Raw genomic sequence first — 45,988 nt, 5'->3', positions numbered from 1 at the left:
ACTTCCTCTACTCCCCCAACTTCCCTGTTCCCTCCCAAAAATGATTGACAGAAAATCAAAAAAAAAGATATAATCAGGATTTGTTAAAACTTAGATCATAAAGCAGCTTCACGCGCTGTAACTCATGCCAACAATACAGCAGCTAATACGTAGTGAGCGCGAACTAGCGCGTCAAAAAACCAAGTCCCCTGCTCTGAAGCAATGCCCGCAACGGCGAGGCGTTTGCACCAGAGTATACACAACTACACCTAAAAAGCCTAACTCAGCACTCCGCAAGGTAGCCAGGGTAAGACTTACCTCTGGATTTGAAGTAACAGCTTACATCCCAGGTATCGGTCATAACTTACAAGAACACTCCGTAGTTATGATTCGTGGTGGTCGGGTCAAAGACTTGCCCGGAGTTAGATACCACATTATTCGTGGCACATTAGATACAGCCGGAGTTAAAGACCGCAAACAAGGCCGTTCCAAATATGGAACTAAGCTCCCAAAAGCAGGTAAAAAATAGGTAAGCGGCGGTTAATCGCGTTAAATACGGTTAATCGTCCTACCTGCAAACTGCGTAATAAACCAGCAGTAACGAATTTTTTTTCAGAAAATCAAACTGGATCTGGCATAAAAACAAGTTGTATGAGTTTGGAGAAGATAATCTTGTAAACGATAACAGCACTTTAATCTAAATTTTAAAGCTGATTACGTTGTCGTCTTCTGTGTCTGGTAGCAGATAATAAGTGAATTAATTCAGCCTCCTCTCAACTGATAGCGATAGCATGGCTCAAGCCATAAAGGAAAACACAGGAAAAATCAGCGGCTAATTAAACCGCTTTTAGTCTCCTGTGTTCTGATAGCATATAATTTCGTGGTCAAATTCCGTATTCAAGGATGAAGTATGTCTCGTCGTGGTGTTAGTCAAAGGCGCACAGTCCCGCCTGACTCAGTGTATAATAGTCGCCTTATCAGCATGATGATGCGCCGGATCATGCGTCATGGCAAAAAATCAATTGCCGCAAGAATAGTTTATGACGCTTTGAAAACTATTGAAGAACGTACTGGTGGAAGTCCATTAGAAACTTTTGAAAAAGCGGTGCGTAATGCGACACCATTGGTAGAAGTTAAAGCTCGCCGCGTTGGTGGAGCAACTTACCAAGTACCAATGGAAGTGCGTACAGATCGCGGTACTACTCTAGCATTGCGGTGGTTAGTTCAGTATTCTCGCCAACGTCCAGGTAGAACCATGGCCGGAAGATTGGCTAATGAATTAATGGATGCAGCGAATGAAACTGGTAGTGCTATTCGTAAGCGCGAAGAAACACATCGGATGGCGGAAGCGAACAAAGCGTTTGCACATTATCGTTACTAACTAGAAAAACGATATATCGTCTTCTCGTGTGCGGTATATCGTAGAATTTATAGCTAATGCCCAAAAAGGCAACTGCCTAGCTAGGCTAACAAAAAAAGACGGTTTTCCGTAAAAGTATAGAATCTTAACAAAGAGTAATATACAAGATATCATGAGGCGACAACCTTAGGAGGTAACTGTGGCACGCACGAACCCGCTAGAGAAAGTACGCAATATCGGTATTGCGGCGCATATAGATGCGGGCAAAACAACGACAACAGAGAGAATATTATTTTACTCTGGGATCATTCATAAAATTGGCGAAGTTCACGAAGGAACAGCCGTTACAGACTGGATGGAACAAGAACGGGAGCGGGGAATTACCATCACTGCTGCTGCCATTAGTACCAGTTGGAATGATCATCAAATTAACATTATTGATACTCCCGGTCACGTGGACTTCACCATTGAAGTTGAGCGTTCCATGCGAGTATTAGATGGTGTAATCGCTGTATTTTGTTCCGTAGGTGGTGTTCAACCCCAATCAGAAACAGTATGGCGACAAGCAGACCGCTATAAAGTCCCTCGCATTGCCTTTATTAACAAGATGGATCGCACCGGTGCGAACTTCTATAGAGTGCATGACCAAATGGTCGATCGCTTGCGAGCTAATGCGATCGCTATTCAACTGCCTATCGGTAGTGAAACTGAATTTAAGGGGATTATTGACTTGGTGAAAATGTGTGCATATATGTACACAAACGACCAAGGAACTGATATCCAAACAGTAGAAATTCCCGCTGGACTAGCCGAAAAAGCCGCCGAATACCGCATCAAGTTGGTAGAAGCAGTATCAGAAACTAGTGATGTGCTGATGAATAAGTACTTCGAGGGCGAAGAACTGACAGAAGCAGAAATCTGTACTGCCCTCCGCAAAGGAACAATTGCTGGAACAATAGTCCCAGTGCTTTGCGGTTCAGCCTTTAAGAACAAAGGCGTGCAATTGATGTTGGATGCGGTGATAGATTATCTACCATCACCACTGGAAGTGCCACCAATTCAAGGCACACTGCTCAACGGTGATCCCGTAGAACGTCATGCTGATGATAACGAACCATTATCAGCGTTGGCATTTAAGATTATGGCTGATCCTTACGGTCGCCTCACCTTCGTTCGTGTTTATTCTGGTGTGCTGAAGAAAGGTAGTTACGTTCTTAACGTCAGCAAGAATAAAAAAGAACGGATCTCTCGGTTAGTGCTGATGAAAGCAGATGACCGACAAGACGTAGATGAACTACGGGCGGGTGACTTGGGTGCTGCTTTGGGATTGAAAGATACTTTGACAGGTGATACCCTTTGTGATGAAGGTTTCCCAGTAATTCTGGAATCCCTATTTATTCCTGAACCTGTGATCTCGGTAGCGGTTGAACCCAAAACCAAGAACGACATGGATAAGCTTTCCAAAGCGCTGCAATCTTTGAGTGAAGAAGACCCCACCTTCCGTGTGCGTGTTGATCCAGAAACCAACCAAACCGTGATTGCGGGCATGGGAGAATTGCACCTAGAAATTCTTGTAGATCGGATGTTACGGGAATTTAAAGTAGAAGCAAACGTTGGTGCGCCCCAAGTGGCTTACCGCGAAACCATCCGCAAAGCCGTCGAAAAAATTGATGGTAAATTTATTCGCCAAAGTGGTGGTAAGGGTCAGTACGGTCACGTAGTGATCAACTTAGAACCAGGTGAACCAGGCACAGGTTTTGTATTTGTTTCTAAAATTGTCGGTGGGATTGTTCCCAAAGAGTACGTAGGACCTGCGGAACAGGGCATGAAAGAATGTTGTGAATCTGGTATTTTAGCCGGATATCCACTCATTGATGTCAAAGCTACCTTGATACATGGTTCTTATCACGACGTAGACTCTTCAGAAATGGCTTTCAAAATTGCCGGTTCTATGGCAATGAAAGAAGCGGCATCAAAAGCCTCTCCGGTGATCTTAGAGCCGATCATGAAAGTTGAAGTAGAAGTACCTGAAGACTACATCGGTAACGTGATTGGTGACTTAATCTCCCGCAGAGGACAGATTGAAAGCCAAAGCACTGAACAAGGACTGGCAAAGGTGGTATCGAAAGTTCCACTGGCAACCATGTTTGGTTATGCCACTGATATCCGGTCGAAAACCCAAGGTCGGGGTATCTTTACGATGGAATTTAGTACCTACGAAGAGGTGCCTCGCAGCGTAGCTGAGGGAATCATCTCAAAAAGTAAAGGGAACGCTTAATTAAAAAAGGAAACGATTATTCATGGCACGCGCAAAGTTTGAAAGAACTAAACCTCACGTTAATATCGGTACTGTTGGTCACGTTGACCATGGCAAAACTACTTTAACAGCAGCTATTACCATGACCTTGGCCGCTAATGGTCAAGCGGTGGGTAAAGGTTACGACCAAATTGATAATGCACCTGAAGAAAAAGCTCGGGGTATTACAATCAATACCGCTCACGTTGAGTATGAGACAGGCAGCCGTCACTATGCTCACGTAGATTGTCCTGGACACGCTGACTATGTGAAAAACATGATCACTGGTGCGGCACAAATGGATGGAGGCATCCTCGTAGTTGCAGCTACGGATGGTCCCATGCCCCAAACCCGTGAACACATCCTCTTGGCAAAACAAGTCGGTGTTCCTAGTCTTGTCGTGTTCTTGAACAAACAAGACATGATGGACGATGAAGAGTTGATGGAATTGGTAGAAATGGAACTGCGGGAATTGCTGACCGCTTATGATTTCCCCGGTGATGATATTCCCATTATCAAGGGTTCGGGTCTGAAAGCTCTGGAAGCAATGATTGCTAATCCCAAAACTCAACGCGGTGAAAATGAGTGGGTAGACAAAATCTATGAGTTGATGGATGCTGTAGATGCTTCTATTCCTACTCCTGAAAGGGATGTGGATAAACCATTCTTGATGGCTGTGGAAGATGTGTTCACCATCACAGGTCGTGGGACTGTGGCTACTGGACGGATCGAACGCGGTATCGTTAAGGTTGGCGATACAGTTGAGCTAGTCGGCATCAGAGATACCAAGACTACCGCAGTCACTGGGATCGAAATGTTCAAGAAGAGCCTTGATCAAGGTATGGCTGGAGATAACGCTGGTGTACTACTGCGTGGTCTCAAAAAAGAAGACATTGAGCGGGGTATGGTAATTGCCAAACCTGGTACAATTAAACCTCACACTGAGTTTGAAGGCGAAGTTTACGTTTTAACAGAGAAAGAAGGTGGTCGGAAAACACCATTTTTCGCAGGTTATCGCCCTCAGTTCTATGTGCGGACAACTGATGTAACTGGAACAATCCAAGCCTTTACCGATAGGGAAGGTACAGATGTGGAAATGGTTATGCCTGGCGATAACATCAAGGTAACAGTAGTATTGATCAATGCGATCGCTATTGAACAAGGTATGCGCTTCGCTATTCGTGAAGGTGGACGGACTATCGGTGCTGGCGTTGTCGCTAAAATCTTGAAATAACACTCACCTTTTTGCTCTTATTCAAAAGGAGTAGAGATGAATTATATAATCTCTGCTCCTTTCTATTCCCATAAACAATTTTAAATTTCAGATTTGCGATGAAATTTAACATCTAAAAATCTAAAATCTAAAGTCTAAAATTTACCGAACCTGGAAAACTAAAAATGGCAACTCTACAGCAGCAGAAGATTAGAATTCGTTTAAAGGCATTTGACCGCCGTTTATTAGATACATCTTGCGAGAAGATTGTTGAAACAGCTAACCGTACCAACGCTACAGCTATCGGACCAATTCCTTTACCCACAAAACGCAAGATATATTGCGTACTGCGATCGCCTCACGTAGATAAAGACTCCCGCGAACACTTTGAAACCCGCACCCATCGCCGGATTATTGACATTTACCAGCCTTCTTCTAAAACTATTGATGCACTCATGAAGCTAGATTTACCTTCTGGTGTAGATATTGAAGTCAAATTGTAAATTTGTCATTTGTCAGTGGTCAGTAGGGGCGAAGCATTTGGAAGATAAATTATCGGTCATTGCCAAAAATAGTTCTCCAAATGCTTCGCCCGTACAGTTGTCAGTTGTCAGTAGTGAAGGAAAAACAACGAACAACTGACAACGAACAACTGACCACTGACAACGAACAACTGACAATTAGCTCTGAGAAAATTTATCTCAGGGCTTTTTATTAGCTATAAAACATCATGATAAAATATGAATAAAGTACAGAGAAAGTAGGCAAGAATATAATATTTTAAGACTACAATTTATACTTAACTAACAATACTAACAATGACATCTTCTTCTAAAATCGCAGTGCGTGAACTACCTCTATTCCCATTACCAGAAGTGGTTCTATTTCCGACCAGACCATTACCTCTACATATCTTTGAATTTCGCTACAGAATCATGATGAATACGATTTTGGAGAGCGATCGCCGATTTGGGGTATTGATGATTGATCCCACAAAGGGGACAATTGCTAATGTGGGTTGTTGTGCGGAAATTCTGCATTATCAACGGCTACCTGATGACAGAATCAAGCTATTAGCTTTAGGACAGCAAAGATTTCGGGTTTTAGAATATGTCCGCGAAAAGCCCTATCGCGTCGGTTTGGTAGAATGGATTGAAGATCAACCCCCAGCTAAAGATTTACGTCCTTTAGCATCTGAGGTAGAACAACTGTTGCGGGATGTTGTGCGTCTTTCTGCCAAGTTAACAGAACAAGAGATTGAACTACCAAATGATTTACCAGATTTACCCACAGAACTATCTTATTGGATAGCTAGTAATCTCTATGGTGTCGCTCCCGAACAGCAAGCATTATTAGAAATACAGGATACAGTTGCTCGTTTAGAACGAGAAGCGGAAATTCTCACTTCTACTCGTAATCATTTAGCAGCGCGTTCTGTACTTAAAGATACGTTTAATGAAATGGAATAAAGGAAAACGTTACTTAATCTTTAAAGATCCCCGACTTCTCTAAGAAGTCGGGGATCTGAATCTGGTAATTGATTGCTATAGGATAGAGATAACAGTCCATCTATCCTGAATCTATGTCTAACTCTAAACAACCCCTGACCTATCCCACCATTAGCAAAAGTGATCAAATAGATAATTATCACGGAACTGCGGTTGCAGACCCTTACCGCGCCTTAGAAGACCCGGATACGGAAGAAACAAAGGCTTGGGTAGAAGCCCAAAATCAAGTTACCTTTAGCTACTTAAATGAAATTCCTGCTAGGGCAAAAATTAAACAGCGTCTCACCAAACTTTGGGATTATGAAAAATATGGAACTCCCTTTAAAGAAGGTGAAAATTACTTTTACTTCAAAAATGATGGACTGCAAAATCAAAGTGTTCTCTACACTCTCCCAACCTTAGAATCAGAACCAAGAGTATTACTTGACCCTAATCAACTTTCAGAAGATGGTACAGTTGCCCTTTCAGGAATTGCTATCAGTGAAAATGGTCAACTTTTAGCTTATGGTTTATCTAGTTCTGGTTCAGATTGGCAAGAATGGAAAGTGAGAGATATTGCCACAGGTGAAGATCTACAAGATCATTTACAATGGATTAAATTTTCTGGTGCTGCTTGGACTCATGATCATCAAGGTTTTTTCTACAGTCGTTATGATGAACCAAATGAAAAAACCAAATTAGAAGATGTAAATTATTACCAAAAATTATATTATCACAAACTTGGTACACAGCAATCAGAAGATATTTTAATTTATCATCGTTCTGATGAAAAAGAATGGGGTTTTGGTGGTAACGTCACCGAAGATGGCAAATATTTGATAATTTCAATCTGGCTAGGAACTGACTCCAAAAACTTAGTTTTTTATCAAGATTTAACAAATCTAAATTCTGAAATTATCGAACTAATTAACCAATTTGCAGCCGATTATAGCTTTATTAATAATGATGATCATATTTTCTACTTTCGCACAGATTTAAATGCCCCAAAAGGCAGAGTTATTGCCATTGATACTAAAAAACCAACTTCAGAAAATTGTCAGGAAATTATTCCTCAAGCTGTAGAAACATTAGAAAGTGTTGGTATTCTGAATAATCAATTTGTCGCTGATTATCTGCAAGATGCCCATAGCCAAATCAAGATATTTGATCTCAAAGGGAATTTTATTCGAGAAGTAGAATTACCCGGAATTGGTTCAGCAAGTGGATTTGGTGGTAAACGCCATGATCCAGAAACATTTTATAGTTTCACCAGCTTTACTACTCCCGGAACTATTTACCGTTACGACATGAAAACGGGTAAAAGTGAAATTTTCCGGCAGCCAAAAGTAGATTTCAATGCTGATGAATATGAGACAAAACAGGTTTTTTATGAAAGTAAAGATGGTACAAAAGTGCCAATGTTTATTACCCAGAAAAAAGGAATTAAATTAGATGGCAATAATCCCACTTATCTCTATGGATATGGTGGTTTTAATATCTCATTAACACCAAGTTTTTCTGTGAGTTTATTAATATGGCTAGAAATGGGGGGAGTGTATGCTGTTCCTAATTTGCGGGGTGGTGGTGAATATGGGGAAGAATGGCATCAAGCAGGAATGAAAGAGAAAAAACAAAACGTTTTTGATGATTTTATTACTGCTGCTGAATGGTTAATTGCTAATAATTACACTAAACCTGCAAAACTAGCAATTGGTGGAGGTAGTAACGGCGGTTTATTGGTGGGTGCTTGTATGACTCAACGCCCTGATTTGTTTGGTGCAGCCTTACCCGCAGTGGGTGTTATGGATATGTTGCGTTTCCATAAATTTACTATTGGTTGGGCTTGGGTAGCTGAATATGGTTCTTCAGAAAATGCGGCAGAATTTACAAATTTGTATGCTTATTCACCTTTGCATAATTTGAAGATGGGAACAGCTTATCCGCCAACTTTAATTATTACCGCAGATCATGATGATCGTGTTGTTCCTGCCCATAGTTTTAAATTTGCTGCGGCTTTACAAGCAGCCCATAATGGTAATGCACCCGTATTAATTAGAATTGAAATAAAAGCAGGACATGGTGCAGGTAAACCGACAGCAAAAATTATTGAAGAAGCAGCAGATAAGTGGGGTTTTTTGGTACGCGTTTTGGCGATTGATGTTTAACTTATTGGTAGATAAATTTCCGATAATTTTCAGTTACTGCACACACAATACTTGTTTAAACCTGTGTCTTTAATGCTTTCACTCATATATATATATATATATATATGAGTGCATAGTATGAGTTAATATTTTGGTAAAATTTTACCTAGCGCGAATTTTGGGTTCAATGCTACTCTTACTTCGTGACTGCAAAATGAATCAAAAAAGCACTGAAAAGAAAAACTATGGCTCAAGCCCATTACCAAATCCTGTTTTTAGAAGATTCCCCAGTAGATAGGGTATTATATAGCCGCTTTTTAAGTCAGGATACGTTGGCTACATATGAGATAACTGAGGCTAAATCAGGATTAGAAGGATTAACCAAACTAGCGGAAAGCCAGCCAGATTTAATTCTTCTAGACCATCAACTGCAAGATATGAATGGGTTGGAATTTCTCAACCAGTTGCAGCTACAACTCAGTAGTCCACATATTCCAGTGACTATTTTAACAGGAACAGGAGACGAAAAGATTGCTGTGCAAGCAATGAAGAACGGTGTTCAGGACTACATTGTTAAGGATAAAATCACTCCCCAAGGGTTGTGCCGCGCCATTCATGAGGTATTAGAGAAAACCCGCATGATGAAGAATATGCAAGCCCTTTATATTCCCCTCCAGCAAGCAGAATTATATCAAGATTTGCAAAAACTCAATGCCTCTTTAGAGAAAAAGGTACAGAAACTGACTGAGGAACTAGCAGTTAGTGAAAGTAAATATCGCGCTATCTTCAACCAAAGATTTCAATTTACAGGGCTACTTGACCTAGAAGGGATGGTATTGGAACTCAACCAAGCATCTTTGGAATTTACTGGGTTGCAAATGGCAGATTTGATCAACCGTCCCATTTGGGAAGTTTATGGTTGGCAAATTTCCCAGGCAACTCAGGATCAGTTAAAGCACGCGATCGCTCGTGCTGCCCAAGGTGACTTTATTTCCTCCCAAGTAGAAGTACAGGGAATAGATAATCAAATCCTCACCATAGATTTCTCCATCGGACCCCTAAGAAATAATGCCGGTGAAGTAGTTATGCTGATTTCAGAGGGACGGGATATTACTGAAGCAAAGCTTAATGAAGCTAAATGCAAGCAAGCAGAAGCCACTTTAAAATTTCAAGCCCAGATCCTCGAAGAAATTCACGATGCTGTCATTACTACTGATATCAATGGCATTATTCAAAGTTGGAATCTCGGTGCAGAGAACTATTATGGGTATACAGCAGCGGAAATGATTGGGCAGAGTGTGAGCATTCTCTACCTAGATCCAGTTGAACTCCAAACAAACATAATGTCAACCCTATTGGCAAAGGGTCGTCATGAGGTAGAGGTGGCTGCCTGTCGTGCGAAATCAGGAGATATTGTTTATATCAACTTGCGGCTTTCGGTCATCCGGGACAACCATGGCAACATTACTCATATAGTTGGCTGCTCCCATGACATCACTAAACAGCAAGCTGCAATTAAAGAGCGGAATGATATATTAAAACAAGAACAAGCTGCTCGCAAACAAGTAGAAGCTGCTAACCAGATCAAAGATGAATTTTTGGCGGTTGTATCCCACGAATTGCGGACACCACTGAACTCTATACTCGGTTGGGCTAGTTTACTCAAAAAAGGTAAATTAAAGCCAGAAGAAACGGATGAAGCTCTAAGTATTATTGAGCGTAATGCCAAATTACAGGTTTACTTAATTAATGATTTGCTCGATATGTCCCGGATTTTTCAGGGTAAAGGGACAATGAAAGTCTCTTCAGTTAATCTTGCTACTATAATTTCAGCAGTTTCAGAAACACTGTTTTTAGCACCCAAAACTAAAAAAATTCAGATTCAAACTATTATTGCAGCAAATATTGGTCTAGTTGCTGGTGATCCAGTCCGATTGCAACAAATCGTGTGGAATTTGTTGTCCAACGCTGTCAAATTTACACCTCATGGTGGGCAAATAGAAGTGAGGCTAGAGTGCGTTGGCTTTGATGCTCAAATTACAGTCAGTGACACAGGTAAAGGAATCAGCCCAGAATTTTTACCATACATATTTGATTACTTTCGTCAAGAAGATAGCTCAACTACTAGAGAATTCGGTGGCTTGGGGTTGGGGTTGGCAATTGCCCGTAATTTAGCAGAACTGCATGGTGGCACTATTCAAGCTGATAGTTCTGGTCTGGGACAGGGAGCTACTTTCACCTTTAGACTACCGTTAATGAATGCTAACTCAGAAAATGCTGATTATCCTCAGCCACAAGATGGATATTTAGCTTAACCGAATCAAACTTAAACTAATTGGTAGTAAATGTATTACCCGGCAAAGCATTATTTTTTCTGTCAATGAACAACTAAGAATTAGTTAATGCTTCCAAAAGTGGATATAAATTGAATTATTGCGGCTGAAGTGCGAGAACTAGGGGGGAATTTCCAATATTGACTGCTCATAAACAACAAATATGACTTTTTACAACATTTTTTTAACTTCTTTCCACAATTATCATTTTTTGTGTAATCATTAGAAAGTGGGAATTAATTCGGCGGTAATGTTTGTGGTTAGTATTGACAGGCTTTCCCTTTTGGTATTTACAGACTTTTCTCCGAAATCTAAATCTCTACATTCTTATGATTTTGGAAATATTCTATGTCAATTTACGTGGGTAACCTCTCTTACGAAGTTACACAAGATGCTCTCAGTGCTGTTTTTGCAGACTATGGTGCTGTAAAACGTGTTCAACTTCCTACTGACCGTGAGACAGGCCGCTTGCGCGGCTTCGGTTTTGTGGAAATGGGTACTGAAGCTGAAGAACAGGCCGCTATTGATGCCCTTGATGGTGCTGAATGGATGGGTCGTCTTCTGAAAGTGAACAAGGCCAAACCCAAGGAAGATAGAGGTCCTGGTGGTGGTGGTAGTCGCGGTGGCTACGGCGGCGGCGGTGGTAACCGTGGCGGCGGCGGCGGTCGCTATTAAGCTGAATTTAGCTAAGATCTTTTAGTTATTCAATGCTGAAAAAATTACCTATTCCCTTCGCGGGGTGGGTAATTTTTTTGATCGTAAAACCTCTTCTCCAGAAAGTACAGCCGGAAGTTGGACAATTTCTACAGGTTTTCCTAGTCGGTAGATTTCCACTTGTTGATTTTGGGGGTTAATTAACCAACCCAAACGCAAACCATTATCTATCAATTAGCCTTCTTCATCATCACCAAAATCAGGTTCAACACCAAGAGCGCGTAATTGTGCTGCTAATCTTTCTGCACGTCTTCTTTCTCGCTCCCCTTGTTTTCTTTCCCGTTCTGCCGGTGTGAGAACCCAGTTACCTGAAGCATCATACCAGCGTAACCACTGCCGTTCAATGCCTTGATAGACACCTTGCCACAGTCCCAAACCTAGTTCAATATCATTTAGCCATACACGCAGTTGATTGATTTCCAATTCAGCATAACTACTTCCCTGTAACTGAAATGCTCTTAACTGGTCAGTGTAACGGTCAAAAACTAGATAATAGGGTACTCTTAAAACTCGTTCGTAAACTTCCCATTTAGTTGGAGGTTGACTAGCATCTCGTAAGGTTCTCCCTAAATCTTCTTTTTCTGTTCCTGGTGAAATAAATTCTACCACTACAAAAGGATTAACGCCTTCTTGCCAAACCACATAACTAAGCCGTAGTTCTTTTTGTGCATACAACCTAGGGACATCAACTACCGCAAACCAGTCAGGGCGTTTATACCATAATGGATGATGAACATCGTAGTAAAGATTTAAGTCTGTGGCGATAAATACCTGATTTTCCGGGAATTTTGAAGGACAAAAAGTTTCCCGTAATAACTGCGGTTGTAAAAGATGAAATTCGTCTGGCAAACCGGCTTCCTCTGGATCTTCGCTAGGTAAATCATACATTGTCGGTAGGAATTCCTGAGCAGAACGCGGTGGGTCTGTTTGATACATAACGGCTGCAAAAAAGAAATGTCAATTTCACTATCAATACCTTGTCCATTTTCTGTAGGTTAGGTTAAGCGACAGCGCAACCCAACAAATGCGTTGGGTTTCATGCTTCAACCCAACCTACAAATCTTGTTTAGAAAAAATTTTAGTGCATCATAATTTGGCACATCGAATAAAAAAATTACCTGTTCAATTTTGATTAATTTAAGCTATACTATTCAGTAGTGTAAATTCATATCTATATTTACACTGAACACCCCAAACAACTATAATGTTGAATGAGGTGAAATTAAATATAAAAAGGAGCAACATCAGATGTCTTACGTTTTATGTGTTGTTCTGGCTTTGCTTATTTTGGCTTTGCTTTCTCTGGCTTTTATCTCCAGCAAGACTGCCGAAATTGCAAATTCAGGCGTTTTAATGTTCCGTTCAATTGAGCATATCTTAGAGCGATGGATTAATCGCAATAAGTAATAGGTACGTTTAAGTAGGTGATACTACTATTGTATGTTCTTCTGTATCAAAGTTAACCTTACTAAGGGCGCACTTCTCTTATATAGGGGGTCTGCCCTTTTTTTTATTTAAACATTTGACGCATCATGTAAACCAATATAACAAGAATATAATAATCTGTCAAGCGCAAAATATAAAATATTGTTCTCGTTCCTAGTCTCTGACTAGGAATGCAGTTGATGAGGCTCTGCCTCAAGTACCAGCACAAAATGGGGTAAAATGGCTTGTATTCTGGGATTGGAGGCAGAGCCTCCTGGTAGGCATTCCCAGCCGGAGTCTGGGAACGAGGGATATATTTTTTATTTTCTTAAATATCGCATTTACGTCACCTTTGTCCAAACTCCAAAAATGTGATGCTTGGGGAGAGGGATGCGATCGCTTGTAAATGGTAAACTCCAAGAGTGCGATGCCTGCGACAAGGGAAAACTCTTACCTTTGCGCCTTTGCGTGTTAGCGAAGCGGGGCGAAGCCTGGCAGACTTATATTTTAACTAAACAAGAAAATCAAAAAATATTTAGGTGGGCATTGCCCACCCTACTGTTTAATAATAACTCGCCGATTTGCGATAATGTACCGCTGTGACACCATCTTGATTTAAGACTTTACCATCATCAACAGTGGCATAAACTAACCAATGATCACCAGATTCCATCCGACTTTGGACAGAACATTCCAAATACGCTAAAGCACCATTGAGAATAATCCCGCCATTATTGGCTTCTTGAGTGTCCAAACCGGCAAATCTATCTTGTCCAGGGGCGTAAACTTTCATAAATTGCTTACGAATTTCTTTCCCTTCCGCCAAAATATTGACTACAAATTTGTTATTTGTATAGGATAAGGATTCCATAGCTCGTTCTTTAGCTACCGCAATGGTTAAACCAGGAGGATTAAAACTGGCTTGTGTTACCCAAGATGCTAACATTCCCGTTTTAACATCACCTTGGCTTGCTGTAACCACACATATAGAACCAACAATCCGCCCTACAGCTTGTTCGACATTACTTGCAGGTTGTTTAGCGACAACTGATTTTTTCGCGGCGCGTTTCAATGCTTGGGCGAAATCAGTTCCCGCTTCTTCGCAGGTTTGCAAGGTAACTTCATTGGGTTTGAATTTAACGCGAATGGTGTCAAATCCAAATCTGTATCCTGCGTCTTTGAGTTTGCTTTCAATTAAATCAACGGCTTCTCCACTCCAGCCAAAAGAACCAAATACGCCGGCTAATTTATTGTTAGTTGCGGTAGAAAGGACAATTCCTAATGCTGTTTGCACGGGTGTGGGTGCGTGTCCTCCTAAGGTGGGAGAACCTATGACGAAACCGGCGGATTTTTCAATTGCGGCTTTGATTTCTTCAGGTTCGGTAAATTCGCAGTTAATGGCTTCGACATTGACACCGGCTTTGGTGATGCCGCGAGCGATCGCCTGTGCTAAAGTTGCAGTATTGCCATAGGCTGAGGCATAAATCAAAGCCACTGTCATATCAGCGGAAGTTTGCTGTTTAGTCCATTCCCGATAGCCTTTGGTAATATCAATTAAACCATAGCGGACAATTGGACCATGACCAGTAGCATACATTCGCACCGGCAAATCTGCTAATTTTTCTAAAGCTGTTTCGATTTGTCTGGCGTGAGGTGCCATTAAACAGTCAAAATAATAGCGTCTGTCTTCGTTAAATACTTCCCAACCTTCATCAAAAACTTGATCTGAGCAAATATGCGCTCCAAATAGTTTATCAGAAAACAAGATTTCTGTTTGCCGGTCCCATGTACAAAGTTCGTCAGCGTAACGGGGGTTAGGTGTGGGAATAAATTGTAAATGATGTCCTTTTCCTAAATCTAGGGTATCTTCTCCCCGCATGACCAAAATTTGTAAATCGTCTTTTTCCAAAGCCGCGCGTAAATTTATCGCCCCTGGGTTAGAACAAACAAAGGTAATTTGGGGGGCGATTTCCAGTAATGCTTTTAACGTTGCAGCGCGGTTGGGGTTAACGTGACCAAGAATCACATAATCGAGTTTTTTGACATCAAACCGCTGTTGTAAGGCTTGGAGGTAGATTTCGGTAAAAGTTTCGCCAGGGGGGTCAAGCAGGGCATTTTTATCGCCTTGGATGAGATAAGAATTAGCCGTTGTTCCCTTGGCTAAAGCATATTCAATTTCAAATCTTAGTCTTGCCCAACTGCGCGATCGCAATACGATTGTATCTGTCCCAATGGGCAATATTTGTACGTCACGGGGTTTAGTGGTCATTGGTGATTGGTGATTGGTATGAATTATGTTTCGCGCAAAGGCACAAAGGAGCAAAGGCGCAAAGGTTAAGATTTTTAATTTTCCAATTTTAGAGGGAACGGGGCATATTTTCATCAACGAGGAAGTTCAAAATTTACGCTCCCAATGCAGTGACTTGGGTGTATTTAACTAGATCAGCAGCGTAACTGAGAGCAGCTTCAACTTGATTTTTACTGAGTTCGTATTCTTGCATGACTTCTTCCTTGCTCATACCACCAGCAAGAGAGCCAATAATAATAGAAATAGGAACGCGGGTTTCGGTAATAACAGGTGTACCGTGGTGGATACCACTATCTACGCTAATATGCGGTGCAATTTCCATATATACCTTTCTCTTTGCTATTTTTTCATTGTGCCTGGAAATCTAGCTAAAGCATATTCAATTTCAAATCTTAATCTGGACCAACTGCGCGATCGCAATACGATAGTATCTGTACCAATGGGCAATATTTGCACGTCACGGGGTTTAGTGGTCATTTGTCAGTTGTCAGTTGTTCGTTGTACGGAATTTTCTTTCCCTGTTCCCTGTTCCCTGTTCCCTGTTCCCTATTTTTAATAATGATTCCCGACTTTGCGGTGGTGTACTGCTGTCATGGCATCGGGATTGGATACTCTACCGGCGTAAGCTGTACTGTATACTGCCCAATGATCACCACAATCCATGCGGCTAACTACTTCGCATTCTATGTATGCTAGGGCATCTGTGAGGATAGGTGCGCCATTTTCAGCAGGTTGGGTTTTCACACCTTGAAAACGATCTGCACCGGGAGCAAATCTTTTTAAGAAGTGTTTCATTAATGGTTGATAGTTGCCTTCTTCGAGTACATTGAGAACGAAGCGATCGCCTACTTGCATGAGTGATTCTATGGCTCGATCTTTGGCGACGGCAATGGAAAAGCCCAAGGGTTTGAAGCTGGCTTGACTTACCCAGGAAGCTAACATGGCGCTGGATACGTCGGCTTTTTTGGCTGTGATGATATATAAACCACCGCTAATTCTTCCCAAGGCTTTATCTAAATCAGCAGCCAGGGATTTCATGGCTTTGATGCTTTTGTCTCTTGTTACCCATTGTCCCAAGTCTGTCCCCGCTTCTTCACACTTTTTATAAGTGTTAGCTGTGGGTGTTTCCCGAATTTCAATTACGGGAAAAGATAAGTGTAACCCTAAAGCCCGGAATTTATTTAATAGGGGATAGGTGGGTTCATCATCTCCTCCACCAGTTTCAAAAATGCCAATGGCTTGTTTTTCTTTGGCAGAACCTAAAACGGTGCTGAGGGCGGCTTGAATGTTAGAATTGCCTGAAGTTGGGGGCATTCCCACAACTAAGCCTGTACAACGTCCTACCAGTTCCCGCAGTTCTTGTAATTCGTTGACGCTGGCTAAATCTACTATTTCTACAGCGACACCAGTTTTTGTCATCCCGTTAGCAATAGATTGGGCGATGCGATCGCCAAAACCGTACTCGGAAACGTAAAATATTCCTACTGGGGTTTCGGCTTTGGTTTGGCCTTGACTCCAACTGCGATAACGGCCTGTCAATTCTTCCACATTGTGATATAATAGGGGTCCATGTCCGGTGGCAATCATGCGAATTGTTTTCAATTCTGCCATGCGCTTCATAGCGGACAGGACGGAACGGGCATTTGGTCCCATCAAACATTCGTAGTAATATTGAAAATCAGCTTCTATTGCTGCTAAATCGTCATCAAAGGTACTTTCTGAGCAATAATGTAACCCGAAAGCATCGCAGGTGTAGAGAATTTGGGTTTTGTGGTCAAAGCTGAAAATGGTATCCGGCCAATGTAAATTAGGAGCAATGACAAATTCAAATTCATGGCCATTGCCTAAATCTAAGCGATCGCCATTTTTGACAATTTTGCGGTTAAATGGTTGATGTACCATGTCCTCCAAAAACTGAATTGCCACCTTTGACGCAACTACAGTTAGATGAGGAGCGAGTTGTAGTAAGTCTTTTACTAAACCGCTGTGATCTGGTTCAGTGTGACTAACAATTAAATAATCAATATCTTGGGGATTAATTAAACCGGTGAGAGTATCAAAATAAAGTTTGCGAAACTTTTCATGGGAAGTATCAACCAGGGCGATTTTTTCCCCCCGAATCAGAAAAGAGTTGTAGGTTGTACCATTTTGTAAGCCAAATTCAATATCAAAGCGATCGCGGTCCCAATCCAAAGACCGAATTGCGGTAGTATCTTCACTAATCTCTACAGTATTTATAGTCAGACGCTTTTCTAGTTTCTCGGTAAGCAATACCATAACGCCCCTCTTTAATAAATTGAGTATTTATGCCTTTCTCTTATTGTGGCACAGCTTGAATATTAATTTTTATTAAAAAACATATACCTCAGTTAAGAAAATTAAAACTGTCAACAATCATCGTCAGTCAAAAGACCAACAGCATCTTTCCATAGTCCTAATTGTGGGCAATTCCCGTTTCCATTGGGCATTATTCATAGATAAAATCTTATACTTAATAATGGATAAATCCTATCTACTTAGGTCAGCGGGGCTAACTTAAAGTTAATCAGCTACTGAAGCATCAGTAAAAAAATAGAACCAGGAATTAATTAAAGTTTGAAAGTGGGGGGTAGAAACAGTTAATCTCCTCCTTGATTTGAATTGATAATTACTTATTGTTCTCTGTTCACTTTATTCAAAGTAGTTTAATGGTTAATTATTAAAATAGATTTATCTTTCTGTTCTAGAAAATACTATGCCACAGCGGATAATTATAGAAGTCAATAATTTGTTTAAACGGGATAGAATTGTTCGTAACTTAGAACTTTTTCAGGATATTATTGTTATCTCCCTTTGCGTGAGTTTGTTTTGTGTAATGCTCATTCGCTTAGGAGATATGTTTTTATCATTTTTAAGTCCATTAGATCTACGGCAAGTAACATCTGATATTTTGTTTATTTTGATATTAGTAGAACTGTTTCGGTTGTTAGTTGATTACCTGCAAGAACGGAGTATTTCTGTAGGTGCAGCGGTAGAAATTACGATTGTTTCGGCTTTACGAGAGGTAATTTTACGTGGTGTATTAGAAATTTCCCGCGACCAACTTTTTGGACTTTCTGTATTTCTACTAATTTTATCAGGAATTTTCCTGGCTTTACCTTGGATGCCTCGTTTATTAGAACAGGTGAAAATTAATCAGCATGAAACAGTAGATACAAAACCAGAATTGTAATTTTATTGAAGAATAGGGAAAAGGATTATTTTACTAATTCCCTATTTAATTTTTGAGTATATTTGCTAAATAGTTTTTGTGCGACTCTGAAATCATACTGATAAAATAATACCTTTGCCATTGCTACGTAACACTGAGGTAAACAATCCAACCTCCAAATCAAGGCTTTTCTCAATTTGGCGTAAGTATTAATCAAAATAACTTTATCTAGACTCCGAAATAAGATACTATAGTTGCTAAAACTTGATCCTCAAATATATGTCTCAATTAACATCAAAACAATGGATTTTAATGCAACAGAGAATAACACCTTATTTATTTTTATTACCAGCCTTAATTATTTTAGCATTAACTGTTTTTTATCCAGCAGTTCAAGCCTTTTATCTCAGTTTTACCAACTATGAAAATATAGGAGATCCTCCTCAATGGATTGGCTGGAAAAATTTCCTGCGTTTATCGAAAGATCCAGTTTTTTGGCAAACATTACAAAATACATTTATTTATCTAATTGGTGTTGTGCCAATTTTAGTATTTTTACCCTTGGCTTTAGCAATTTTAGTCAATCAAAAACTGCGGGGAATGAATTGGTTTAGAACAGCTTATTATACTCCAGTTGTCATTTCCATGGTAGTAGCTGGGATAGCTTGGAAATGGTTATATGCAGAAAACGGATTGCTGAATCAAATTCTCAAAACTTTAGGGATTTTTACCGACGGAATTCCCTGGTTAACAAGTCCTGATAAGATATTGGGAATTGTCCCCATTTCCCTAGCTAGTATTATGGCTGTAACGATTTGGAAGGGCTTAGGCTATTATATGGTAATTTATTTAGCTGGATTACAAGCCATTCCCGCTGATATTTATGAAGCTGCGGCTATTGATGGTTCAGATAGTGTTCGTAAACATTGGGATATTACCTTACCATTGATGCAACCCTATTTAGCTTTAGTGGCTGTAATTTCGGCAATTTCCGCAACTAAAGTTTTTGAAGAAGTTTATATTATGACCCAAGGCGGACCGCTGAATAGTTCTAAGACTATTGTTTATTATTTGTATGAACAAGCATTTGGTAATTTAGAGATTAGCTATGCTTGTACCATTGGTTTGGTGCTATTTTTAATTATTTTAGGGTTATCAATTTTAAGATTAGTTGTAAATCAAGATGGTAATGATTTTAGTGTTTAATATTTAAAGATGAATTTTGCATCAATATCTATTACGATTCATGTACTTGAACGGTAACTAATCTGGCTATTCTAAGCCTGGTAGGGTTAGTTGTAGTGCGTTTATTTGTGGCTGGGTGGCTGGGATAGGAAGGTTTTCCGGTTTATCTGTAGATTTTGGTTTTGGCTGTTGTGGGTGATTTTCTGCGGATAATGCGGATATGTCTAGTTCGTTGCTGTCTGAGGATGTAAGTTCTCCACGAAAGGCGCGATATAGCAGCGTTTGAAATAAATGTTCTGCTTGGCGTTCGGCTTCTCGTTGTTGGGTGCGAAAGCGTTCATGTTTTTGGACTATTTGGGCAAATTTTTCTTGGAGTGGGAGAGGGGGGAGTGGAACAGGTAAAGCTTTTAATTGTGTCATATTAATAGTTGCTAAATTAGTTGTTTGCTTTGAACATTGCAAAAAATATAATTTAGTGTATTGAGTTAAAAGTAATTTTGCAAAAAACTCAGGTAATATGATTTTCCTATTTGTTCTTACTCTAAATATATGATTTTGATGTATGCAATTTTCAATTTGACCATGCCAAATTGCACCACGACCTAATTTATCATAATCACCGCCTTCAGTCATTAAAATATCACCTTTTTGAAGTTTTAATTGTTCTACTTCTTGTGGTAAAGCTTCAATTAATTTTATATCTGTTAAATCAAGATAACCATCCTGTACGTTGGCAACACGCATATATGGAACTTGAACAGTTTGTTTACCATTAAACTTTTGTCCTTTGGTTACTCCTGAAGCAATATCAGCAACATCATCTAAATTTTTAATAAACCAACCCATCGGATTAGTAACAGGATCGCCGAACATTTCCAGAAAGACGGATTGTAGAAAGGTTTCGCTGAGTTGTAGGGAGTAGCGACGGGTTCGACGTAGGCGATCGCATTTTTCCAATATTGCTGCAATTCGCTTTTGTTCTGGTAATGGTGGTATATCTACTTCCCATTTTTCCATACCCTCCTTTGTCATATGCAGCATTGAGATACCGTGAGATGCTGCTTTAATTGAAGTTGTAATGTTTGTCAGTAAATAGTAAGCAAATTTTTTATCTATCGCTGGTGTTGGTTCAACTTTCCATATATGGTAATGATATATAGATTTTGTTCCATTCCATATAAAAGGACCAAATGTAGCTGACCAAGCACATAGTAAATCTCCTTTATCACAATATTGATCTTCAGGAAGTTGAAGATCAGAGTAGTACCATTTTTCACTTCCATGAAGATTTTGAATTCTGATGATAGGAGTACCAGAATTGAGCATTTCAACTTGAGAATATGCCCTACCATTGATTAATCTGAAACATTTACCAAGTGTTGTTTTAATCCAATTTGGTTGTTTATAATCTGTTTTTTTGTTGAAATATTCCATTATTTCATCTTTCAAATTTAACACAATATCTAAATCTCTAATCTCACATGAGTTAGTATCTGTCATCAATAAAGCCAGGGAATAAATTCCCTGTCTAAAAGCTCAAGTCCGTTAAAACGGACTAAAATGAGATTACCAAAAAATCGGGTTTAATTGCCAAATAAAATTACCATTATTCCCCAAAACAAAACAATCAAATCAACATCCAAATTATATTCAGTCGGTTTCAACCGACTTCAGCTATAAGACAGGGAATTTATTCCCTGGCATTTATTGGCATTGATTAGCATTGATTGACATTGATTAGCATTGATTGACATTTATTAGAATTGATTGGCATTTATTCCCCAACAAAACCGATAAAATGAATAAACCCATAAATCTATAACAACATCTCCAATTCTCGCACCTCAGCGCCCATAACATCCTCCAATTTTAACAACCTTTCTAACGTCACCTGGGGAACATCATAAAACACCTCATCCTGTTCCACCTGACGATAACGACTAGCAGATAAATCATATTTATTCCCCTTTACCTGCGCCTTAGTTACCTAAAATTGACGATTCAGGCGATTAATTTCATTTTGCACCAGTGAGATTTTTTCATGTAATAACGCCAACTTTTGTTTATCCGTTTCCAAAGCCTGACGAGTTGCTTCATCATCAGCCGGTGCAACAGCATTTTCAAAAGTTAAACGGTTAATTTCCTTATGTAATAATAAACGTTCCGCTTTAAAAGGTGCAATTTGCATTTTCAAATCCGCTAAACGTTCCTGATTTTGTTTAGCAACATCAGCATTAAACCGATTTTTCCAACAATCCAAAATATCAGGAATATCGTTTTCTGTCACAGGTTGACGCTTATCATCGAGAGAAAAGCCATCATGCTCCATATCATAGAACCAAACGCGGTCAGTCGTTCCCCCACGAGTAAACAGCAGCACCGCCGTAGACACCCCCGCATAAGGTTTAAACACCCCGCTAGGCATAGAAACCACCCCATCCAAGCGATTTTCTTCTATAATCTTTTTGCGAATCTCCACGTGCGCTTTACTAGAACCAAACAGCACCCCATCGGGGACAATAACCGCACATCTCCCCCCCATATCTAAAACCCGCAAAATCAAGTGCAGAAATAACAACTCGGATTTTTTGCTTAAACCTGCCAATTTTGGATGTACATCTGCTGCATCAACCGCACCCTTAAAAGGTGGATTCATTAATACTAAATCGAGGGTATTTTCATCATCAAACCTTTTAGAAAGAGTATCTTTAGCAAAAAACCGAGGCTGTTCAATACCATGCAGCATGAAATTCATTGAACCGATGCGTAACATCGTCATTCCCGAATCATTATCATAAGCTGTAAACGCCTCTGTTTGCAGAAATTCCTGTTGTTCTAGTGTGAGTAAATCACCAACTAAATGTTTATTACCTTTTTCATCAAATAATATTTCTGGACTGGTGTTTTTTTCTAAAATATACTGATAAGCATTCACCGGAAAACCACAAGTACCCGCCGCTAAATCACCAATTCTATCAGTAGGTTTAGGTTCTACCATTTCCACCATCATGCGGATAATATGGCGGGGAGTTCTAAACTGGCCATTGCGTCCAGCAATACTTAATTTATTTAATAAATACTCATACAAATCACCCTGAACATCTTGATTTTGTTCAGAGATTTTCATCTCATCAATTGATTTACAAGCCTCAATTAACAAACTGGGTTTATTAATTTTAAATTCCGCAGTTTGCATATACTCACTAAAGGAACTTTTATCTTCATTAGTTTCTTGCTCATTTCCTTCCTCATTTTCTTCCTCGTTGTCAGAATTACCCATTTCTTTCAACCAGGGGAAAACTTTATTTTTGACATGATTTAAAGCATCCTCGGCTTTCTTCTGTGTCCAATTTCGCCAACGCATTTCTAGGGGTATTTTGGGCTGATAATCTTCTTTGCGGCGTTTGGCTTGGCGTTCGTTTAAATCTTCAGTTTCGTCTAAGCGTTTGAGGAAGAGGAGAAATGAGAATTGTTCGATAGCATCCATTGGGTTGGATAAGCCTCCTGTCCAGAGTTTATCCCACAGGAGGTCTACTTTTGATTTTAAATTGGGGTCGGTTAGCATTTTTAATTAGGGTTTTTGATTTAATGTAGCTATCTATTTATTTAGTCATTGATTTAGCCGGGGAATAAATTCCCCGTCTTATAGCTAAAGTCGGTTAAAACCGACTAATTATTTTTGAGTTTAATCCGTTTTAAGGGATTTTAGCTTTTAGTCAGGAAATTTATTTCCTGGTATTTCTGGGATTTTAGGTTTTGTTTTATTTTCTGGTGGTTTATCTAAATCTGTTTCTTGTTCTAATAATGGAATTGTGGTTTTATTTTGATGATGTATTTTTTGATTATCTACATAATCAATAGCTTCTTGTAATTGTTTACCTCCTAAAGAAAATACACCATATCCCTCCTGCCAAGCAAATTGTTGTGCTTTACCTAAAGTATGATTATAATGGTAAGCACTACTACCTTTTAAAGTTTTCACAAATTCAGCAATAGACAATTTAGGAGGGATAGAAACCACAAAATGAATATGGTCTTCAATTCCACCAATAGCATGAATTATACACCCTAAATGATCCGCCTTCCCAATTAAATAACCATAAAATTTTTCCTCTACATCATTGGTAATTAAAGGCTCACGTTTTTTCGTAGCCCAGACAACATGATAATACAAGCGCCACAAAGCCATAATGAATTTTAAAAGAATAACAATAAATGTGTAATTATCCAGCCATTCCAGCCAATTCAGCCAGGGAATAAATTCCTGTCTCAAAGCTCAAGTCCGTTGAAACGGACTCAGATTATATTACCAAAAAAATGAATTAAATTAAAAATAAAATTTCCATTATTACTCAAAAATTAAAAAAGAATCACATAAAAACCCAACTTAGTCGGTTTTAACCGACTTTAGCTATTAGACAGGGAATAAATTCCCTGGCTCTGTTGTCTCTGTCTCACATTATATTACCAAAAAAATGAATTAAATTAAAAATAAAATTTCTATTATTACTCAAAAATTAAACAAAGAATCACATAAAAACCCAACTTAGTCGGTTTTAACCGACTTTAGCTATTAGACAGGGAATAAATTCCCTGGCTCTGTTGTCTCTGTCTCACATTATATTACCAAAAAAATGAATTAAATTAAAAATAAAATTTCTATTATTACTCAAAAATTAAACAAAGAATCACATAAAAACCCAACTTAGTCGGTTTTAACCGACTTTAGCTATTAGACAGGGAATTTATTCCCTGGCTATTAAATCTAACTCAATGAATAAATAAATGAACAAATAAATTTTAAGCCGCCAACAATTCCGTAAACGCTAACAAATCATCCACCTCATCATCAGAAAAAAACCTATCAACGGCATTTTTCCCAAACCTAGCCAAAGCCCCCTCATACAAATCAGCCACCTCTAACCTCTGCTTTTGTAAAAACACACTTTGCACAGCCCTTAAAAAATTAATCTGATTAGCATTATACTGGTGTTTGGCAATAAAATCCTCAAATTGACGCTTTACCACCTCATCATAATCTGGTATGGCATCCAAATCTAATAAATGCCGCAAAAACGCCAATAAACTATTAGCCTTTAACCCGTAAGCCTTGCGAATATTCGACTCAGAAAGCTGAATATTACCACCTCCTAAACCTTGGCGTAAAGTTCTTTCTAACTCAATCAATTGCCAATCTGTAACCGCTTTACCTTCCTGAATAGCCTTAATAGTAGGATGAACATCTACAATTTCATTTATTTTTTCCTCAACTCGTTTTTTATATTCCTCCACATAAACTTGTTCACCACCCTCACCCACAGTAATAAAACCGCGAGTAGCCACAAAATCAGCTAAATCTAACTCTAAAAAAATACTAGGGCGTTGTCGCCGATTTTTCATTTCTTCAGCTAAATCATTGATTATCTGATTTAATTCTTTCACCGTTGCATTATTCAACCGTGAAGATAAACATAACTTAATTGCATCTTGTTTTCGTTTATCTTGATGGACAAAATCAGGTAAACGACTCACATCTTCAACAATAGATTGTACAGTATCCGGTTTTGCTCCTTCCGTTTGAATTTCTAATTTTAATCGTTCAACTTTACTTGTAAAAGTTGCTGCTGCTATCTCCACACCTGGCACAAATCGCAAAAGAGGAGCAACTTTAAACCGTAATGACTTCAATTTATCTTTAGTAATGTAATTCCAAAATAAATCTGTCCAAGCTTCTGCAATATCCATATCCAACATCTTCTTTTTGACAGTAAATGAATCTGTCGGAATTTGGGTTATTTGTTCCCGTAAACTTGCAATTACCGCTTGACAATCGGGTGATTCTTGATTATGTAAATATAACTCCAGCAAATTCAAACGAGTGTTAAAAATACGAGATAATACAGGAATAGTTTGGGCTACTTCTGTTTGTGCTTTATCTTCAAATTCATTTTCCCAAAAATCAATAATTAAAAATTCCTCTTTTGTTCGATTTGGCAACCATTCCAACTTTTTGCAAGCCTTTTGATTTCGCGTTCCCCGTCCAATCATTTGCCAAAGTTTAATCTGTGATTGAACAGGTTTCATAAACACCAAATTCATCAATTCTGGTACATCTATTCCGGTATCCAGCGTATCCACAGATATAGCAATGCGGGGCATATCATCTTTTTTAAAGTTCCCTGTTAGCTTGCATTTGTATTCTGTTTTATGGGTAATTACTCGCACCAAATCAGAATATTGTGGATACATTTCTTCAAAAGTTTCACACACCCTTAAAGCGTGTTTTTGAGTCAATGCAAATACAATTGTTTTCGCTGGTAGTTGCCCTGATTCATCTTTATGGCAAACTTCCATAATTTCTTCCCACTGCTTGCGGAGAGTGTCTTTATTACTCACCTTTTTTTCTAAATCTGTACCGGAAAAATCAATATCATCTGGATCATGTCCTTGTGCTATCAATATATTCTGTTCTTCTTCGGAAAGTTTCGCGCCTTTAATACCTTCACTTTGAAATTTAGTTTGTGCTTGATAAAGACTAAAATCAACTAAATTTTTCTCTTCAATTGCTTGTTTATAGGTGTAGAGAAAACTAGGAATACCATCATAACAGTGAAAAGTATTAAATGTATTCCTATCAATAAAACCTGCGGGAGTAGCGGTTAAGCCAATCATCCGCCCATCAAAATAGTCCATTACCTCTTGAAAGAGGTTAAAAATAGAACGATGTGCCTCATCAAAAATAATTAAATCAAAAAAAGCTGGACTAAATTTTTTATAGGAATTTCTCAAAGTCTTTTCCACAACAACATACAGCCGTTTAGTTTTATCTATGTTGTAGCTGAAAATGCGATCGCATGGTTCATGGGGTATATGTTCCATAAAACCATCTTCTAAAGCTTGCTTGACTAAATTATCCCTATCAGCAACAAATAAGATTTTACGACTTTGATTAGCCTTTAAAAATAAGTCAATAATAGCCATTGCGGTGCGTGTTTTCCCTGTTCCCGTAGCCATTACCAATAAAGTGCGGCGTTTTCCTTCATCAAATGTTTCACAAACCCGACGAATAGCTTCCTGTTGATAATCTCTCCCAGCAATTTGGGTATTAATTGGTAATGAACTTAACGCAATTTTATTTTGACGAATATACAGTAAATTTTCTAAATCTGCTGGCGAAAAAAAGCCAGCTACCTGCCGTTTTGCAGAATTTCCCACATCCCAAAAATAAATTTCCTCCCCATTCGTCATAAACGCAAAAGGGCGGAAACTTTGATGTTTTTCTATTTCTTTAACGTAGTATTCTACCTGGGTTTGGGCAATTTTAGGATCACTGCTTTGGCGTTTTGCTTCCACCACTGCTATAACTTCCCCATTGGGTTGGTACAAGCAATAATCAGTAACACCGTTCCAAGGTTCGGCATGATAGCCATCCACAGGAATTTCTAACCCCACTTGGTGGGGGTCTTTGATGTTCCATCCTGCTAAGATTAAAGCAGGATCAATTAATTGTGTCCTAGTGTTGGCTTCATTCGCTGACATTACAGCATCCTTTAGTACATTCTGCTTTGCAGAGTATTACTGTGCTTATATTTTAGCTATACAGCAACAGTATAGTATGCTTTTTAGCGTTAGCCAACACTCGTAATGTAAAAAATAATAACTAATTCTGTGGGTGTTCTCTTTAACTGGACTAGTAGTCTGTCAACCCGAAAATGACGGGTGAAGGCAAGCAGGGGGAGAAGAGAGGCAGGGGGGCAAGGGAGGGAAGAACAGAAGTTTTTTCCGATCATTACCCGTCAAATTTATTTTGACGAACTACTAGCTTCATTCTAAGATCCACAATTGCGTGTCGCTTCACTTCACGAATTATAGAAGATGGAGATATTGGATGTTTATTAGCAAAAAATCGTGCGATAGCGAAGCGCTGCTGCAAGCAGTTCGCTTGCTATACAAAAGCTCTAAAATCCAGGAATGGCAAATGTTTTTGGAGAGTGACAGGAGAGGGATAGTTTCCCACTTTATTATTCAGTTTCTAACTTTATTCTCTTTATACAATCTTACAACTGGAACGAAGCTGTTAACGCCACCGCTAAAGCATCTGCCGCATCATCCGGCCGAGGAATTTCATCTAAATCCAACTCCCGCATCACAGCCTCTTGCACTTCTGCTTTATCTGCCTTACCATAATTCGTTAAAGCTTGCTTAATTTGGGGAGGTGCAAATTCTACATAAGGAAGCTTACGCTGTCCTAAAACTAACATCAGTACACCCCTGGCTTGTGCTACAACAATGGTATTTGCCATCCGATAAAAAAATAACTTTTCAATTGCCACCAAATCTGGCTGTAAGTCCTCCATCACGCTGTGTAAATCATCAAATAAAATACATAGTCGCTGAGTCATTTCCACATCAGCATTTGTGCGAATTACGCCAAAATCTACCATCTCTACCGTTGTCTCTTGTCCTTTATTTTGACTTTGTTGCCAATTAATTGCCCCAAATCCCACAGTTGCCAGTCCTGGATCTATTCCTAAAATTCGCTTTTTCATCAAATTCACTTTTATTAAATTGGTAAAACACAACGCCGCAAAAGTAAGATAGGTATTTTCCTCAACTGTTGATTCCCTATCCTCCCTGAAATATAAAGGATTAAATCAAACTTATGGTTTTTTCAGTATTGAAAGCAGGTGATGTTAAGTTTCTGTTAAATATTGTTTTTACCAACTTTCCCTATTAAGTATGTTCATCGGTTTTTTGAAACAAGCCATTAATTCGCTACAACTAGAGTCTCACAGTCGCACTTCCCACCGGGTTAACCAATGGTTCAAATGGTTATCCCCTGGATTAGCGGTGAAACGCTGGTTACTTATCACTGTTGGGGGTGTTGTCTTAGCCAGTTTGGGGTTGGCTATTTGGGTAAAATTAACCCCCATTTTTTGGATACTAGAGTTGCTAAAAGGTCTTTTGGGACTCCTCGCGGATATTTTACCCAACTATATCAGTGGTCCATTACTCCTTATATGTGGTGTCCTGTTGGTGTTGTGGGGACAATCCCGCACTGTCGGTTCAATTACAGAAGTCCTCAGACCTGGAGTGAATGAAGAGGAATTGATAGATGTCCTCTTAGCCCACCGTCGCTTATACCGGGGTCCAAAAATTGTGGTTGTTGGTGGTGGAACTGGACTTTCAACGTTACTCAGAGGCTTAAAAACTTATAGTGCTAATATTACTGCTATTGTCACCGTAGCAGATGATGGCGGGTCTTCTGGTAGACTGCGTGAAGAATTTGGCGTTTTACCACCTGGAGATATCCGCAATTGTTTAGCAGCACTAGCTGATGAAGAAAAATTACTGACGGAATTATTTCAATATCGCTTTCGGGCTGGAGATGGCTTAACAGGTCACAGTTTTGGTAATTTGTTTTTAACAGCCATGACTGATATTACTGGGGATTTGGTGCAAGCGATCGCTGCCAGTTCTAAGGTATTGGCGGTGAGAGGACAAGTTTTACCTGCTACCCTTAGCGATGTCCGTCTCTGGGCAGAATTGACAGATGGCCGCCGCATTGAGGGTGAGTCGAATATTCCCAAAGCTGCGGGAAAAATTGTCAAAATTGGTTGTATTCCTGAAAATCCACCGGCAGTTCCCGCGGCAATTAAAGCCATTCAAGAAGCTGATTACATTATTATTGGTCCGGGTAGTCTTTATACAAGCTTAATTCCTAATTTGTTAGTTGGAGAAATTGCCGATGCGATCGCCGCTACCAATGTACCCCGCATTTATATCTGCAATATCATGACCCAACCAGGAGAAACTGATGGATATAGCGTTGCTGAACATATTCAAGCCATAGATGATGCTTGTGGCAATAGAAGGTTATTCGATGCTGTATTAGTTCATAAAAAAACACCCTCAGCCCAAGCGCTTATCCGTTATGCCCAACAAAATGCCCATCCAGTCTTTTTAGACCGAGAATCTGTCACCCAATTAGGACGGCGAATAGTTCCTGCTAATATTTTATTTGAAGATGAATATGGTGCTGTTCGCCATGACCCCCAAAAACTAGCCAAAGTCTTATTAAAATGGTACAGTGGAGCGCATCACGGGAAGTAAAAACTGGTAATGGGGAAATATATTTCCCCATTACCAATTACCAACCTAAAATATTTATGACTTCTTCGATCATTTCTCAAACTGAACCACCCCTTCCCCCTTGGGAAACTTTACCGACAATGTATGATTTACCTAGCGAAAACCCAGAGGAAAAAGGCTTGCCAGACGACTTTCATTTTTTACAACCTTTACTTTTATATTTAACATTTCAACCCATAAACTGGAATCCAGAACTTGTTTATAGTGCGGCTGATCTGAATCTTTATTATGATCTGCAAAATCCTTTATGGTATAAACGCCCAGATTGGTTTGGTGTGGTTGGAGTCCCCAAATTATATAATGGTCAAGATTTACGTTTAAGTTATGTCACTTGGCAAGAACCAGCAAACCCTTTTGTAGTTGTAGAATTATTATCTCCTGGTACAGAAGATGAAGATTTAGGTAATAGAAAAAGTAAGATAGGTAAACCTCCCACAAAATGGGAAGTTTATGAACGTATTTTAAGGATTCCCTACTACATTGTTTTTAGCCGCTACACCAACGAAGTTCGCGCATTCCAGTTAGTAGGTGGTCATTATGAACCTATGAATATGATTGAAGGACGCTTACTAATGCCAGAATTAGGTTTAAGTTTAGGACTATGGCAAGGGACATTTCGAGATATTCCCAAGTTATGGTTAAGGTGGTTCACACTAACAGGAGAATTAATTCCTGAACCAACAGAAGAAGCGGCTGCGGCTAATGAAAGAGTTATTCTTGCTGAACAAGAAGCTATTGCTGCTAATGAAAGAGTTATTCTTGCTGAACAAGAAACAATAGAAGCAAAAAGAAAAGTTGAACAACTAGGACAACTGTTGCGTGATTTAGGCGTTAATCCCGATACACTGGATAATGCTTAGAGGTTGTTTAAAAAGTATTATATCAAACCAGTAATCTCCAAAAACCTAACCCCCCTACCCCCCTTCCCTGCAAGGGAATGGGGGTTTTAAAGCCTCTCCCCTGCAAGGGGAGAGGTTTGGAGAGGGGTCAGTCTATACATTCAAAACTTTTCAAACACCCTCTTAGACATTACCAATTACCAATTACCAATTACCAATTACCAATTACCAATTACCAATTACCAATTACCAATTACCAATTACCAATTACCAATGACTAAAATTTTCCTTCCAGATATAGAAGCAACACAGCAATTAGGTATTACCCTTGGAGAAACTTTGACTGCTGGAAGTGTGATTTTGCTAGAAGGTGATTTGGGTGCTGGTAAAACTACTTTGGTGCAAGGTATTGGTAAGGGATTGGGGATAATTGACTCTATTGTTAGTCCTACCTTTACTCTGATTAATGAGTACACAGAAGGACGTATTCCTCTTTATCACTTAGATTTATACCGCTTAGAACCTCAAGAAGTGACAGGCTTGAATCTAGAAAGTTACTGGGAAGGCATAGAAGTAACACCGGGAATTGTCGCCATTGAATGGGCTGAACGAATGCCATATCTACCAGATAGTTATTTAAAGGTATGTTTAAACTATGGTGAAAATGGCAGCCGTCAAGCCGAAATTATTGCTGTAAATTAATTTAATTTTGAGGTACGAACAACGGACTTGATATAATTAAACATTCTCCTGTTAAACAAATATTATGGTTTGCGGGAATTAGTATTACTAAATAACCAAGAAAGAAGATTGGCAACTGTAGCAGCGCCAAAGGAAAATAGGGCAATAATGGCATCACGAGGTAGCACCCCATCTAACCAACTACCTTGGATACTAGAAACAGGAAAATCTTGATCTAGTCCAATTTGAATTTGTTTGGTTTTACCAGAAAACCGGGCTTCTATACCTTTTTTATCAGATATTATTTGCAGATTGCGGATAAGTTGAATATTTAACGGTTTATTAGTGTCTTCTCCCATCAGAAACTGATTTTCTTCAATTTCTCGATCCTGTTCTGCCATGCGAATTTTACCTTCGACAATGGTAGATATTTCTAAATCATCTCTCAGGTTGCCACCATTTTTATCTACGTGAGTAAATGTGACATCTTTAGTTTTTATTTTGCCTCTAAACCATTGTTCTGATTCATATTTTGGTGGTTTTGATAAAGTTAAATAAATATTAGTATTTTCTTGAATGTTAAAAGTAAATTCTTTATTATTGGGGTTGACAATAAACTCTAATTGTGCTTGATCATCCTGTGACTTCGGTAAATTTAAACTGGGTATTTTATAACCTTCTATAATAACTTTGATAGGCTGTTCACCTAAATAGATTTCTAAGGGATTGGGATTATTTTGAGAATTGGGAAGTAGAGAAAAAGCTAGTTGCTGACGATAAAAATCATAATTTAGTCTAGCTATTCTTGTTTGGGGTTGTAGTCGTAATTCTTTCAGATTAATTTCGCTTTCTGTACTAGAATTGGCTGGAGTAATAATTATTTTACTTTCTCTGTCTGTAAGTTGGATTTCTAAGGAATTTAATTTATCAATTTCTGGTAAAGATTGACTTTGAAAACTGCCAGTAAAGGTTAATGTTTGCTTACCTTCAGTTTCTAGTTCTTTAATGTTTTTAATATTGCCGATAAAAAGTTTAGGTTGATTATCATCATAAGTAAAACTCATTTCTTTAAAAATAAGATTACCTTCAAATGTATGAGTTCCAGGGACAATAGCCGCAATAGTAATAATACACAAAACCACAAGCAATATTATCACCAAAAAAGATGATTTTTGCTGGATTAGATATTGTTTTAGATTTGGCAATCGCTGGAGAAAATTATGATTAATATTATTAAATTTTGTCTGAATTAAGCCAGACTTAGTAATAATAAAGTTATTAATCTTACTAAACCTGGAATTGTGAGAAGATTTCTGTCTACCTTTTTGCCGATATCCCATGATTTATTCTAACCAAGTTGGGTTATGTTCAAATACGATGCGTCGTTCAATTCTATCGCTTGGTTCATTACTGCGTTCAATATTAGCGATATAGTGAAGTTGATAGCGTCCTGCTGGGGCGTTACTTCCATCCCATGTAAAACTAATTTCACCACTATTGGGGGTAGTGCGAGATGTCCTATATACAGGCTGTTGATCTTTTTGATCTGTGAGTGGAAGGATTTTTAAACTGGTAAATTTAACTCGATCTTGAGAATAAAAAACAAATTCATATTTACCAGAAGTTTGTCCTAAAGTAACAGGAACATAGACATTTTGAGAACCCAGGCTATAGGATGCTACAGCGCGGAGTTTGTTTGCGGGGATGTTGGCTTTTTTAAGAACGTAAGTATCCCAGCTAAAGCCGAAATTTGCACCATTTTTAGATAATAGTAAATCATCTAATTGATAGTGATAATTATCATCCAATGATTTGACTATGACTTGAGGATTTTTACCATCTTTAATGCGGGGAACTTGTAAGGTTATGGTATTACCATAACTGGCAATGTTGCGGGTAGCAATGGAAATTAAACTCAAGCTATTGCCGCTTAAAGGTTCGAGTTTGATGCCTTCACAACGGTTGGGTGGTTGACGGCGGATATAATCTGTAGAACGGGCATTTCCTTTAGGACAAGAGGCAACAGCAGAAAGAGGATTAATGCCGAGGATTAATAAGCTGGCCAGTAGAATTTTATAACTCATGGTTTCGTTAAAGTAAGTGGGCGTTAAAAAATATAATATAAACCTAACCCCCCAACCCCCTTCCCTACCAGGGAAGGGGGAGTCAAAGCCTCTCCCCTGGTAGGCTACAGTGTACACACATCTCTAGAAAAGATGCTAAACGTTATTCGATCCCCCTAAATCCCCCTTAGAAAGGGGGACTTTGAGAAACTTAGCCCCCCTTTTTAAGGGGGGTTGGGGGGATCTGAAGCCTGTGTGGCAACTCTAGAAGACTTGTGTGTACACTGTAGACTAGGGAAGGGGAGTCAAAGCCTCTCCCCTCGTAGGGGAGAGGTTTGGAGAGAGGTATTATATTTAATTTTGCCAAGTTAGTTACTTAAAGTAATTTTCCAGATGGACAATTGTTTTTTAACTACAGATATAGGATAGGCAAAATTTTTGGTTTCACCTGATTTTCGGGCATAAACTACGCCTATAAGCCGATTTTCTGAGTCTATCACGGGACTGCCTGAATAACCAGGTTTAAGTTCGGCCTCCGATATTTGTAATTGTTGGTTCTGATTATTGATTTTTCCTGATTTTACAGACCATGATTTATCTTCACCTCGTTTTGCATCATGACCGATAATTTGAATAGGCATTGCGGGGTTGATGGTAGTAGACATTGATAAAGGTTGGATGTCTTCTGGTAGTTTACCGCTAACTTCCAAAACAGCTAAATCGAGTTCATCTGTAGGAGTCTTTTGGAATAATTTGGCATTCCTCCTCATTCTGACTTTACCTGTTGGTGGAGAACTGAAAAACTCCACTTGAATATTTTCACCCTGTTCATTGCCATCAAAAATTACATGACGATTGGTGAGAATTAATGTCCGGTTGGCATCTTGCTGGATAACTACACCAGTACCAACCTCAATTCCTTGACGTTGACTGTTAGAAAACTTGGCAGTAATGAGGACGACAGAACGTTTAACAGGTAAATTGGGGTCATTTTTGGGCAAAAATTCGATATCGCTATCTACACTGGCTAGTTTATTTTGTTTTTCAGTCCATAATTTTCGTGCTTCTATATTGTTGTTACTGGCATATATAACCGGGGTCAAATTCTTCGGCTTTGTCGAAATGTTTTATAGCTTCTTCAAACTTTTCTTGCTGTTGAAATACTAAACCTAAACCATTATTTGCAAGGGTATAATCACTAGCTGGTGGTCCAGGAGTATCTGTTAATGTTAGAGCTTTTTGGTAAGCGGCAACAGCCTCATCTAATTTCTTCTGGTCACTCAGGGCATTGCCGAGATTGTTGTAAGCAGCAGCATATTTAGGGTCAAGTTCTATGGCTTTTTGGTAAGCAGCAACAGCCTCATCTAATTTCTTCTGGTCATACAGGGCATTGCCAAGATTGTTGTAAGCAGCAGCATATTTAGGGTCAAGTTCTATGGCTTTTTGGTAAGCAGCAACAGCCTCATCTAATTTCTTCTGGTCATACAGGGCATTGCCAAGATTGTTGTAAGCAGCAGCATATTTAGGGTCAAGTTCTATGGCTTTTTGGTAAGCAGCAACAGCCGCATCTAATTTCTTCTGGTCATACAGGGCATTGCCAAGATTGTTGTAAGAAATAGCATATTTAGGGTTAAGCTGAATAGATTTTTTAAACGCAGCGATAGCTTCATCTATTTTCTGCTGATCTTTAAAAATTAAACCGAGATTAATATAAGGAAAGGCATATTTAGGATCAATTTCTATAGCTTTCTGAAATGCGGTAATAGCCTCATCTAATTTATTCTGGACTTTGAGGACATTACCAAGACCATTGTAAGCAGTAGCCAATTTAGGGTTAAGTTGGATAGCCTTTTTATGGGACGCTAAAGCCTCTTCTTGTTTATCTTGGGCATTTAGGACATTACCTATACCAACATAAGCTTCTGCATCTTTAAGATTGAGTTGTAGGGCTTTTTGGTGTGCTGCTAATGCTTCTGGTAGTTTTCCCTGTCGTCGTAAAGCATTACCCAAATTGTTATAAGCTTTGCCATTATTGGGTTCAACCTGCAAAACCTTACGCCAAATCGTCTCTGCTTGGGAGTTGTCACCCACAGTTTCCGCTGTTTCACCTTGTTTAAATAGCTGTTGGACACTATTTTGAGCAAATACAAGCTGGGGTGTGGTAGTTAGAGATAAGGTGAGCAATAAAATACTAAATATCCGATTTCGCATAATAATATTATATATTTGCCAGAATTTGATGCTTTAATCTTAATTTAAAACAGAGAATTTACGCAGCATATACGCAATATTATCAAAATAACCACAATAATGGAACAGAATTATACTTTACAAGGTTAGGAAATAGACTTTTGTAAGATTACAAAAAACCTGTAGGTGTAGGGGTTTCAATGGTGTCAACTTAATTTAAAAATAGCTGATCTGTTGGCTTCCACAACCGCCAGGGAATAAATTCCCTGTCTCATAGCTCAAGTCCGTTAAAACGGACTCATAAATTTTCCGAGTGTTTAGAGGATGTTTGAAAAGTTTTGAATGTATAAATTGACCCCTCTCCAAACCTCTCCCCGACGCGGGGAGAGGCTTTGAAAACCCCATTCCCTGGTAGGGAAGGGGGCAGGGGGGTTAGGTTTTTGGAGATTATGGGTTTTCTCGTTAAGTTAACACCAATGAAGCTCTTGCTTTACCCCTACCGATGGAATCGAATAATTAAGCGCAATCTACAAAGATTTTTATCTACCTTGTCACCCCTTAAAAGTTAAAGCTTGTCCACGAACTTGTGTATTTAGCTGACCATGATAGCGAAGCGCTCCGTAGGAATCATAAACAATTTCACCACCGACAATTGTTGTTACAGGCCAACCTGTTAAATTCCAACCTTCAAAAGAACTCCAACCACACTTGCTGACAACTTCTTCCCGTTTAACTTCATGGTAATTTTTTAAATCTACCAAAACTAAATCAGCATCATAACCAGGGGTAATTTCTCCCTTATTGGCAATACCATAAGCTACAGCGACCGCTTTAGACATCCATTGCACAACTTGGGCAACAGTACATTTTCCATCCATTGCAGCGGTTAACATTAAAGGTAAAGAAGTCTCTACACCGGGCATTCCTGAAGGGGTATTTGGGTAAGTTTGGGCTTTTTCCTCCAGAGTGTGGGGGGCGTGGTCAGTGGCAATAAAGTCAATAATACCATCACGTAGGGCTTGCCAGAGAACTTCATTATCATGGGGCGATCGCAATGGTGGATTCATTTGCGCTAAACTACCAATAGTTGCATAAGCATTAGTATTCAAAAGTAAATGTTGTGGTGTTACCTCTGCCGTCACCCAACTTGGTTTATCCTGACGTAGTAACTCCGCTTCCTCGGCTGTTGACATATGTAGAATATGTAACCGACGTTGATATTTCTTAGAAAGTTTTAACGCCAATTGGGTAGCTAATAATGCCGCTTGATTATCTTGAATTTGGGAATGAACAGCCAAATCTGTAATCCCCGCAAACTCCTGTTTTCGTTGCTTAATTCTGGCTTGATCTTCCGCATGAACAGCAATTAAACGGCTTCCTTGGGCAAAAATCGCCTCTAGAGAGTCTTCTTGGCTCACCAACAAATCTCCGTGCATTGACCCCATAAAAATCTTAATTCCCGGTGTCGGCTGGGCAGAGAGTAAATCTGGTAAATTATCAGCCGTAGCCCCAATAAAAAAGCCATAATTAACCAAGCACTTCTGGGCAGCCCGTTGTAACTTATCATCTAAAGCTGATTGAGTAATGGTTAAAGGTCTTGTATTCGGCATTTCTAGAAAGGAAGTAACTCCCCCCTTCGCGCAAGCACAACTGGCAGTAAATAAGTCTTCCTTATATTCTAGTCCTGGTTCACGGAAATGCACCTGGGGGTCAATCACACCAGGCAACAAAGTTAAACCTTGTGCGTCAATCTCACGGGTAGGTCTGGCATTAGTGATTTCTTGTCCTACTTGGGTTATGTGCCTTCCTTCTATCAACACATCCCCAATCATTGACTCACCATTGGGTAAAATAATTTCAGCGTGACGAATCAGTAAACTTTGTGGATTTGACATGGATTTAAGATTTTTCGGGATAAAGGAACTATTTATGGATGATAGATAACTTTTTCTTTAAGGTAAACTTAATTGGCACGAAGAACCTTTAATTTTGGTTTTGTGTTAAAAAATGTTTATCATCAAGTAAGCTAAAAACCTGAATGTTTGTAGCTGACAACAGAAAAGCACTAGATTTTTTTACTTTATTTAACTGTCATCTGCTCCATCTGGTTAAGATTAATAATATCAAGTCTATCTGTCTGAGTTCAATACTAGTCTCCTAACATACTTCAACAATTTCATGCAAAATCAAGCGTCTGATAAAAACTCTAGTCAAGAACCTGATAATTCCTGGATAGTAGAGCTAGGTAAAACGATGATCTTGAGTATCTTTCTGGCTCTAGGAATTCGTACCTTTGTTGCCGAAGCCCGTTGGATTCCTACTGGTTCTATGGAACCAACCCTCCATGGTGTCAAAGACCAGTGGCTGGCAGACAAGATTATTGTTGATAAAGTGAAATATAAATTTGCTAACCCCGAACGGGGAGATATAGTCGTATTTTTACCGCCACAAGAAATCCAGAATAATCCTGAACGGGAAGCATTTATTAAAAGAGTAATTGGTTTACCTGGGGAAAAAGTAGAACTCAGAGAAGGGAAAGTATATATAAATAGCCAGCCTCTACCGGAAAATGTTTACCTATCCTCTTCTGTGCGGACTTTTGTTGAAGCTTGCAATAGTAGCGGACTCCAACCTCCTTTTTTGGCTAAACCGGAAATTATTCCCGCAAATTCTTACTTAATGCTCGGTGATAATCGTCCTAATAGTTATGATGGGCGTTGTTGGGGTGTTGTTCCCCGAAAAAATATGATTGGTCGGGCTGTAGCTCGTTTTTGGCCACTTGATAGAATGGGTGCAATTGATAAAGCTCCTGCTTATTCATCTCCAAAACCATGAAATGATGCCATATCTAGCCAAGATTTTGCTATATCCAATTAAGTCGCTAGATGGTATAGAAGTAGAAAAGGCGACTATTCTCGACCGTGGCGCACTTGAGTATGACCGGGAATTTGCATTTTTTGACGCAGAAAATAAGTTTGTCAATGGTAAACGTTATCCAAAAATCCTTTTGTTGCGTTCAGAGTTTTCCCTAGAACAAAGACTGGTAAAGTTGAAGTTTCCTGGTGAAAACTCAGAACAGGTTTTTCATTTAGATCAACAACGTCCAGCATTAGCCGCAGTTGTCAGCGATTTTTTGGGTTTTCCTGTGCAACTACAGCAAAATACCGCCATGGGTTTTCCTGATGATACAGTTTCACCAGGAGCAACGGTAATTAGTACAGCAACTTTAACGGAGGTTGCGTCCTGGTTTTCTGGTATCAATGTTGATGAAATGCGGCGGCGAATGCGTGCCAATATTGAAATTGATGGTGTCCCAGCATTTTGGGAAGATGGGTTATTTGCTGCTAGTGGGGAAACAGTACCCTTTAAACTGGGAGATATCCAGTTTTTGGCAATTAACCCTTGTCAACGTTGTGTAGTTCCCACACGCGATTCTTACTCAGGGGCAGTTTACCCAAACTTTCAGAAAATATTTGGGCAAAAACGCCAAGCAACTATGCCCGCTTCTGTAATTACAGGGCAATTTAATCATTTTTATAGATTGAGTGTGAATACCAGAGTTCCCATTTCGGAAGCGGGGAAAATGATGAGACTTGGTAATAGGATCGAAATATCTTATTTCTGAATAACCACCTTACTTACAGCAGATCTCGCTCTAATGAGATACAAACTTGAATTATGAAACTCTTGTATTGCGGGCATACTTCGACCCTTCGACAGGCTCAGGGCATCGCAAGTTCAGTACAAGTCCTGCCCGCTACATAAGTACCTCATCACACCGGAAAGTGCTGTAACTACTATTGTAACCTCTGCATGAGGGTTTTTGCTTGTTGACTGATTGCTTGCCAATTTTTCTGTAACACTGATGCTTGCGGAAATAATTCGCTACTCAACCCTACGGCTACCGCACCAACTTGCAAAAAATCTTTGGCATTTTCTAATGTCACCCCACCAGTAGGTATTAAGGGAATATGCCCAAGAGGTCCTTGTAAACTTTTGATATAGCTAGTTCCTCCCACTGATTGCACAGGAAACACCTTGACACAACTTGCTCCATAATTCCAAGCGGTAATAATTTCTGTCGGTGTCAATGCACCGGGAATAATCGGAATATTTTTGGCTACTGCGGCTTGAATCATTTCGGGATCAGTGTGGGGACTGAAGAGAAATTGCGCCCCACAAGCGATCGCATCTTCTAACTGTTGGACATTAAATAACGTTCCTGTCCCAATCATACAGTTAGGTAATTTGGCGCGGAGTTGGGAAATTAATTCGGGTGCATGATCGCTATTCCAGGTAATTTCAATTAACTGCATTCCCCCAGATGCTACAGCTATGGCCATTTGCTCACCCCATACCATTTTTGGGGCGCGAATCACCGCGATCGCTCGGTGTATTTTTAACTGTGATAACCAAACTTGATTAGACATTTTTACTGTGACTTGTAACCAAGAGGTCAAAAACCTCAAATATAAACATAACCTAGGAACAGGATCAAAACATTCCATCTTGCTGATTCACCGAAAATTATCAGGAGAATGCCGGAAACTTAAAACTTAGGAACGCAAATTTAGCCCTGAGACTGGCAAAGTGGTGTAACGTGGTGAACAATGGAGTAGCTGTATCTTTAGTCATGTAAATTTATGCCCAGAACTCCGAGTGAATATGCTGTCTTCCTGCTCTTAGACAATGGACATCGGGAAGAAGTGCGCTTTCCTACTATTCAAGAATTTCAAAAGTGGTATAGCGGTGAGCTTGTGCCAAAGTCAGCTTCTCATGATTTTATTAGCGTACCGATTAAAAATATTCAGGGAGAATATATGGTGGTACGTCCGTCTAAGATTGCAGGGATTCGAGTAGAACCAATTTTTAATTCCAGTATTGAAAGATAAAAATGAGAAAAAACCTTACTTTGCTTGCTTTAAGTCTGGGAATTGCCTTGATAAATCCACTTTCGTCAGTTGTCGCTCAAGCTCCTAATTCGCAGCCAGTTACAATCCCAGTAACGCCTGAAGTACCACCAGCAGTATTACCAGCCCTCGAACCTATTAATTTAGAAACTGTTTGTACGCCCCAAAATTGCCTGGGTTTGGACGAACAACTTTGGGGTAAACAAGGTGATAAACAAGCATTGCTAAGTTCTATAGATAACAGTTTGCGCTATTTGGCAACTAATAAAGCGATCGCTATCTATCAAACTTACCCAATCAAGGAAATTACCCTAAATCGGGTGCAGCGGAGTTTGCTACGCTTTCGACAACTGGTTGTTAGTTCTCAGTCAGCGGCAGAATTACAAGCTGCTGTGCGCCGGGAATTTGTCTTTTACCAGTCTGTAGGCAACGATGGTAAGGGAACTGTTAAGTTCACTGCTTATTATGAGCCTGTGTATACTGCCAGCCGTGTCAGGACTTCTGTATACAAGTATCCTCTTTATCGTCTGCCACCGGATTTCCAGAAATGGCCAAAACCTCATCCTAAAAGGATTGATTTGGAAGGCAAGAATGGGTTGCTGGGGGATAAAAGCAGGTTGCGAGGGTTAGAACTTCTGTGGTTTAGCAATCGTCTAGATCCATACATGGTTCATATCCAAGGTTCAGCCCAAATTAAATTAACCAATGGACGCAGAACATCCGTTGGTTATGCTGGAGGAACTGATTATGCTTGGACTTCCATTGGTAAAGAACTGGCAAAAGATGGCAAACTACCACTTAGTGGTTTAACTATGCCTAAATTAATTACTTATTTTCGCCAACATCCCAAGGAGTTAAGTAATTATTTACCCCGTTGGGAAAGATTTGTTTTCTTTGCAGAAACTAACGGTACACCAGCGACGGGTAGTATTCTTGTTCCTGTCACTGCGGAACGTTCCATTGCTACAGATAAATCTCTCATGCCACCAGGTGCATTAGCCCTAATTATCAATTCATTTCCTTATCCTACTAATGGTGGCAAACTGGAATCTCGTCTAGTTAACCGTTTTGTCTTAGATCAAGACACAGGTAGTGCAATTAAAGGACCAGGAAGAGTTGATTATTTCATGGGTTCTGGTCAATTAGCAGGCGATCGCGCTGGTATTTCCGGCGGTAACGGTTTACTATTCTATTTACTACTGAAAGAATAGGAGTCAGGAGTCAGGAGTCAGGAGAAAGAAAGAAGAAAATTTCTCCCCTGCTCCCCTACTACCTAATACGGTGGATAACTAAATTCATCATCATCTGCATAGACATAAGAACTAGTAACACCAGATGTTTCTACTTTAGGAGCTTCTGGTTTAATTACTTCCTTACCAAATTCTTTGTATTCTTCAAAAGTCTTACAAATAATTGCTGACTCAGGGGAATCTGAGGCAATCATATAATCTATTAAAGTTGAAATTGTGGGATGTTTATAATCTACAGTTGAAGCTACCAAAGCAATATTCGGTTCTATTCCTCTTTCTTCCGGTTCAATTATAGGGCAAAAAATCCCATGAGCATGAAATAAAGGACCCTTGGGAGTGAGTGGTTTCTTTTGAAAACCAGCATAAGCTTTTTCCAATTCCCCAGCAAAACCGCCAGTAATTCTCCCTTGTTGATATTCAGCGTAATTTTTACCAAAACTAGCGCCGGGTGAACCACTCAGAGTTAATTGTAGAGGTGATTGATGCAAAAACTTTTTATCTTCACCGACTAAAAAAATCAAATGGCGAGTATAAATTTTGAATTTAAGTTTATCAGCTAAAAACTCTTCTTTGTAATCTTTGTATGTACCTAATCTAATCTTAGTTTCCCGATCTTGCACAGATAACGGGCCACGACGCACAATCACCAGTTTAGGAGTAGTAGTAATAAATATTGTTTCTACTTCTCCAGAACTAAATTCATGTTCTACCTGTTGCCAATTATCATCTGCTTCAAACCCAACAGACTGAGCATTATCACGGCTAATCGCTAAACCATAGCTTTGTAAACCATCTGTACCATAGCGAGGATTGATCATTAAACCCCAGGGAATCACTTGGGACGGTGGGGCATTAAATTTTTCGTCTTCAAAGTCGAATTTTGCAGATGCTTTCATGATTTTAGAATATCAGTGTGTTTAATTTAATAAGTCTATCGTTTGTACCATATTTTGTACCATCTATCTCCGGTATCAGGCACTTTGTGAATTAGATTGTAACAATTTCCGTTTAAATCCATTAATTCATCCCTTATTATCTGCGTTTATCTGCGTTTATCTGCGTTAAATTATTCTTAATCTCCTACTCTATTTGATATTAGGGCAATTCATCAATTACCCTAACAACTTATCTCAACTACAATGCACCAGCCGCAGTTTTATCAAGAACACCATTACTTAAATGCCCAGTAATATTCATCGCTTGCAGAACTGGATAACCTTGAATCCCATCAGGATAATCAATGACACTCACAGCACCATTACCTTGACGGAAGTTCCAGAAATTCTCGTTAGATAAACCGAGAATATGGCATAACAAGGTTTTATTAGTGGCATCATGGGCGACGACCAATCCTAGTTGTAATTGCTGCGATTGGGCATTTTCAACTATAGTATTCCAATCGGCAACACTCCGTTTTTTTACTTGTTCTAAATTTTCCCCTTCTGGCATTTGCACATTGGCGGGAATTGTGCGCCAACTTTCTAATTCACCAGGAAATTCTTGCTCAATTTCCGATTCAAATTTGCCTTCCCAAAGTCCATGACTAATTTCTCTTAAACCAGCAAATAGTTCTAATTTCAAACTAGCATGATATTTTAAGATAATTTCCGCTGTTTCCTTGGGACGGGACATGGTACTGCTAACAGCAAAATCAATATTTACGTCTTTGAGAAATTCTGCGGCTTTTGCAGCTTGGTTTCTACCATTATCATTGAGGGGAATATCAATTTGTCCTTGAAATTTGCCTTGACGATTCCATTCTGTTTCCCCGTGACGCACTAATAATAATCTTACGCCTTCGTGACCAGGACGCAAGGAAGGGAAAGTTTCACCCAAATGTTGGGTTTGATTCATGGATTCTAACTGCACTGGTTCACCTAAACCACCAGTAAAATTTAAGATACTAATGCCACAGTTAGATTGTTGTAAGCAATGATAGCGACTGGGGGAAATTCCCAAAGCTGTGCTAATTAAGGCGCGATTGATGCCATTATGACCCACAATCAGGATAGTTTCGCCTTGATGTTGGGGGAGAATCTCTTGCCAAAACTGTTTGGCTTGGGCGTATAAAGCCAGCACTGGGAAATGTTCTCTAGTCCCGGAATCTTCATTCACAACCATGCGAAACTCGTGGGGAAGTTCTTTCCAGGTGCGGTAATCTTCAGTAAAGTTTTCTTTGACTTCACTTGTAGTCATTCCTACCCACAGAGGTAAATCAACTTCTACTAAGTTTTCATCAATTTGAATCACAGGAGATTGTGTAGCTAATTGACTGCGGATAATTTCCGCTGTGGATTTTGCTCGCTGGAGGGGACTACTATAAATAGCTTGAAAGGAAATACTACTGAGGGCAATACCAGCTTGACTGGCATCATTTTGACCTTTTTCGGTTAATGATGAGGCATCACTACGCCCTTGAATACGTTTTTCTATATTGTAGGTACTTTGACCATGACGCACGATGATCACACGGGTCATTTTTTTTGTTTCCTCTATGCAAAGCCCTAATTTTACTGCAAAATGTCCTCCTTGGACGATTCTGCTCTGTTGCTGATAGGATTTAAAATACAGAATTAACAATTAAGACAGGCTAAATTAATGACTAATCTCTAATTTTAAACAACATAATTCATCTATTTTAACAAACTTAATAGGTAGAAGTAGAATAGCTGTATTTGCCTCCGGTTCTAGAGCAAAAAATAGTAAACAATGACTGTCAATTATTACGACTTTATCATCATTGGTACTGGTGCTGGAGGTGCAACTTTAGCCTACAAATTAGCATCCAGTGGCAAGAAAATTTTAGTTTTAGAACAAGGTAATTTTTTACCTAAAGAAAAAGCTAATTGGGATACTCAAGAAGTTTCTCGCAAAGAACGCTATCGGACTAGTGAAGTATGGTATGACAAACACGGAAAAGCTATCAAACCGCTCACACATTATTATGTGGGTGGTAATACTAAATTTTATGGTGGGACTTTGTTTAGATTGCGTGAACAAGATTTTGAAAAGGTTATTCATGAAGATGGGATTTCTCCAGAATGGCCATTAAAATATCAAGATTTTGCTCCCTACTATGACGAAGCAGAAAAACTTTATGATGTACATGGGAAGCGAGGTCTTGACCCTACAGAACCGCAAATTAATCAAGAATATCCTTTTCCACCATTGAGTCATGAACCTTATGTTCAAGAAGTTAATGATTCTTTAAAAGCTCAAGGTTTTCATCCTTTTTATCAACCACTTGCTATCAAACTCAATGAAGTAAATCGGAGTTTAAGTGCCTGTATTCGTTGTCATACTTGCGATGGTTTTCCGTGTTTAATTGATGGTAAAGCTGACGCGGATATTACTTGTGTTCGTCCAGCAATGACTTATGAAAATATCACATTAATAACTGAAGCAAAAGTCATTCGTTTACATACTAGCCCATCGGGTCGAGAAGTGACTGGAGTGGAAGTAGAAATAGGAAATCAACGGCAGATATTTTCTGGGGATATTGTGGTAGTAGCAGGTGGTGCTGTTAATTCAGCATTATTGTTATTGAAATCTGCCAATGATCATCACCCCAATGGATTAGCTAATAGTTCTCATCTTGTGGGACGCAATTACATGACACATAATTTTGCTGTGGTCATGACTTTAAATACCAAGTTGAATAATACAATTTTTCCGAAAACTTTGGCTTTTACTGATTTTTATTGGGGAAATCAAGATTTTGCTTATCCTATGGGGAGTGTGCAATTACTGGGTGGGGCAAATAAGGATAAAATACTTGCTTATGGTCCGCCTTTGATGCCTAATTTTATAGCTGAGGCTATAGCGAATCATTCCCTATCTTGGTTAGTAATCACAGAGGATTTACCAGATTTTAATAATAGGGTTTTGAGTAAAAATGGGCAGGTTTTCCTGGAATATACTCATAATAATCAAAGGGCTTTTAATAAATTAATTCAGCAATGGATTCAGGTTTTACAATCAATTTCTGTATTTCAATCACCTGGAACTTTACATATTCCTCAAAAAATGGGTTTAAGAGAAGTTACTCATCAATGTGGTACTTGTCGTTTTGGTGAAGATGCAAATACTTCGGTTTTGGATATCAATTGTCGGACTCATGATGTTGATAATCTTTATGTTGTTGATGGTAGTTTTTTTCCTTCTAGCGCTGCGGTAAATCCATCATTAACTATTATTGCTAATGCTTTGCGGGTGGGAGAACATTTATTGACAAGAAAGTAGGTTAGCATTGAAAATCGTCGTTATGGC

Annotated in this window: 39 protein-coding genes and 1 pseudogene; 21 read left to right on the top strand and 19 right to left on the bottom strand. The window is 39.2% G+C overall.

The features are described 5' to 3' along the window. The first annotated feature begins 124 nt into the window (after positions 1–124). The 10 genes from rpsL to FJR06_RS19880 all read left to right on the top strand — a co-directional run bounded on the left by rpsL (position 125) and on the right by FJR06_RS19880 (position 11,487). Complete coding sequence (gene rpsL, locus FJR06_RS19925) at positions 125–508, top strand: 30S ribosomal protein S12 (RefSeq protein ID WP_015078104.1); 384 nt, start codon at positions 125–127, stop codon at positions 506–508. A gap of 381 nt (positions 509–889) precedes the next feature. Continuing rightward, entirely contained in the window at positions 890–1,360 is a 471-nt protein-coding gene (gene rpsG / locus FJR06_RS19920; protein WP_015078103.1) for a 30S ribosomal protein S7, read from the top strand. A gap of 178 nt (positions 1,361–1,538) precedes the next feature. Continuing rightward, a complete protein-coding gene (gene fusA / locus FJR06_RS19915; RefSeq protein ID WP_168652115.1) occupies positions 1,539–3,617 on the top strand; it encodes an elongation factor G in 2,079 nt (692 codons plus the stop codon). 22 nt (positions 3,618–3,639) lie between these two features. Next, positions 3,640–4,869 (top strand): elongation factor Tu, encoded by a 1,230-nt coding sequence (tuf, locus tag FJR06_RS19910; protein ID WP_168652114.1) that lies wholly within the window; start codon positions 3,640–3,642, stop codon positions 4,867–4,869. A 164-nt stretch (positions 4,870–5,033) separates the two neighbouring features. Continuing rightward, positions 5,034–5,351, top strand: a complete 318-nt coding sequence (gene rpsJ / locus FJR06_RS19905; RefSeq protein ID WP_015078100.1) for a 30S ribosomal protein S10 — start codon at positions 5,034–5,036, stop codon at positions 5,349–5,351. Further along, the gene (locus FJR06_RS19900; protein WP_168652113.1) at positions 5,335–5,490 is read left to right on the top strand and encodes a hypothetical protein; all 156 of its coding nucleotides are present in this window, start codon (positions 5,335–5,337) and stop codon (positions 5,488–5,490) included. The genes rpsJ and FJR06_RS19900 overlap by 17 nt, the downstream gene beginning before the upstream one ends. Positions 5,491–5,666: 176 nt before the next feature. Next, positions 5,667–6,317: an LON peptidase substrate-binding domain-containing protein gene (locus FJR06_RS19895; protein ID WP_015078098.1), complete on the top strand. Its 651-nt coding sequence runs from the start codon at positions 5,667–5,669 to the stop codon at positions 6,315–6,317. 113 nt (positions 6,318–6,430) lie between these two features. Next, a complete protein-coding gene (locus FJR06_RS19890; RefSeq protein ID WP_168652112.1) occupies positions 6,431–8,500 on the top strand; it encodes a prolyl oligopeptidase family protein in 2,070 nt (689 codons plus the stop codon). A 224-nt stretch (positions 8,501–8,724) separates the two neighbouring features. Continuing rightward, positions 8,725–10,794, top strand: coding sequence for an ATP-binding protein (locus FJR06_RS19885; protein ID WP_168652111.1), 2,070 nt, complete (start codon positions 8,725–8,727; stop codon positions 10,792–10,794). Between the two features lie 366 nt (positions 10,795–11,160). Beyond that, positions 11,161–11,487: an RNA-binding protein gene (locus tag FJR06_RS19880; protein WP_168631805.1), complete on the top strand. Its 327-nt coding sequence runs from the start codon at positions 11,161–11,163 to the stop codon at positions 11,485–11,487. 48 nt (positions 11,488–11,535) lie between these two features. Here FJR06_RS19880 and FJR06_RS19875 read toward each other — a convergent pair. Together FJR06_RS19875 and FJR06_RS19870 are read right to left on the bottom strand one after the other, a co-directional pair. After that, positions 11,536–11,697: pseudogene (locus tag FJR06_RS19875) on the bottom strand (Uma2 family endonuclease); the annotation flags it as partial. A 3-nt stretch (positions 11,698–11,700) separates the two neighbouring features. Next, on the bottom strand, positions 11,701–12,462 hold the full coding sequence (locus tag FJR06_RS19870; RefSeq protein WP_015078094.1) for a Uma2 family endonuclease: 762 nt from the start codon (positions 12,460–12,462) through the stop codon (positions 11,701–11,703). A gap of 312 nt (positions 12,463–12,774) precedes the next feature. Between FJR06_RS19870 and FJR06_RS19865 the strand changes: the two genes are divergently transcribed. Continuing rightward, on the top strand, positions 12,775–12,933 hold the full coding sequence (locus FJR06_RS19865; RefSeq protein WP_015078093.1) for a hypothetical protein: 159 nt from the start codon (positions 12,775–12,777) through the stop codon (positions 12,931–12,933). A gap of 580 nt (positions 12,934–13,513) precedes the next feature. On the opposite strand, the gene FJR06_RS19860 is transcribed toward FJR06_RS19865, so the two are convergent. The 4 genes from FJR06_RS19860 to FJR06_RS19845 form a co-directional block, all read right to left on the bottom strand. Then, a complete protein-coding gene (locus FJR06_RS19860; protein ID WP_168652110.1) occupies positions 13,514–15,220 on the bottom strand; it encodes a diflavin flavoprotein in 1,707 nt (568 codons plus the stop codon). Between the two features lie 133 nt (positions 15,221–15,353). Further along, positions 15,354–15,581 carry a DUF433 domain-containing protein gene (locus tag FJR06_RS19855; protein WP_015078091.1) on the bottom strand — a complete coding sequence of 76 codons (228 nt, stop codon included), beginning with the start codon at positions 15,579–15,581 and terminating at the stop codon, positions 15,354–15,356. A gap of 17 nt (positions 15,582–15,598) precedes the next feature. Beyond that, positions 15,599–15,736 carry a hypothetical protein gene (locus FJR06_RS19850; RefSeq protein ID WP_158310490.1) on the bottom strand — a complete coding sequence of 46 codons (138 nt, stop codon included), beginning with the start codon at positions 15,734–15,736 and terminating at the stop codon, positions 15,599–15,601. Positions 15,737–15,811: 75 nt separating this feature from the next. After that, positions 15,812–17,536: a diflavin flavoprotein gene (locus FJR06_RS19845; RefSeq protein WP_168652109.1), complete on the bottom strand. Its 1,725-nt coding sequence runs from the start codon at positions 17,534–17,536 to the stop codon at positions 15,812–15,814. Positions 17,537–17,993: 457 nt separating this feature from the next. On the opposite strand from FJR06_RS19845, the gene FJR06_RS19840 reads away from it, so the two are divergent. Both FJR06_RS19840 and FJR06_RS19835 read left to right on the top strand, forming a co-directional pair. Continuing rightward, positions 17,994–18,470, top strand: a complete 477-nt coding sequence (locus FJR06_RS19840) for a phosphate-starvation-inducible PsiE family protein (protein WP_015078089.1) — start codon at positions 17,994–17,996, stop codon at positions 18,468–18,470. 258 nt (positions 18,471–18,728) lie between these two features. Next, entirely contained in the window at positions 18,729–19,655 is a 927-nt protein-coding gene (locus FJR06_RS19835) for a carbohydrate ABC transporter permease (RefSeq protein WP_041457484.1), read from the top strand. A gap of 66 nt (positions 19,656–19,721) precedes the next feature. Here FJR06_RS19835 and FJR06_RS19830 read toward each other — a convergent pair whose 3' ends face one another. The 5 genes from FJR06_RS19830 to ruvC form a co-directional block, all read right to left on the bottom strand. Continuing rightward, positions 19,722–21,068, bottom strand: a complete 1,347-nt coding sequence (locus tag FJR06_RS19830; RefSeq protein WP_168652117.1) for a restriction endonuclease subunit S — start codon at positions 21,066–21,068, stop codon at positions 19,722–19,724. Positions 21,069–21,621: 553 nt separating this feature from the next. Beyond that, positions 21,622–23,199 (bottom strand): class I SAM-dependent DNA methyltransferase, encoded by a 1,578-nt coding sequence (locus FJR06_RS19825; protein WP_254434460.1) that lies wholly within the window; start codon positions 23,197–23,199, stop codon positions 21,622–21,624. A gap of 147 nt (positions 23,200–23,346) precedes the next feature. After that, the gene (gene tnpA, locus FJR06_RS19820) at positions 23,347–23,823 is read right to left on the bottom strand and encodes an IS200/IS605-like element ISAsp20 family transposase (RefSeq protein WP_168652116.1); all 477 of its coding nucleotides are present in this window, start codon (positions 23,821–23,823) and stop codon (positions 23,347–23,349) included. A 611-nt stretch (positions 23,824–24,434) separates the two neighbouring features. Continuing rightward, complete coding sequence (locus FJR06_RS19815) at positions 24,435–27,173, bottom strand: DEAD/DEAH box helicase family protein (protein ID WP_168652108.1); 2,739 nt, start codon at positions 27,171–27,173, stop codon at positions 24,435–24,437. A gap of 518 nt (positions 27,174–27,691) precedes the next feature. Next, positions 27,692–28,183 (bottom strand): crossover junction endodeoxyribonuclease RuvC, encoded by a 492-nt coding sequence (gene ruvC / locus FJR06_RS19810; protein ID WP_015078083.1) that lies wholly within the window; start codon positions 28,181–28,183, stop codon positions 27,692–27,694. A gap of 190 nt (positions 28,184–28,373) precedes the next feature. Here ruvC and yvcK point away from each other — a divergent pair, with 190 nt between their 5' ends. From yvcK to FJR06_RS19795, 3 genes are all read left to right on the top strand, one after another. Continuing rightward, a complete protein-coding gene (yvcK, locus tag FJR06_RS19805) occupies positions 28,374–29,747 on the top strand; it encodes a gluconeogenesis factor YvcK family protein (RefSeq protein WP_015078082.1) in 1,374 nt (457 codons plus the stop codon). Positions 29,748–29,803: 56 nt separating this feature from the next. Then, positions 29,804–30,646 (top strand): Uma2 family endonuclease, encoded by an 843-nt coding sequence (locus FJR06_RS19800; RefSeq protein WP_168652107.1) that lies wholly within the window; start codon positions 29,804–29,806, stop codon positions 30,644–30,646. A 252-nt stretch (positions 30,647–30,898) separates the two neighbouring features. Further along, on the top strand, positions 30,899–31,327 hold the full coding sequence (locus FJR06_RS19795) for a bifunctional alanine racemase/tRNA (adenosine(37)-N6)-threonylcarbamoyltransferase complex ATPase subunit type 1 TsaE (RefSeq protein ID WP_015078080.1): 429 nt from the start codon (positions 30,899–30,901) through the stop codon (positions 31,325–31,327). Positions 31,328–31,389: 62 nt separating this feature from the next. Here the strand turns inward: FJR06_RS19795 and FJR06_RS19790 are convergent, their stop codons facing one another. The 5 genes from FJR06_RS19790 to FJR06_RS19770 form a co-directional block, all read right to left on the bottom strand. Then, positions 31,390–32,646 carry a hypothetical protein gene (locus FJR06_RS19790; RefSeq protein ID WP_168652106.1) on the bottom strand — a complete coding sequence of 419 codons (1,257 nt, stop codon included), beginning with the start codon at positions 32,644–32,646 and terminating at the stop codon, positions 31,390–31,392. Between the two features lie 3 nt (positions 32,647–32,649). After that, positions 32,650–33,390, bottom strand: a complete 741-nt coding sequence (locus tag FJR06_RS19785) for a hypothetical protein (RefSeq protein ID WP_168652105.1) — start codon at positions 33,388–33,390, stop codon at positions 32,650–32,652. A gap of 347 nt (positions 33,391–33,737) precedes the next feature. After that, a complete protein-coding gene (locus tag FJR06_RS19780; protein WP_168652104.1) occupies positions 33,738–34,472 on the bottom strand; it encodes a serine protease in 735 nt (244 codons plus the stop codon). Next, the gene (locus FJR06_RS19775) at positions 34,447–35,580 is read right to left on the bottom strand and encodes a tetratricopeptide repeat protein (protein WP_168652103.1); all 1,134 of its coding nucleotides are present in this window, start codon (positions 35,578–35,580) and stop codon (positions 34,447–34,449) included. The genes FJR06_RS19780 and FJR06_RS19775 overlap by 26 nt, the downstream gene beginning before the upstream one ends. A 530-nt stretch (positions 35,581–36,110) precedes the next feature. Next, positions 36,111–37,454 (bottom strand): dihydroorotase, encoded by a 1,344-nt coding sequence (locus tag FJR06_RS19770; protein ID WP_168652102.1) that lies wholly within the window; start codon positions 37,452–37,454, stop codon positions 36,111–36,113. Positions 37,455–37,737: 283 nt separating this feature from the next. Here FJR06_RS19770 and lepB point away from each other — a divergent pair, with 283 nt between their 5' ends. Both lepB and FJR06_RS19760 read left to right on the top strand, forming a co-directional pair. Further along, positions 37,738–38,394 carry a signal peptidase I gene (gene lepB / locus FJR06_RS19765; RefSeq protein ID WP_015078075.1) on the top strand — a complete coding sequence of 219 codons (657 nt, stop codon included), beginning with the start codon at positions 37,738–37,740 and terminating at the stop codon, positions 38,392–38,394. A 4-nt stretch (positions 38,395–38,398) separates the two neighbouring features. Then, the gene (locus FJR06_RS19760) at positions 38,399–39,184 is read left to right on the top strand and encodes an MOSC domain-containing protein (protein ID WP_041458167.1); all 786 of its coding nucleotides are present in this window, start codon (positions 38,399–38,401) and stop codon (positions 39,182–39,184) included. A gap of 172 nt (positions 39,185–39,356) precedes the next feature. Here the strand turns inward: FJR06_RS19760 and FJR06_RS19755 are convergent, their stop codons facing one another. Further along, entirely contained in the window at positions 39,357–39,989 is a 633-nt protein-coding gene (locus FJR06_RS19755) for a bifunctional 4-hydroxy-2-oxoglutarate aldolase/2-dehydro-3-deoxy-phosphogluconate aldolase (protein ID WP_041458166.1), read from the bottom strand. Positions 39,990–40,202: 213 nt separating this feature from the next. Between FJR06_RS19755 and FJR06_RS19750 the strand changes: the two genes are divergently transcribed. Beyond that, on the top strand, positions 40,203–40,451 hold the full coding sequence (locus FJR06_RS19750) for a hypothetical protein (RefSeq protein ID WP_015078072.1): 249 nt from the start codon (positions 40,203–40,205) through the stop codon (positions 40,449–40,451). Positions 40,452–40,453: 2 nt separating this feature from the next. Continuing rightward, positions 40,454–41,680 (top strand): murein transglycosylase A, encoded by a 1,227-nt coding sequence (locus FJR06_RS19745; protein WP_168652101.1) that lies wholly within the window; start codon positions 40,454–40,456, stop codon positions 41,678–41,680. Positions 41,681–41,742: 62 nt separating this feature from the next. Here FJR06_RS19745 and FJR06_RS19740 read toward each other — a convergent pair whose 3' ends face one another. After that, entirely contained in the window at positions 41,743–42,615 is an 873-nt protein-coding gene (locus tag FJR06_RS19740) for a DUF5895 domain-containing protein (RefSeq protein WP_015078070.1), read from the bottom strand. A gap of 238 nt (positions 42,616–42,853) precedes the next feature. Further along, positions 42,854–44,197 (bottom strand): histidine phosphatase family protein, encoded by a 1,344-nt coding sequence (locus FJR06_RS19735; RefSeq protein WP_168652100.1) that lies wholly within the window; start codon positions 44,195–44,197, stop codon positions 42,854–42,856. A gap of 231 nt (positions 44,198–44,428) precedes the next feature. Here FJR06_RS19735 and FJR06_RS19730 point away from each other — a divergent pair, with 231 nt between their 5' ends. Beyond that, complete coding sequence (locus FJR06_RS19730; protein WP_168652099.1) at positions 44,429–45,961, top strand: GMC oxidoreductase; 1,533 nt, start codon at positions 44,429–44,431, stop codon at positions 45,959–45,961. Positions 45,962–45,988: the final 27 nt, after the last annotated feature.

Source organism: Dolichospermum sp. UHCC 0352 (assembly GCF_009711925.1).
Classification (GTDB): domain Bacteria; phylum Cyanobacteriota; class Cyanobacteriia; order Cyanobacteriales; family Nostocaceae; genus Dolichospermum; species Dolichospermum lemmermannii.
The sequence above is the reverse complement of the archived record's forward strand: the minus strand, read 5'-3'. Positions and strand labels throughout refer to the sequence as shown.

Coding starts and splice junctions, on each gene's coding strand:
- FJR06_RS19895 (WP_015078098.1), top strand. CDS start 5,667: ATGACATCTTCTTCTAAAATCGCAGTGCGTGAACTACCTCTATTCCCA.
- FJR06_RS19840 (WP_015078089.1), top strand. CDS start 17,994: ATGCCACAGCGGATAATTATAGAAGTCAATAATTTGTTTAAACGGGAT.
- FJR06_RS19865 (WP_015078093.1), top strand. CDS start 12,775: ATGTCTTACGTTTTATGTGTTGTTCTGGCTTTGCTTATTTTGGCTTTG.
- FJR06_RS19795 (WP_015078080.1), top strand. CDS start 30,899: ATGACTAAAATTTTCCTTCCAGATATAGAAGCAACACAGCAATTAGGT.
- rpsL (WP_015078104.1), top strand. CDS start 125: ATGCCAACAATACAGCAGCTAATACGTAGTGAGCGCGAACTAGCGCGT.
- tnpA (WP_168652116.1), bottom strand. CDS start 23,823: ATGGCTTTGTGGCGCTTGTATTATCATGTTGTCTGGGCTACGAAAAAA.
- FJR06_RS19885 (WP_168652111.1), top strand. CDS start 8,725: ATGGCTCAAGCCCATTACCAAATCCTGTTTTTAGAAGATTCCCCAGTA.
- FJR06_RS19740 (WP_015078070.1), bottom strand. CDS start 42,615: ATGAAAGCATCTGCAAAATTCGACTTTGAAGACGAAAAATTTAATGCC.
- ruvC (WP_015078083.1), bottom strand. CDS start 28,183: ATGAAAAAGCGAATTTTAGGAATAGATCCAGGACTGGCAACTGTGGGA.
- rpsG (WP_015078103.1), top strand. CDS start 890: ATGTCTCGTCGTGGTGTTAGTCAAAGGCGCACAGTCCCGCCTGACTCA.
- FJR06_RS19745 (WP_168652101.1), top strand. CDS start 40,454: ATGAGAAAAAACCTTACTTTGCTTGCTTTAAGTCTGGGAATTGCCTTG.
- FJR06_RS19770 (WP_168652102.1), bottom strand. CDS start 37,454: ATGTCAAATCCACAAAGTTTACTGATTCGTCACGCTGAAATTATTTTA.
- FJR06_RS19830 (WP_168652117.1), bottom strand. CDS start 21,068: ATGGAATATTTCAACAAAAAAACAGATTATAAACAACCAAATTGGATT.
- FJR06_RS19735 (WP_168652100.1), bottom strand. CDS start 44,197: ATGACCCGTGTGATCATCGTGCGTCATGGTCAAAGTACCTACAATATA.
- yvcK (WP_015078082.1), top strand. CDS start 28,374: ATGTTCATCGGTTTTTTGAAACAAGCCATTAATTCGCTACAACTAGAG.
- FJR06_RS19775 (WP_168652103.1), bottom strand. CDS start 35,580: ATGCGAAATCGGATATTTAGTATTTTATTGCTCACCTTATCTCTAACT.
- FJR06_RS19730 (WP_168652099.1), top strand. CDS start 44,429: ATGACTGTCAATTATTACGACTTTATCATCATTGGTACTGGTGCTGGA.
- FJR06_RS19845 (WP_168652109.1), bottom strand. CDS start 17,536: ATGGTATTGCTTACCGAGAAACTAGAAAAGCGTCTGACTATAAATACT.
- tuf (WP_168652114.1), top strand. CDS start 3,640: ATGGCACGCGCAAAGTTTGAAAGAACTAAACCTCACGTTAATATCGGT.
- lepB (WP_015078075.1), top strand. CDS start 37,738: ATGCAAAATCAAGCGTCTGATAAAAACTCTAGTCAAGAACCTGATAAT.
- FJR06_RS19880 (WP_168631805.1), top strand. CDS start 11,161: ATGTCAATTTACGTGGGTAACCTCTCTTACGAAGTTACACAAGATGCT.
- FJR06_RS19860 (WP_168652110.1), bottom strand. CDS start 15,220: ATGACCACTAAACCCCGTGACGTACAAATATTGCCCATTGGGACAGAT.
- FJR06_RS19800 (WP_168652107.1), top strand. CDS start 29,804: ATGACTTCTTCGATCATTTCTCAAACTGAACCACCCCTTCCCCCTTGG.
- FJR06_RS19755 (WP_041458166.1), bottom strand. CDS start 39,989: ATGTCTAATCAAGTTTGGTTATCACAGTTAAAAATACACCGAGCGATC.
- rpsJ (WP_015078100.1), top strand. CDS start 5,034: ATGGCAACTCTACAGCAGCAGAAGATTAGAATTCGTTTAAAGGCATTT.
- FJR06_RS19835 (WP_041457484.1), top strand. CDS start 18,729: ATGTCTCAATTAACATCAAAACAATGGATTTTAATGCAACAGAGAATA.
- FJR06_RS19870 (WP_015078094.1), bottom strand. CDS start 12,462: ATGTATCAAACAGACCCACCGCGTTCTGCTCAGGAATTCCTACCGACA.
- FJR06_RS19815 (WP_168652108.1), bottom strand. CDS start 27,173: ATGTCAGCGAATGAAGCCAACACTAGGACACAATTAATTGATCCTGCT.
- FJR06_RS19890 (WP_168652112.1), top strand. CDS start 6,431: ATGTCTAACTCTAAACAACCCCTGACCTATCCCACCATTAGCAAAAGT.
- FJR06_RS19790 (WP_168652106.1), bottom strand. CDS start 32,646: ATGGGATATCGGCAAAAAGGTAGACAGAAATCTTCTCACAATTCCAGG.
- FJR06_RS19825 (WP_254434460.1), bottom strand. CDS start 23,199: ATGCTAACCGACCCCAATTTAAAATCAAAAGTAGACCTCCTGTGGGAT.
- FJR06_RS19850 (WP_158310490.1), bottom strand. CDS start 15,736: ATGACCACTAAACCCCGTGACGTGCAAATATTGCCCATTGGTACAGAT.
- FJR06_RS19855 (WP_015078091.1), bottom strand. CDS start 15,581: ATGGAAATTGCACCGCATATTAGCGTAGATAGTGGTATCCACCACGGT.
- FJR06_RS19785 (WP_168652105.1), bottom strand. CDS start 33,390: ATGAGTTATAAAATTCTACTGGCCAGCTTATTAATCCTCGGCATTAAT.
- FJR06_RS19750 (WP_015078072.1), top strand. CDS start 40,203: ATGCCCAGAACTCCGAGTGAATATGCTGTCTTCCTGCTCTTAGACAAT.
- FJR06_RS19760 (WP_041458167.1), top strand. CDS start 38,399: ATGCCATATCTAGCCAAGATTTTGCTATATCCAATTAAGTCGCTAGAT.